The sequence below is a fragment of the Paucibacter hankyongi genome, from assembly GCF_037482915.1.
In the GTDB taxonomy this organism is placed as follows: Bacteria; Pseudomonadota; Gammaproteobacteria; order Burkholderiales; family Burkholderiaceae_C; genus Paucibacter_A; species Paucibacter_A hankyongi.
In genome coordinates this window covers 1-45,861 of sequence record NZ_JBBHJX010000024.1, presented here as the reverse complement: position 1 = coordinate 45,861, position 45,861 = coordinate 1, and the positions used below count along the sequence as shown (strand labels likewise).

Here is a 45,861-nt window from a genome sequence, read left to right as displayed (position 1 = left end):
ATGCGAGCAGCGCAGGGAAGCCGGCACGCAGTGACGGCCCCCGAGCCATGAGCCAGGCGGCTGCCTGGGCTGCAGTGCCGGTCGCGCAAGTGCAAAGTTGGCGATGTGGCAACAATGGACGACAGAATGAAAAAGGGCGCCTCAGGCGCCCTTAGATGACGATGCCAGCCGGCCAATTACTTGGCGGGCACCTTGGTGGCTTGGTCGGCCAGGTTGGGCTTCAGATTCGGCTTGATGTTTGGCTTGCCTGCGGCTGTCGGGTAGGCCGACATCACGCGGGTTGGGTCGGCACTGGCCAGGAAGGCGCTGTACTGGGAGTCATTGCAGGCCACGGTCTTGCCGTTTTGCTTTTCGCCGCGGTACTCGCCCTTGCGATAGACGAATTGGTATTCGCTGGCAGCCACTGAGTTGACGTCGGCGGCGGCGCCCATCTTGGCGGCGCATTCGGCGCGCAAGGCGGTCACTTCAGGGCCGCCGGCCCACGAGGCTGCAGCCAAAGGAGCCAGGATCAGGGAAATCAGGATGCGCTTCATGGTGTTGAACCTCGTGTGTTGCAAAAATCCAGGGTAATCCCGGAGTTGTGTCGACGGCTGTGCGGGCCGTTTCGGTGCCTCCAGCTTAAAGCAGCCGGGGGCGCCTTGGCCAACCGCAAGTGCGGGGGGTATGCCCCCCTTTTCAGATCCTAAGTGTGAACAATCGCACGCCCTTGCGGGACTTCGTGCGGCCCGAATCAATCTTCCATTTCTTCACGGGCCATGGCAATGTCCAGGCATTCCATTGCGTCCATGGGCTCGCAGGCTGCCGCATCGGCATACAGCGCTTCGGCCTGCTTCATGCGCTTGTCGCCTTCCAGCATCACCAGACCATTGGCGCGTTCGATCATGGCGATGGCACAGCCGGGGTTCAGTTTCAGCGCTTGCTCGAACATCTTCAGGCCGGTGGCCGTGTCGGCCCCTTGGGTCTTGCCCAGCAGCTTGCCGACTTTGTCGATCACCTCGGCATGGAATGCGCCCAGCGCGATGTGGGCGTCGGCATGCTTGGGGGCCAACTCGATGGTGGTTTCCAGCGCATTCTTGACCTTGCTGCCCAGGCCTTGGGCCAGCGCCTTGGCCACGCTGATGCCCTGGCCATAACGGCCAATTGCATAGGCTTGCCAGTAGTAGGCATTCGGATTCTTGGGCTCCTCGGCCTGCAGGGCGGCGGCGCGTTCGGCCACCTCCAGGAACATCTCCAACTTGACCTTTTCTTTCTTCTCCAGGTAGTTGGCGTAGATGGCCTGGGCTTTGTTGGCCACGGTCACACCGGCGTTGCCTGCGGCGAGGCCGGCCTCATAGGCCTTTTGGAAGTCACCCGCATGGAAGTGAATCCAGGCTTCCACCACGGCCGCGTCCTTGGGCCAGGGCTCGGCGTCGCCGGCGTGCAGGCGGGCCCAGTTTTTCTTCAGACTGGCGGCGTTGTATTGAAATGCGGCGTTGTCGTGCGGGAAGGCGGTCCATTTGGCCATTGCGGTGTCTCCTTCAGGTTTGATACTTGTTGGCAAGCGCGAACAGATGTTCCTTCGATTCCGGCTCCAGATAGGGCAGCAGCAAGCTCAGTACATGGAAAGCGCCGCGCATCAATGCGGCATTGGCCTGCTCGGGCTCCAGCGCATTGCGTGGGTCGCGTACATATTCGTAGCTGAGCCAATAGCTGAGCAACACCACCATGGCGTTGGCGGTGGGGGCGGCTTCGCGGGCCTCCATCTGCAGGCCGCCGCCATGTTGCAAGCCTGCCAGCACATTGCGCATGGCCAGGCTTTTCTGGTTCAACACGTTTTGAAAGTGCATTTCCAGGCGCCGGTTCTTTGACAGCAGGTCGTTCAGGTCGCGGTACAGGAAGCGATGTTTCCAAATCAGCTCGTACAGCATGTGGAAGAACAACCAAGCGTCTTCCACATGACGGACATTCTCTGCGGCGCCCAGCAACTCGCAAAGCTCGCGCTCATAGCGGTTGAACAGCGAGTTGATCAACTCGTCTTTGGCCGGGTAGTGGTAGTACAGATTGCCGGGGCTGATGCCGAGCTCGGCCGAGATCAGCGTGGTGGATACATTCGGCTCGCCAAAGCGATTGAACAGGTCCAGCGTGACTTCGAGGATGCGTTCGGCTGTTCGGCGTGGCGGTTTCTTGGTGGCCATGTGGGGCTTGTCTCCTACTGTCTTGATTCTGGCATCAAGCTTGCTCAGTTCCCTAGGGATTTGGCTCCATAGATCAGCGGCCGGGGCGGATAGAGACCCTGGCGCAGCGTGTTTGTATCGCTGTTCCTACAATCGGCGCATGCAATCTCCTGTCCTCCCGGCTGCCGGCGCCTTGCCGGCCATTTCTTTTCAGAACGTCAGCAAGACTTATCGCGGGGGCCAGGTCCGGGCCTTGGACGGGGTCTCTTTTGACATTCAACAGGGCGAATTCTTCGGCCTGCTGGGCCCCAACGGCGCCGGCAAGACCAGCCTGATTTCCATTTTGGCCGGCCTGGCGCAGGCCAGCGGTGGGCAGGTGAAGGTGCTGGGCCACGACGTGGTGAAGGACTTCGCCGCGGCCCGAACGGCCTTGGGCATCGTGCCGCAGGAGCTGGTGTTCGACCCCTTCTTCAATGTGCGCGAGGCGCTGCGCTTTCAAAGTGGCTACTTCGGTGTTCGCAACAACGAGGCCTGGATCGACGAATTGCTGGAGAACTTGGGCCTGGCCGACAAGGCGAGCGCCAATATGCGCCAGCTGTCCGGCGGCATGAAACGGCGTGTGCTGGTGGCTCAGGCCTTGGTGCACCGGCCGCCGGTGATCGTGCTGGACGAGCCGACCGCCGGGGTTGACGTCGAGTTGCGCCAGACGCTGTGGCAATTCATCGCGCGCCTGAATCGCGAGGGTCACACGGTGCTCTTGACCACCCATTACCTGGAAGAGGCCGAAGCCTTGTGTGGTCGCATCGCCATGCTCAAGCAGGGGAGGGTGGTTGCGCTGGAGCGGACGTCCGAGCTGCTGAAGGGCCGGGCCTCGACGATGTTGCGCTTCAAGACTGACGCGCAGTTGCCGGCCCCCTTGTTGGACCGTTCCCGGGTGACCGGCCGCATCGTGCAGATCAAGGCCCACGATGCTGCTGAGGTGGAAGGCATTCTCACCACGCTGCGCGCCGCCAACTGCCCGGTGGAAGATTTGGAGATTGGGCGCGCCGATCTGGAGGATGTGTTCCTCGAAATCATGCAAAAAGAAGAGCCAATGAACTCCGTGAAAGGGGCTGCCTGATGAGCGCCGTTTTGTTGAAGGGCGCCAGCACCCTGTTTTACAAAGAAGTGCTGCGTTTCTGGAAGGTTAGCTTTCAGACCGTGGCCGCGCCGGTGCTGACCGCCGTGCTGTATTTGCTGGTCTTCGGCCATGTGTTGGAAGACCATGTGAAGGTCTACGGCAGCGTTGGCTACACCAGCTTTTTGATTCCCGGCCTGGTGATGATGAGCGTGTTGCAAAACGCCTTTGCCAACTCTTCCAGCAGCCTGATCCAGAGTAAGGTGACCGGCAATCTAGTTTTTCTGTTGGTGACGCCACTGTCGCACTGGGCCTGGTTTGTGGCCTATGTGGGCGCAGCCGTAGTGCGCGGCTTGGCGGTGGGCCTGGGTGTGTTGACGGTGACCTTCTGGTTCGCCCCGCCGGGCCTCAGTCAGCCGCTGTGGATCGTGGCCTTTGCGCTGCTGGGTGCCGCGATGATGGGGACGCTGGGCTTGATTGCCGGCTTGTGGGCCGAAAAGTTTGACCAATTGGCGGGCTTCCAGAACTTCATCATCATGCCGATGACGTTCCTTTCGGGCGTGTTCTATTCGGTCGGCTCGCTGCCTGCGTTCTGGCAGGGCGTCAGCCATCTGAACCCATTTTTCTACATGATCGACGGCTTCCGCCACGGTTTTTTCGGCGTCAGCGATGTGTCGCCCTGGATCAGTTTGGGCGTGGTCGGTGCCAGTTTTTGCGTGGTGGCCACGATCGCATTGGAGCTGCTGCGCCGCGGCTACAAGATCCGCAGCTGACCGTACTTCGAACCTCACAAACTAGAATCACCGCACTATGGCCGACCCTACACCCGCTGAAGTTCAGCAATACATTGCCTCCGGGCTGACCTGTGAAACCCTGCAAGTTGAGGGCGACGGGCGACATTTTTTCGCCACCATTGTTTCGGTGGAATTTGAAGGCTTGAGCCGGGTACGCCGCCATCAGCGGGTCTACCAGGCGCTGGGCGAGCGCATGCGCGAGCAGATCCATGCCTTGTCGATGAAGACGCTCACGCCCGCCGAATGGGCCACAGACCCGACGCCACAAGCCTCGGCGCATTGAGCGAGCCAGACCTTCTTCGCAGCAAGAACTGACCCCCTGTGCAGCCTAGGCTGCGCAGTCCAACCTCGCGAGTGCCCTGTTGATGATTACCTTAGCCCTGTCCAAAGGCCGCATCTTTGAAGAAACCCTGCCCCTGCTGAAAGCGGCGGGCATCGAGGTGCTGGAAGATCCGGAAACCTCGCGCAAGCTGATTCTGGGCACCAACAGCCCGGATGTGCGGGTGGTGCTGGTGCGAGCTAGCGATGTGCCTACCTATGTACAGCAGGGCGGGGCTGACCTCGGTGTGGTGGGGCGCGATGTCTTGATCGAACATGGTGTGGACGGCATGTACCAACCGCTGGACCTGAATATCGCGCGCTGCCGCATGAGCGTGGCGGTGCGCGACGACTTCGATTACGCCGCCGCGGTGAAGCAAGGCTCGCGCATCCGCGTCGCCACCAAGTACACCGAGATTGCCCGCCAGCACTTTGCCGACAAAGGCGTGCACGTGGACCTGATCAAGCTCTATGGCTCGATGGAATTGGCGCCGCTGACCGGCTTGGCCGATGCCATCGTGGACCTGGTGTCGACCGGCAACACGCTGCGAGCCAATCACCTCGTTGAGGTGGAGCACATCATGGAAATCTCATCGCGCCTGGTGGTCAACCAGGCGGCCTTGAAGCTCAAACGTGAGCCGCTGCGTCGCATGATCGACGCCTTTGCTTCCGCCATCAAAGCCTGAAGAAACCGATTGCTGCCATGAACCTGCGCCAACTCAGCACCGCCTCCGCCGACTTCGAAACCGAGTTCCAGCGTGTGCTGCATTGGTCGGCCGAGACCGACGCGGCCATTGAAGGTCGCGTTGCCGAGATCCTGGCCGATGTGAAGGCGCGGGGCGATGTGGCCGTGTTGGAGTACACGCAGCGCTTTGATCATTTGAGCGCCGCCAGCGTGACCGATTTGGAGCTGACGCGCGAAGAATTGAAGGCCGCGTTTGAGGCCATCACCCCTGCCCAGCGTTCGGCCCTGGAGGCCGCTGCCGCCCGGGTGCGCAGTTACCATGAGCGCCAGAAAGAGGCTTGCGGCTTGAGCTGGAGCTACCGAGACGAAGACGGCACGCTCTTGGGCCAAAAGGTCACGCCGCTGGACCGTGTCGGCATTTATGTGCCCGGTGGCAAGGCGGCCTATCCCAGCTCGGTGCTGATGAATGCCATCCCCGCCCAGGTGGCCGGTGTGCCCGAGATCATCATGGTGGTGCCCACGCCCAAGGGCGAGAAGAACCCCTTGGTGTTGGCGGCGGCCTATGTGGCCGGCGTGCACCGGGCTTTCACATTGGGCGGTGCGCAAGCTGTCGCGGCCCTGGCTTACGGTACGGCCACCGTGCCCCGGGTGGACAAGATCACCGGCCCGGGCAATGCTTATGTGGCCAGCGCCAAAAAGCATGTGTTCGGTCAGGTCGGTATCGACATGATCGCCGGCCCCAGTGAAATTTTGGTCCTGGCCGATGGCACAACGCCGCCGGACTGGGTGGCCATGGATCTGTTCAGCCAAGCCGAACACGACGAGTTGGCGCAAAGCATCTTGCTGAGTCCCGACGCCGAGTATCTGGCTCTGGTGCGCGCCTCGATCGAGCGCCTGCTGCCAGAGATGCCGCGCAAGGATGTGATTCGTGCCTCACTGGAAGGGCGCGGTGCGCTGATCCTTACCCGCTCGATGGAAGAGGCCTGCGAGATTTCCAATCGCATTGCGCCTGAGCACCTGGAAGTGTCCAGCGAGCAGCCGCAGAAGTGGGAACCCTTGCTGCGCCACGCCGGCGCGATTTTCTTGGGCGCCTACACCAGCGAAAGTCTGGGCGACTACTGCGCCGGACCCAATCACGTGCTGCCGACCTCGGGGACGGCGCGCTTCTCCTCACCGCTGGGCGTGTACGACTTCCAAAAGCGCAGCAGCCTGATCGAAGTCAGCGAAGCCGGGGCGCAAAAGCTGGGCCCGATTGCAGCCGAGCTGGCCTATGGCGAAGGCCTGCAAGGCCATGCCCGCGCTGCGGAAATGCGCCTCAAGCGCTGAGCGAGTTGCGGCGTTTGACCGGAAGCCTAATGCAATGAAAGCGCAGCAGTCCAGTCCCAGCCTCTTGTATGGACGCAGGGCGTTTGCGCTGCTGACGCGCCAAGGCCGGCGCGAAGGGGTTCGTTGACATGGCACTAAGCCGGCGCGTTATTGTTCCGGCTCTGTTGCTGTCTGCTGCCGATTGGGCGCTTGGCGCTGAGTCATCGCCCACATCAGCCTCTGCATCAGCACCCGGGCTGAGCCCGCCGCTGCGGGTCTTCTACCCCAAGCCGATGCGGGATGTCGACCAGAGCACTTGGTTCCCTCTGCAGTTGCTCAAGCTCGCCTTGGAGGCTTCCGGGGCGAAGATTGAATTGCAGGCATCACGTGATGTGATGGTGCAAAGCCGCTCGCTGAAGGAGTTAGAACGCAATCAAGACGAGCTGCATATCGCCTGGTCGATGACCAGCGTGCAGCGCGAGCAGAGCTTGCTACCCATCCGCATTCCCATCTTCAAGGGCTTGTATGGCTGGCGTTTGTTGCTGATTCGACAGGGGCAGCAAGCAGCCTGGCGCGGCGTGCGGAGCTTGGCGGACCTGAGTAGTTTCAGCCTGATTCAAGGCCATGATTGGCCCGATACCGAAATCTTGCGGGCCAACGGTTTGCAGGTCGGCACGGCCCCGACTTTTGCGTCCTTGTTCAGTATGTTGAAGGCGGGGCGTGCGCAAGGCTTCCCTCGTTCGGTGCTTGAGATCGCTTGGGAGCAGGCCAGTCAAAGTCAGCACTTCGCCATCGAGCAGGACCTGGTGCTGCATTATCCCACCGCGGTCTATTTCTTTGTGCGCCCGAGCGACCATCGCCTGGCGAGCCTGGTGGAGTTGGGCTTGAACCGACTGTTGGCGCAGGGCGTGTTCGACCGTTTGTTCACCAAAGCCCATGAGCCGGCAATTCGGGCTGCCGCCCTGCGCAAGCGCCATGTGATCGAGTTGCACAACCCTTTGTTGCCCGAGCAGACGCCCTTGCAGCGACAGGAGTTGTGGCGCCTGCCCTGAAATACTCGCCTTGAACTGACACGAAGTTCGTGTGGCACGAACTTCGTGTAAACTGGCCATGTGAAAAACGTCACCGTCACCATGGAAGACAGCGTCGCCGAATGGGCCCGATTGGAGGCCGCGCGGCGCAATACCAGCGTCTCGCGCTTGGTCGGCGAAATGCTGGCCGAAAAGATGCGCCATGACGACGCCTATGAGCGAGCCTTGCAGGATTGGGTGCACCGTGAGCGCACTTGGGTTTCCAGCGGCCAGCCTTACCCGCAGCGCGGCGAGGAGGTTAAGTGAGCGAACCGCGCGACCTGGTCTTCGTCGATACCTCGGTCCTGATCCTCAGTGAAGATGGGGCCGATGAAGCGGCCCGTGAACAGGCCATGGCTTGGTTGCGTGAGTTATGGGTGCGCCGCAGTGGCCGAGTCTCGACCCAGGTGCTGAACGATTTTTACCGCTGGGTCACCACCCGCATTCAGCCCGCCATGCCCAATGGCGATGCCCGCGCCGAAGTGCGCCGCTATCAACGCTGGCAGCCTTGGGCGATTGACCACGCCACGGTGGAGAGCGCCTGGTCCATCGAGAGCCGCTTTGGCCTGCCTTATGCCGACGCCCTGATCGTCGCCGCCGCCAAGGCGCAAGGCTGCGCCTGGCTCTTGAGCCTCGATCTGGCGCATGAAGCGGTGTTTGACAGCGTCACCATCCTCAACCCCAAGCTGTGTGGAACGGAGCGTTTGAGCGCATGAAGACCGCCGACCTGAATCAAGCCCTGAGCTGCATTCGCGACGATGTGCGCGCCATGCATGCTTACCCGGTTGCTGCGAGCGCTGGCATGGTCAAGCTGGATGTGATGGAGAACCCCTTCCGCCTGTCCTCTGAACTTCAGGCCCAGCTGGGCTCGCGCTTGGGCACCGTGGCGATCAATCGTTATCCCGCCGAACGAACCCAAGACCTGGCCCGTGCCTTGGCCGCTCACGCAGGCATGCCTGCTGGCTGCGCCATCACTCTGGGCAATGGCTCGGATGAGCTGATCACCATGCTCAGCATGGCCATCAGCCGTCCGGGTGCCAAGGTGCTGTCGCCGTTGCCCAGCTTTGTGATGTACGAGCTGTCTTCGCGTTATCAAAATCTTGAATTTGTCGGCGTACCTTTGCGGGCCGAGGACTTTGAACTCGATCTGCCGGCCATGTTGGCCGCCATTGCGCTTCACCAGCCGGCCTTGGTGTATTTGTCCTACCCGAACAACCCGACGGGTAATTTATGGGACATGGCCGCCATTGAGCAGATCATTGAAGCCGCGCCCGGCTTGGTGGTGATGGATGAGGCTTATCAGCCCTTCGCAGCTTCGGACTCGATGGCGCTGCTGTCAAAGTACCCGCATGTGCTGGTGATGCGCACCATGAGCAAGTTTGGCCTGGCCGGCGTGCGGATCGGCTACCTGATCGGCCAAGCGGCCTTGATCGCCGAGATTGACAAGCTGCGCCCGCCTTTCAATATTGGCGTCTTGAACGCCGAGGCCGGCCTGTTTGCGCTGGAGCATGCCGAGGTCTACGCGCAGCAGGCCACCGAGTTGCGCGCCCAGCGGGGTCGGGTCTTTGCGGCCTTGCAAGCACTGCCCGGCGTGCAGGTCTTTCCCAGCCAGGGCAATATGTTGCTGGTTCGGGTGGCGGATGCGGCGCAGACCTTTGCCGGCATGAAGACGCGCGGCGTGCTGATCAAGAATTCATCGGCCGCCCATCCCTTGCTGGCCAATTGCCTGCGTATCACCATCGGCACCGCTGAAGAAAACACGGCCATGCTGGCCGCACTCAAGGAAGCGCTGGGCCGCCCCGAGCTTCCTTGCTCCCCCTCCGGGGGGGGGGCGCCGGAAGGCGACCTTGGGGGTCAACTAGAGGAATCATTGTCATGAGCGAAAGTCAGCGCATTGCGCAAGTCACCCGCAACACCAAAGAAACGCAGATCACCGTGCGCGTCAATCTGGACGGCAGCGGTGAAGCCAAGCTGAACACCGGCATTGGATTCTTCGACCATATGCTGGACCAGATCGCTCGCCACGGCTTGATCGATCTTGACATTGACGCCAAAGGCGATCTGCACATCGACGGCCACCATACGGTGGAAGACGTGGGCATCACGCTAGGCCTGGCGGTGGCGCAGGCAGTGGGCGACAAAAAAGGCCTGACCCGCTATGGCCACAGCTATGTGCCCTTGGACGAAGCGCTGTCCCGCGTGGTCATCGATTTCTCGGGCCGCCCAGGCTTGGAGATGGATGTGAAGTTCACCTCCGGCGCGATCGGTGCGTTTGACACGCAGCTGGCCTATGAGTTCTTCCAGGGCTTTTCCAACCATGCCCTGGTCTCGCTGCACATAGACAATTTGAAGGGCCATAACGCCCATCATCAGTGTGAGACCATCTTCAAGGCCTTTGGCCGGGCGCTGCGCATGGCGATGACGCTGGACCCGCGTTCGGCCGGCGTGATTCCTTCCACCAAGGGCAGTCTTTGATATGAACAAGACGGTGGCCGTCGTCGACTACGGCATGGGCAATCTGCGCTCGGTCTCGCAGGCGGTGCTGCATGTGGCGCAGGACTCAGGGCTGGATGTGGTCATCACCGCCAATCCCGACGAGGTCTATGCCGCCGAGCGGGTGGTCTTGCCAGGGCAGGGCGCCATGCGCGACTGCATGCGCGAGCTGCGCGACTCCGGCCTGCAAGATGCCGTGCTGCACGCCGCCGCCAACAAGCCCTTGATGGGCGTCTGCGTCGGCATGCAAATGCTCTTGGACCACAGCGAAGAGCAAGACACGCCGGGCCTGGGGCTGATCCCGGGGCGGGTGAAACGCTTCCAATTGGAAGGTCAAATCCAGCCCGACGGCAGCCGCTACAAAGTCCCGCAAATGGGCTGGAACCGTGTCAAACAGACTTTGACGCACCCGGTCTGGGCGGGCGTGCCGGATGAGAGCTACTTCTACTTCGTGCACAGCTTCTATGCGGCGCCGTTAGATGCGCGCCACAGTGCCGGTGAAACCGATTACGGCCTGCGCTTTACCTGCGCCTTGGCTAGGGATAACATTTTCGCCACCCAGTTCCACCCCGAGAAAAGTGCTGCCTTCGGTCTCGCCCTGTATCGCAACTTCCTGCATTGGAAGCCTTGATGAAACCCGCCCGGGTTTCGGCGCTGAGGCCCCGCAGAACTCACCACTTGAAACTCGGCCCCGCTTTTTTCTCCCTCTCCTTCCACCTCCTTCTTTCTAACCCACCCTCTCGGCCATGCTGCTGATCCCCGCTATCGACCTGAAAGACGGTCGCTGTGTTCGCCTGAAGCAAGGCGATATGAATGACTCCACCACCTTCGGCGAAGACCCGGCTGCCATGGCCCGGCGCTGGATCGATGCTGGCGCGCGGCGTCTGCATTTGGTGGATCTGAACGGTGCCTTTGCCGGCAAGCCGGTGAATGAGGGCGCCATCAAGGCGATCCTGCGCGAGGTGAATGGCGAGATTCCGGTGCAGCTCGGCGGCGGCATTCGTGACCTGGACACCATCGAGCGCTATTTGGACGCCGGCCTGTCCTACATCATCATCGGCACCGCTGCGGTGAAGAACCCTGGCTTCTTGCAAGACGCGGCCACCGCCTTTGGTGGCCATATCATCGTCGGCTTGGACGCCAAAGACGGCAAGGTCGCCACCGATGGCTGGAGCAAGCTGACCGGCCATGAGGTGGTCGATCTGGCGCGCAAGTTCGAGGGCTACGGCATCGAAGGCGTGATCTACACCGACATCGGCCGCGACGGCATGCTCAGCGGCATCAATATCGAAGCGACGGTCAAGCTGGCGCAGGCGCTGAGCATTCCGGTGATTGCTTCCGGCGGCCTGTCGAATATGGCGGACATTGAAGCCTTGTGTGCCGTCGAAGACGAAGGCGTGGAGGGCGTGATCTGCGGCCGCGCCATCTACACCGGTGACCTGGACCTGACGGCCGCTCAGGCACGTGCTGACGAGCTTTCTTTGGGCTGAGCCGCCTCGACCCTTGGCTCAACAAGGTCGTGCCCGGCACGACCTTTTTTGTTTTAACGCGAGAGTGCTATTCCCATGCTGGCCAAACGCATCATCCCTTGCCTGGACGTGACCGGCGGTCGCGTCGTCAAGGGCGTCAACTTCACCGAGCTGCGCGATGCCGGCGACCCGGTGGAGATCGCCGCGCGCTACAACGAGCAGGGCGCCGACGAGCTGACCTTTCTGGACATCACCGCCACCAGCGATGGGCGCGATTTGATTCTGCACATCATCGAAGCGGTGGCCTCGCAGGTCTTCATCCCACTGACGGTGGGCGGCGGCGTGCGTGAAGTGGCCGATGTGCGGCGGCTCTTGAATGCCGGCGCCGATAAGGTGTCCTTCAACTCCGCGGCGATTGCTAACCCTCAAGTGATACGGGATGCGTCCGACAAGTACGGCGCACAGTGCATCGTCGTCGCCATCGATGCCAAGCGCAGGCAAGGTGAGGATCTCGCGGCACGTGGCCCCGGCTGGGATATCTACAGCCACGGCGGCCGCAAGAATGTCGGCCTGGACGCGGTGGCCTGGGCGCGCCAGATGGCCGAGTACGGCGCCGGCGAAATCCTGCTCACCAGCATGGACCGGGATGGCACCCGCAGCGGCTTCGATCTGGAGCTGACCCGCGCTGTCAGCGATGCGGTGCCGGTGCCGGTGATTGCCTCCGGCGGCGTCGGTTCGCTTGAAGATCTGGCCGATGGCGTGCAGATCGGTGGCGCCGATGCGGTGCTGGCTGCCAGCATTTTTCACTACGGCCACCACACCGTCGCCGAGGCCAAGGCCTTGATGGCCGCGCGCGGCATTCCGGTGCGGGTCTGAGCATGAATCGACCCCGCTCCAGCGGCGCCGCCAAGGCCATCGCCGCTCAAACTCAAAAAGCAGCCGGCGGCCCCCGCATGGCCGCCCGCGAGGTGCGCATCATCGGCGGGCAATGGAAACGCTCCAAACTGCCGGTGGCCGACAAGCCGGGTCTGCGCCCCACGCCCGACCGAGTGCGCGAGACCTTGTTCAACTGGCTGGGCCAAGACCTGGATGGCTGGCGTGTGCTGGACGCTTTTGCAGGCAGCGGCGCCCTGGGCTTTGAGGCTGCCTCGCGTGGCGCGACCGAGGTCTTGCTGTTGGAGCGAGACGCCGATTTGGCCCGCAGTCTGAACAGCAGCCGCGAACGCCTGAAGGCCGCCAATCTGCGCGTGGAATGCAGCGATGCGCTGAGTTGGATGGGTCGCTCGGCGCCGGCCCGTTTTGAGTTGATCCTGCTGGATCCGCCGTTTCAGCAAGACTTGTTCTTGCCGGCCTTGCGCGCAGCGGCGCCGCTGTTGGCACCCGGCGGCTTTGTGTACCTGGAAGCAGCAGAAGTGATCGTGCCGCCGCCAGAACTGGGCTTGGAAGCCTGGCGCTCTGGGCGAGCGGGAGCGGTGCACTTTCAGCTCTTACGCAAGAGCGCATGAGCAGGCTTGCCTCTTGGGGTCAGGGTAGCTTGCCGAGCTGAGTGATCTTGTCGTCAAGGCAAGAGCCTTGACTGCATCGTGCCCAGTGCGGGTATTCACACGGGCTCCCTGAATATGCACAGACGGCCCGATCCTGACTTTCGCACATCACTCCCGTTTGCCGACCTTCGATCACCTGGCTCAAGCCCCGCTGACAGATGCATAGCGGTGACTCAAGCCTGTCGGCCCTGTAACCAGGCCCTGGGCGATAGACCCACCGACTGAACAAAGGCTCGGGAGAACGACGCTGCACTGGCATAGCCCAGCTTTTCGCTCGCCAGCTTGACCGAGCTTCCCGCCAGCAGCATCGATTGCGCAAGCGACACCCTCCACCGAAGCAGGTAGTCGGCCGGGGTGATGCCGACCTGAAGCTTGAACTCGGCTGCAAAGGCACTGCGTGACATGCCTGCAGCCTTGGCCATGGGCTCGAGTGCCCATGCAGCCCCGGGGTTCTCGTGCACCGCCGTCAGTGCGCGGGCCAACTTGGGATGAGCCAGGCCGGAGAGGACCCCCTCGGTGATACCGGCGTCGCCGGGGTGATCCAACAGCCAGCGCAAGATCTGCAGGAGCAGCACCTCGAACAAGCGATCGGCCAGCAAACGATGTCCGCAGCGCACACGTTCGGTCTCGTCGAACAGTAGGGCCAGTGTGTGTTCGATGCCGTCTACTGCGTGCAAAGGCAGCACGAGAACCGGAGGTAACGCAGCCACCACGGGATGCCGGACACCGCCTTCGAAGTCCAAGGTCGCGCAGACGAAATCAGACCCTTCCGTTGGCGCATTGTGGAACTGGTGCTCCAGAGGACGAGGGTAGAGCAGCAGGGTCGGCTCGGTGACCTTGATCTTGCGTGGCGCGCCACTGCGCAGTCGGTGCGTCACCACCATCTCGCCCCGGCGCAACACATGCAGAAAGCCGCGTCCCTCTTGGGCGTCGAAGTGCGTGACGCCGCACAGGGGCCCGGCATGAAACAGGTGTGCACGCACCCGAAAGCGTTCGAGCAGCCCGGAGAGCCGGTCCACGGGCTCCGCTGAAGTTGAAGGCATGGCTGTTTCAGACTGGACGAAATGGATGTTTTGATGGACGTTATGCGGCGAATCATATAGCCGTTGACGAAACACTCTCGTCCAGCGCACAGGCACACCGGTGCCGCGCCAACCCCAAGCATCAGGAGAAGTCATGAAACACAACTCGCTCATCGCCGCTGCAATGGCGGCCCTGCTGGCTGTTGCCGCGGCCCCGACCGCCAACGCGCAATCGACGTCCGCCATCCCCGGCTACACCATGGGTCAGAAGGCGCTGGCCAAGGCGCCGTTCACCTTGGCCGATCTGGAGTCGCTGAAGAAGACACTGCTGTTCACCGACGAGGACATTCGCTACCTGCGCATGAGCAAGGTGATCCTGGCCGACCAACACGAGGCCATCCTCGATGTTTGGTACGGCTTCGTCGCATCAACGCCCGAGTTGGTCGTGTATTTCAAGAACAACAAGACCGGCGTTCCGGACGGTGCTTACTTAGGGTCCGTGCGCAAGCGCTTCGGCCAATGGATCGTCGACACGGCCGACGCCAACTACGACCAGGCCTGGCTCGACTATCAATACGAAATCGGCCTGCGCCACACCACGCCGAAGAAGAACAAGACCGACAAGGCCGACAGCGTACCGCTCGTCAACTTCCGTTACCTGTCTGCCTTGACGATCCCCGTCACGACCACGCTCAAGCCCTTCCTGGCGAAGAAGGGCGCCTCGGCTGCCGACGTCGAGAAGATGCACGCAGCATGGGTCAAGTCCGTGCTGCTGCAGTCCATCCTGTGGAGCTATCCGTACATCAAGGACGGACAGTTCTAAGTCTTCGAAACCGATCCGTCCCGGCATCCATTGTTGATCCCCACCCTAATTTGAAGGAAGCACCATGAACCGAGTCCCCCTCGTCGACCGCAAAGCCACCACCGCCGACCGCAAGGCCTTGCTCGACTCCATCCACAGCGCTTTTGGCGCTACGCCCAACATGTTCCGGACCGTCGCCAATTCACCTGCCGCGCTGAAGAGTATGTGGTCGTCCTTCGGCGCCTTGGGCGCTGGTGTGATTGCGCCCAAGCTCGGCGAACAGATCGCCGTGGCCGTCGCCGATCGCAACGCCTGTAACTACTGCCTTGCGGCCCATACCGCCCTGGGCCGCAAGGCCGGTGCCAGCGCCGAAGAGATGCACCACGCCCAATCGGGTGAGTCGGCCGATGCGAAGACGCAGGCCGCGCTGAGTTTCGCGCTCAAGCTCGTCAATGACCGCGGCCAGGTGGGCGGTTCCGACGTGCAGGCGCTGCGCACGGTTGGGTTCGGTGACGAAGAGATCGTCGAGATCCTGGCTCACGTGGCATTGAACCTGTTCACCAACTACGTCAATGTCGCATTCGCTGTACCGGTCGACTTTCCGGCCGTCAAACTGCGCCGCGCCGCCTGAATCCGCTTCGTAGAGCAATCGCCGTCTGCCCGGTGCGGCATCGCGCCGGGCCCTTCCTGCTTTGGAGTTGAAATGACCATCAGCGACCTCACAACCCCGCCCCTGCAGACCAGTCTGTGGTTCAACGCGCCGCAACCGGTGACGCTGGATGGCCTGCGCGGACGCGTCGTGGTACTTCACGCCTTCCAGATGTTGTGCCCGGGCTGTGTGTCGCATGGCCTGCCGCAGGCCTTGCGCATCCACCGATTGCTTTCGCCGGATCAGGTCGCGGTGATCGGCCTGCACACTGTCTTCGAGCACCACGATGTGATGGGGCCCGAGGCGCTACGCGTGTTCCTGCACGAGTACCAGATCCCGTTCCCCGTCGGTGTCGACCGGCCCGATCCTGGAGCTTGTGTGCCGATGACGATGCAGGACTATGGGCTGCGCGGAACGCCCAGCGTCTTGGTCTTTGACAGGGCCGGCCGCGTTCGTCTGAATCACTTCGGTCAGATCGACGACCTGCAACTGGGCGCGCTCCTCGGCCAGTTGCTGGCCGAAGCTCCTGCTCAGCCCGCGGTTGATGCAGGCGAAAGGGCAATCAATCAGACCGATGCCTCAGTCTGTGCGGACGGTGCTTGCGCCGTGTAGGCAAGACCATGCGCCGCGTCGCCATGCGCTGTGTGGCCTTCGAGGATCTGGACCCGTTCGGGGCCGGTGCTGAGACGCCGAGGCTTCGAGCCCCCCGTCAACTTCAGACAACTGCGAGAGTCGTCCGTTCTGCAGCGCCTCGAACTGCAGGAACGCGCTGCCACCAATCTGCTGAACGAGTGGCGGGGCGTTGTCGATTTGGTCGACCGCATTGCCTAGCCGCAAGTGCCCGCTATGGGTCGCAACTTGCCAACATAGCTTTGGCGCTGAGTTTCGCCAATGGGCACGGAGCCGCCGGCATCGACTGGTTCGCCAAGCAGGGATAATCGAGGCATCTCCTCCACCTGGATTCCCGCGTGACCTCCGCCACCGCTCCTTCCGCCGCGCTGACCGCTGTTTACCCCGGCACCTTTGACCCGATGACGCTTGGGCATGAAGACCTGATGCGCCGTGCCAGCCGTTTGTTTGGGCGGCTGATCATTGCTGTGGCCGCTGGCCATCACAAAAAAACCATGTTCAGCATCGCCGAGCGCTTGGAGATGGCGCGTGAGTTGGCGGTCAAATACCCGAATGTGGAAGTGCTGCCGTTTGAAGGCCTGCTGCGTAATTTTGTGGCCGAGCATCAGGGCACGGTGCTGGTGCGCGGGCTGCGCGCCGTCAGCGATTTTGAGTATGAGTTCCAGATGGCCGGCATGAACCGTCAGTTGATGCCTGAGGCCGAGACTGTTTTTCTGACGCCTTCGGACCAGTACCAGTTCATCTCCAGCACCTTTGTGCGCGAGATTGCCACCTTGGGCGGTGATGTTTCCAAGTTCGTGTCACCCTTGGTGCTGGAGCGCTTGAAGCAGCGCTTGCAAGCGAAAAGCTGAGGGGACTGACATGGCTCTGATGATTACGGACACGGGTAAGGGGAATTCGCAAGGCATGCTTTGCGCCCTTGCGCGCGGGCTGCGCTTTCAAGCGCTGCCCGTATTCGTCGGTTTGGAGGAGAGTGCGCAATGGCGCTGATGATCACCGACGAATGCATCAACTGCGATGTCTGCGAACCCGAATGCCCCAACGAGGCGATCTCCATGGGCGAGGAGTTCTACCAGATCGACCACAACAAGTGCACGGAATGCGTGGGCCACTTCGATGAGCCGCAGTGCGTGCAGCTCTGCCCAGTCGCCTGCATTCCGGTGAACCCGGCCCATGTGGAAGACAAAGAGACCTTGATGGGCAAGTATTTGCGCCTGACCCAGCTGGCCTGAGCGCCTCTGCCCCTCCAACGTCCAGCCCCAGTTCGATTTGGCGTCGATTGGATGCCTGTTTGCCGTCGTTCGTCTCAGTGAGTCTGGATCAGCCGCGGGTGCAGTTCTAGCATGTGCCCTGGCTCTTACTTAAGCACTGATGGGACAGCACATGTCGTTCTTGAATCGGATCATCTCTTTGCCGCGCTTAGGCCCGGACTTGTTGCGCTTGGTTTTGTGCGCCATCGTCTTTGTCCACGGAATGTACCGTTATGACGAGGGCAGTTTGCCCATCATGGGCAAACTCCTTGAGTTGAGCGGCTTTCCCAAGGGCAGTGGCTATGCCTTGGCCTGCGTTGTGAATCTGGTCGAAACCTTTGGCGCGGTGTTCTTGGCCCTGCGCATCATGGCTTGGCCCTTATGCGGCGCCTTCTCGGTGATTTACTTCACCGGAATCATCATCTTCCATCGTGAAGCCGGTTTTTTTGTGGTCGGCCCCGGCTCTGACGGCTGGGAGTACAGCGCGCTGCTGATCACCTGTTTTGTGGCCGTGGCTTGGGAGAATCGGTCCAGCCGGTATTGGCCTCTGGGTCGAACTCTGAGCCGAACCCAAGAGGCGTAGGCCTTCAGCCTCAGAGCTTCTTGCAGATGCCCAGCATTGCGCGAGCTTCGTCGGGCGTGGCCACGGGGCGGTCGAGTTGCTGGGCGATCAAGGCCATGCGCTCGACCAGTTGCGCATTGCTGCGGGCCAATTCGCCCTTGCGGAAGTAGACGTTGTCTTCAAAGCCGACGCGCACATGGCCGCCCAGCACAATGGCCAAGGCGCCCAGGGGCAATTGAGCCGCGCCGATGCCGGCCACCGTCCAACTGCTGCCTGCAGGCAATTGCGACCGCAGATACATCAGCGCTTCGGGCGTGCCCGCCATGCCGCCCGGAATGCCCAAGACGAAGTCGAAGTGCAGCGGGCCTTGGACGATGCCTTTTTTGAGCCAGCGCAGCGTGGTCGTCAGCATGCCGCTGTCGAAGATTTCGAACTCGGGCTTGACGCCGTGCTCCTGCATTGCGGCGGCAAAGACCCCCATATCGGCCGGATGGTTCATGAACACATCGCCGCCGAAATTGACCGTGCCCATCGACAAGGTGGCCATCTCAGGGTTCAGCGTCACCGGTGCCAGCCGCTCCTGCGGCGTCATGCCCACGGCGCCGCCAGTGGAGACCTGCACGATCACATCGCAGCGCTCGCGGGTTTTCTCAATGATCTGGCGATAGACCTCTTTGTCTTGCGTGGAGCTGCCATCGGCCAGCCGGCCATGCACATGAACGATGGCCGCGCCGGCCCGTGCACATTCGGCGGCAGCCTCGGCGATCTCCTCAGGCGTGATGGGCAGGGCCGGTTGCTGCTCGCGGGTGACTTCGGCGCCGGTCAGCGCGGCGGTGATGATCAGCTTGTCCATGGCATTAGGTGGCGCTAGGTGGCATTGGGTAGCTTAGGTCTTGCTGGCCGGGCCGCGCTGCAGGGCGACGGGCACCACGCAAGTGCCCGAGGCGCGGCAGACGACTATGGGTTCGGCCAGAACATCGGCGGCCGAAACCTGGCCGGGGATGTTGGCGGCGCTGATGACCTTGCGCGCCTCAAACACCATCTTGCGCGAGGACTTGCCGAGGCTGACGATGCTGCCGGTCGCCTCGATGTAGTCGCCGGCGAACACCGGGGCCAGGAACTCGACTTTGTCATAGGCCACGAACAGGCCTTCATCGCCATCGCTGCGGATCAGCAATTCGGTGGCCACATCGCCGAACAGATTCAGCATGCGCGAGCCATCAACCAGATTGCCGGCGTAATGGGCATCGTGTGCGCTCATGCGCAGGCGGATCAGGCTGGTGATTTCTTGTTCTTCTTTCATATCGCGTCCTAATCAGTTGGGGGCAGAGCTGGCCAGTTGCGCTGACTGCGGGTTGCCCCGCGAACCATCTCGTTTGATCCATTCATGAATGGCAAACGATGCCACATCCTCGGCATAGGTCTTGGTGCCAAAGCCGGCGTCATAGCCCAGCTCCTTGGCCAACTCATGGCTAATGCGCGGGCCGCCGACGATCAGGATCACCTGGTCGCGAAGGCCTTCGGCCTCCAGCAGGTCGCTCAGCTTGGTCAGGTTGTCGAGGTGGATGTTCTTCTGCGTCACCACTTGCGAGACCAAGATCACATCGGCCTTCTCTTCGATCACGCGGCTGACCAACTCCTCCGAGTCCACCTGCGCACCCATATTGATGGCGCGGATCTCGTGATAGCTTTCCAGCCCCTTGTGGCCGTTGTAGCCCTTCATATTCATGATGGCGTCGATGCCGACGGTGTGGGCATCGGTCTCGATGCAGGCGCCCACCACCACCATGCGGCGGCCCATCTTCTCGGCGATCAGGGCGTTGACGCCGTCCTTGTCCAAGACTTCGAAGTCCGGCTTGGCGACCTTCAACTTGCTCAGGTCGACCCGGTGCTTGCACTGGCCGTAAACCACGAAAAAGGAGAAGCCCGAGCCCATGGCTTCTGAGTGCACCACGGCGGGCTCTTCCAGGCCCATCTGCAGGGCCAGCATTTTGGCGCCTTCCTTGGCGGTCTCATCCAAGGGCACCGGCAAGGTGAAGGAGACCTGCACGCGGCCGTCGTCTAGCGTGTCGCCATAGGGCTTGACCCATTGGGCGGGGATCTGGTCGTGGGTCTCGGCGGGGGTGTTGTGTTGTTCGCTCATCTCACAGTCCTCCCTGCGCTTGTTGTGCTTGCTGGGCCTGCAATTGCTTGAGCTCCGGCATCATCAGTTGGGGGAAGGGGTTGAAGTAGTCGGGGGCTTTGGCGATCACGCCGTCCAGGCCTTTTCCGCCGGTGGGCGTGCGCGAGATCTCGGCGAAGGTGCCCTTGCTGATGGCGGAGGGCAAGCCAATTTTTTCGATCTCGGCCAGGATGGTTTCGGTCTCGGCCAACACCTCTTGAGCACGCGCTTCGATCTTGCCGCCGCGCTTGAACTCGATTTCCGAGCCCAGGTCTTTCATCGTGCCAAATACATACTTGGCGTTCTGGATCGCTAAGAAGCGGTCTTGAATAAAGGGCGTGTGGATGGCTTCGGTCATCATGCCCAAGAGGTGAATGTTCTGGTCGGTCATGCTGCTGACCATATTGAACAAGGCGTCTTGGATATGGCCTTTGAAGATATTGCCGGTCATGTGCTTGGTGGGCGGCATGTACTTCAGCGAGGCATCGGGGAAAACCTGGCGCACCAACTGCGCGTGTGCAATTTCCCAGAGGAAACCGTTCTCCAGCTCGGGGTTGATCTCGAACGCGTGGCCCAGGCCCATCTGGTCGGGCTTGAGGCCGGAGAGATAAGCGAACTGCTCGTTGATCAGCTGTGAGGCCAGCACCGTGTGGGCGGCCTCATAGGCATCGGCGGTGGTCAGGTAGTTGTCCTCGCCGGTGTTGATGATGATGCCGGCGTAGGCGTTGACCATGCGCGAGAAGAACTGGTCGATGAAGGTCCGCTTCATATTGATGTCGCGGAAGATGATGCCGTACATCGAATCGTTCAGCATCATGTCCAGTCGCTCCATCGCGCCCATGGCGGCGATCTCGGGCATGCACAGGCCGGAGCAGTAGTTCGTTAGCCGGATGTAGCGGTTCAGCTTCTTGCCCACCTCGTCCAGCGCCTTGCGCATCAGGCGGAAGTTCTCTTGCGTGGCATAGGTGCCGCCAAAACCTTCGGTGGTGGCGCCATAAGGCACATAGTCCAAGAGGCTTTGGCCGGTGGAGCGGATCACCGCAATGATGTCGGCGCCTTGTTCGGCGGCGGCGCAGGCCTGCGTCACGTCTTCATAGATATTGCCGGTGGCCACAATCAGGTAGAGCCAAGGGGTCTTGGCCTCGCCGACGGTTTTGATCTCTTCGGCGCGGTAGTGGCGGTGTGCAGCGATGTGCTCGCACATGGTCTTGGCATGCGCCTCGGCGGCGCGGCGGGCGGCTTCGCCGTCCTTGGGTAGCTTGAGCACCAGCGAGCCCTTGGACACGGCCTCGGCGACCTGCTGGGCCGTCAAGCCCTGCTCGAGCATGGCACCGGCCACCACCCACGCGGCGCCGTGTTGCAGCAGGTTTTGCTCCTGCAAATGGCTGACCACCCGGTTGGGCAGTGGCACATAGTTTTCGTCCACCCCGTCCACGCCGAGCAGGCGCAGCGTGGCGCGCTCCACCGTGCTGGTGGTGAACTGGCTCATCTCGTCAAAGACGCTGCGCGCGATGCGTCGCGCCGATTCGCGGGCGCGATCGATCTGACTCGCGTCAAGTTGCAGTTGCGACATCGTGGATGACTCCTGTTTGTTCGATTTGTTGTGTGTGTTCTGACGCGGCCTGTTGTTCTTCAAGCACCACATCGCAGACTTGGTAGCCGGCAAAGGCCTGGCCGGCTTCGCGGAGGAACTCGGCGCTGTCGAAGCTGCCGCCCATCGGCGAGAACGGGTTCAGCGTCAGGCCCAAGATGCGAATGCTGCGATAGCCAAACAGCTGCGCGCCTTGCTTGGCCAAGGCCTGCACATCGAGCGCGTCGATGAAGAGCTTGGTGCCGTCGGCCACCACGATATTGAGGCCCGAGCGCAGCACCGCCAAGCTGGCGATGGCCTTCCACAGCTGTCGGCCGACCGCGCCGCTGACGGCGATGGTGGCCACATCGCGGTCGGCGTGCGCCATCAGCACCGAGGCCGCGTTCAGGCTGGCGATCTCGGCGCGGTAGAGCAGCTGACCGCTGCCGTCCCAGAGCGCCACGCCGCCCTGCGCGAACACGTCTTGGACGCGCGCGCCAATCTCGGCCGGCACACGCGCAATGCCGAGAATGGCCAGGCGGTCGCGGGTCTTGCGGCTCACATCTTGTATGCCGCCGCCGATGGCCGCGCCGGTGGCCAGGATCACGCCGTCGGCAATCGCCGGTGAGGCGTGGTGGCTGCGGCCGAGCGCACCGTCCAGCACGACCAACTCGCAGCCGGCTTGTTTGAGGCGATGGATGATTCTGAGCTGATCGCTGCTGCGCGAGGCGCCGGCGATCTCCATCTCGCCGTACTCCAAGGCTTTGACGATAACGATCTCGCCCATCGGCGAATCAATGCCGCTGCCGCCCAGCAGCTTGAATTTCAGCTTCGAGCGCACCAAGGTGTCGCGTGCCGTCGCCACCAGGCTGCCGGGCCAAATCAATACCGGCGGCTTGGGGAAGAGAAAGACCTGATCGCGGTCCTCGCCGTCGCGTCCGATCGAGGTCACGCCGACCGGCACCTGCGCCGCGTGGGCCTGCGCCAGCACATGGTTCAAGGCCACCGTCTTGCCGGTGTTCTTGGCCATGCCCATCACGGCCAGCGTGTCGATGCCGGCTTGGCGGATGCTCTTCCAGAGCGCCGAGGGCGAACGATCGTTTGCTTTCATGGCCCAGATCTCAGACGTAGAGCTCTTCGAACAGCTGGCGCAGGCGCGGGCTTTCGCGCAAGAGCGCCAGTGAGAACGCTGCGTGGTCGCGCGCATAGCCGTTGCCCACAATCATCTCGATGTCCTTACCGACGCCCTCGGCGCCGAGCGCGGCGGCGGTGAAGCTGGTGGCCATCGAGAAGAAGTAGATCTTGCCGCCGTCACGGGTGGCCAGGATGCTGCCCATCTCGGTGTTCTGGATGTTGACGCAGTTGATCACCACATCGGCCATGCGCCCGCCGGTGACGCCGCTAACGGCTTCCATCAGCGCTACGGCATCGGTCGCGTCAACCTGCAAGGCATGGTCAACCCAGCCGAGTTCGCGCATGCGCTCGCAGTCCTTGGCAAAGGGCGAGACGCCGATCACGCACCCGGCCGGTCCAACGCGCTTTTTCGCCTCGTAGACACACAGCGTGCCCGACTTGCCGCCGCCACCGATCACCACCACCGTGTTGCCGGCCTGCACCAGGCGGGCGGTCTGTGCGGGCGCGCCGGCCACGTCGAGGATGGCCAGGGCCACGTTCTCGGGGATGTCGGCGGGCAGCTTGGCGTAGAGGCCGGTCTCGAACAAGACAGCACGGCCTTCGATCTCGATCTGGTCCTTCTCGACATGGATTTTCTTGACCGCATCGATGCGCAAGGGGGTCAAGGACAAGGAGACCAGCGTGGCGATCTTGTCGCCGACCTTCAGGTCGATCTTGCCGGCCAGCGCCGAGCCGATCTGCAGCACGGTGCCGATCAGCATGCCGCCGGAGCCGGTGACCGGGTTGTGCATCTTGCCGCGCTGCTCGACGATGCCGCGCACGGCGGCTTCGATGCGAGCCGGGTCGCTGCCGGCCTCTTTTTTGATTTGCGTGAAGCTAGCCGAATCGATGTTCAGCGCGGCCACGTCGATCAGGATTTCGTTGTCAAAGATCTCCATCGAATTGGAAATCTTCCATGCGCCTTGCGGCAGCACGCCCTGGGGTTCAAGCACGCGGTGGATGCCGTAGGGAGAGCCGGGGTTCGTCATCATCTGAGGTCCGTGATGGGTTCTGGATGGCCGCAAAGCGTCGGCAGCCTCTGTGGATTTCGAGGCTGTCGACGCTTTGCAGTATTTCACTGCTGGGCCGCGGATGGTGCTTGTTTGCGTCTGCCGTCAGCGCCAAATTGCAGCACTGATGGGCAAGCGCTCAATTGCTGCGCGTCGGCAGGCTGTAGTTCTGCCCCAGGCCCGGCATATCGACCGTCTTGCCGGCGTAGTTGCGGCATTTGACCGTGGTGCCGCTACCGTCCGGCAACTCTTCTTCGCGCACATAGCTGGGGATGATGGGCAGCTTGCCCAAGCCGCCCAGGCCGTCGACGATAAAGGTGGGCACGGCCGGGCCGCTGATCCAGCCGCGCAGGCCTTCGTAGAGCTCGATCATGCGCTGATGCGGCACGATGAAGTGGTGGGCGCCCTCGACCATATCGGTCGAGTAGACATAGTAGGGGCGCACACCCATTTCGATGCTTTGCAGGAACAGCTCGCGCATCACCTCGACGTCGTCGTTGACGCCCTTCAGGCAAACGGTTTGCAGGCCCATCATGATGCCGGCCTTCTGGATCATCTTGACCCGCTCACGCAGCAGCGGGGTGATTTCCTTCGGGTGGTTGATGTGGATATTGATCATCTGCACGCGGTGCTTTTCCAGCACGGCGCAGAGCTCGGGCGTGATGCGGGTTGGCAACTGCACCACCATGCGCGAGCCCATGCGCAAGAAGCGCACATGCGGGGCGCGGCGGCGCAACTCGCCCAGGATGTAGTCCAGGCGCTCATCGGTGAAGGTCAGCGGGTCGCCGCCGGACAGCAGCACGTCTTGAATCTGGGTGTTGCCGGCGATGTAGTCAATGGAGGCTTCGATCTCGTCCTTGTGCACCGAGCCGGCCGGCTGCGAGACCATGCGCTTGCGGGTGCAGAAGCGGCAGAGCGTGGCGCAGGTGTTGGAGACCAGGAACAGCACGCGGCGCGGGTAGCGGTGCACGATGCTGGTGCCGGGGATGGTGTCACCTTCCTCGCCGAGTTGGTCCAGCATGGTGGCAAAGCCGGGCTTGGTTTGCTCGTGGTGGCTGGGCAGGTATTGCAGGCGGATCGGGCAGGCCGGATCGTCCTTGTCCATCAGCTGGGCCATATAGGGCGTCAGGGCCACGGCGAACTTGCTGTAGACGGTTTCGTCGACGTTTTCGACCCCGTTCAAGACGCCATTCAGTTCCGAGTGATGGGTGTAGCGGCGCGCGAATTGCTTTTGCCAAGACTCGGCACGTGGGTCATAAGCATCCAGCTCCGCGCGGGTCAGTAGCTTCTGTGTGGAGGCGGGGGGCGTGACAGTCACACCAGCGTTGACCGACTGAACTTCAATGACTTTTTGCAGCATGGTATGTCTCCTCGTGTCGCCTAGGCCTTGCAGCGGCCATGGGTATTGCTGAAATTCTAGAAATCAGTTCGGCCGATACAAACATGCAATGTGTTTGTAGATGCAGGATCCTGTCGGTCATAATGACTCGTAACTGAGCAAAATGATTGGTGGTGTTAAGGTGGTCACATCTACTACGGGGCCAACTGGGCCAAGCCAGCCAAGTGAGGTCTTGGCCAAGCCGATGACCAATCCCACGGCTGCAGCGTCGACCTCAGCCGGCGCGCCGGACGAACTGGATCGGCAGTTGCTCGAACTCTTGCGTGTCAACGCCCGGCTGCCGGTGGTCAAGTTGGCCAAGGCCTTGGGCTGCGCGCGCAGCACGGTGCAATTGCGCCTGAAGGCGCTGGAGGATGACGGACACATCACCGGCTACACCATCAGCATGGCGGCCAAGCGTGCTGCTCCCGGCATTCGAGCCATGGTGCTGATTTCGGTCGACTCCAAGCTGGAGCCCGAGGTGGCGCGCGAGTTGACGCGCCGGCATGAGATTCACCAGCTTTACGCCGTCAGCGGCCGCTTTGATCTCTGCGCCATGCTGACCACCGAGTCCACCGAGGAGTTGGATGCCCTGCTGGACCGCATCCGCGCCATCAAGGGCGTGGTCGATACCGTCTCGACCATTTTGTTGAGCAAGAAGCTGGATCGACCCGAGTAGCGGTGGTATCTGGGCCCGGCCATCGTGACGACTGCCACTGGCTGTGGGGTGGTCCGTGCCGGCAAAATTCGACGGACTTCTGACAAGCCCAAGAGAGAACCATGCTATTTGCCGTGATCTTCACCGACAAGCCAGACCAAGCGGCTGTGCGGGCCGCCCATTTGCAGGCCCATATCGAGTGGCTCGAAACGCACCGCGATGTGATCCCCGTCGGCGGCTCACTGCGCCATGAACCCGAACAAACGCCCAAGGGCGGGCTGTGGGTGGCCCATGCCGAATCAAAGGCGCAGCTGGAGACCCTGCTGAAGACAGACCCTTTTTACACGGCCGGCTTGCGCCAAAGCTATGAGATCTTGCATTGGTCTAAGGCCAATGGCGAGCGCAAAGCCTTGATCTAAAAGGGCGCGCGAACTCTTATCGGCGAGCCCTCATCGGGGCGCCATCAAGTGCATGCCGGTGATCAGGGCGCGCAGGCGCAGCTGGTCGTAGTCAATGCGGCGCAGTTGTTCGCGCACGCGGCTGCGATCTTCGTCCGTCTTCGCATCACGCAGCACTTGCTCTAGGCGCTTCGATTCCACATCATTGCGCTGAACCTGTTGCAGCAAGCCATACAACTGTTGACCCAGGCGATAGTGGTTCAGGAACGCGTCTTCTCCCGTCTGCCCACGGCAGCCGCCCATATAGATCTGGTTGCGTGAGCCTTCTTGCCAACCGTTATTGGCGGTGCAATAGCTGCGAATACCGTCTTCCCAGCCTTGCGTCCAACTGCGGTGGTCGGGCGTGATGCCGGCTTTGCTGCAGGCGTCCACATGGTCGTTGATGCGTGTCGCGCTGTGACCAGCGCGGCCGTCGGCCAGGCCTCTGGCGCGCCAGTCGGCTTGCTGGCATTGCGACTCGCTCATGCTGGCGCAGCCGCTGAACAGCCCCAGGATCAAGACCCAGGTGCCGAGCCGCAAGATGGAAAATTTGGACGCGTACTTCATGGGCCAATGCTAGCGCAAGAGCCTTTCAGTCACTTCCGGCCCCTTTCAACTCGACAGAGAAGTCACAACCGCCACATTTCTCCGTAACGTGGCGGCTTGGGCCAACGGGCTGCCGTGGGTGTCTGCTGGCCTTGTTCGGCGAGCCAACGCCTCGCCAGCATCCAGCCCCCGTGGCTGATCACCACGCCGTGCCCTGCGCTAAGCTGCCAAGGGCCGGCGCGTTCCAGCAGTTGGGCCAGTGACTCGCCGCCACCGGGCGCATGCTGGGCAAAGTCTTCTACCCAGGCATCGACCTCGGCTTTGGCAATGGCCGACCAGGCCAGTCCATCCCATCGACCAAAGTTCAGCTCCAGCAGGGCCGGGTCTATGTGCTGCCGCCAACCCCAGGCCTTCAGCCAGGCCGCAACACTGGCGCAGCGGCGCAGCGGGGAGCTGTAGACGATATGCGGCAAGCGCTCTCGGCGCGCAGTCTGCTGGATCTTGCGGGCCAATCGCTTGGCGCGACGCCAGTGCACCGGCAAATCGCTGCCGGCACCGATGCAGCGGCCCACTGCCGCTTCGGGCCGAGGGTGTCGCCACACCCAGAGCCGGGCTTCAGAAGACATTCAAGAGCGCCAGAAAGCTGAGCAGCAGGCCCAGCTCCACCACTTGCTGGGTGGCGCCGAGGTTGTCGCCGGTGTAGCCGCCCAGGCGACGGTCCAGCCAGCCCTGCATATAAAGCGTTAGCCCGGCGGCGACCAGCAAGGCCGCCAAGAGACTGGGCAGCAACTGGTTTTGCAGACTCAGCAGCACCGTGGCCGCGGCGATGACCCAGCCGAAGGCGACCGTCAAGGTCAGGCCGTTGGCCTGCGTCGCCAGCGGTTTGGCCTTGGCGTGATCGGCATCGCCGGCATAGGGCAGGCTGTGCATCAGCCACACCGGCGCCGCACGCGAGGCCGCATGGGCAAAGACGGTCAACAGTGCCGCCAGTTCGGGGTCGCTCTCCGCCAGACTCAGCAAGGTGCTGGCCTTCAGGCCCAGCATCAGAATCAGACCCAGGGCGCCGTAGCTGCCGATGCGCGAGTCTTTCATGATCTCGAGCGAGCGAGCGCGGCTGACGCTGCCGCCCAGGCCGTCGCAGCTGTCGGCCCAGCCGTCTTCATGGAAGCCGCCGGTCATCCAGACGCTGGCCGCCATGCTTAAGCCAACCGCCACGGCAGGCGGCCAGATCCAGAGCGCGCCCCACAAGACCAAGCCGGCAAAGGCGCCGACACACAGACCCACGGCCGGGAAGTGGCGTGCGCATTGCTGCAGCCAAGCGGCTTCAAAACCCACCCAGGCAGGAATAGGGCAGCGGCTGAAGAACTGCAGCGCAATGAAGAACAGGCGAATTTCGTGCAGCAAGACGCTCATGGAGAGAAGGAGGATTGGCGGGCGAAAACCGGGATGGGCCGTCATGGGCCGAAATGTCTCGAAATAGGCGGGCGCCCCGGATTCTGCCCCGAGCAACGCTCGGCGTTCAGGGGCGCAGCGGCAACTCGATCAGAAAGCCCAGGCCAGGCTGGTGGTGCGGGTCAATGCTGATGCTGCCGCCCATGCGCTGGCACAGCGAGTTGACGATGTGCAGCCCAAGACCTGAACCACCCCGGCCGCGCCGTGTGGTGAAGTAGGGCTCAAACAGCCGGCGCGCCACTTCGGGGCTGACGCCGCGACCGTTGTCGCCAAAGTGCAGATGCAATTGCCCGCCTTCGGCGTGCAGGGCGATGTCAATCTGACGCTGCAACTGCGCGGGGGGCTCTTCTTCCAGCGAAGCTTCGACGGGTTCGTCAAACGCGTGCGTCAAGGTGTTGACGATCAGGTTCGAGATGATCTGCGAGAACAGCCCGGCGGCCAGCGTCACGCGCAGCGGCTCGGGGGCATCGAGTTCGACCTTGGTTTGCGCCCCACGCAAGACCGGCTGGTGGGCGGTGATGACCTGTCGCAAGTAGTCGCGCAAATCCAGTCGTGATTCTTCTTCATTGCCCTGGTCCACGGCCAACATCTTGAAGCTGGAGATCAGCCCGGCCGCGCGGTCAAGGTTGCTATTGACCAGGCTTGCGCCGCTTTCCAGGTTGTCGGCCAAGGCCAGCAACTCAACCCGGCTGACCTTTTCGCCGCTCAGCTTGCGTTTGAGGCTGCGGGCAAACTCCTCCATGCCCGAGGCCGCCGTCACGGCGATGCCAATCGGGGTGTTGATCTCATGGGTAAAGCCCGCCACAAAGCCGCCCAAAGCGGCCAGTTTTTCCTGCTCCATCAGGCGCTTCGTGGCCAGCGCAAGCGCTTCACGCAGCCCCTCCAACTGCAGCTGGATGTCTTGGGTATCTGCGCAGTCTGCGGCGGCGGAAGGGGAATTGACGCGGTCGTTGCTCATCACTCGAACGTGTCTGGATAGCGCTGGTAAATCGCCTTCACCGCATCCAGGTTGTCCATCAATTGTTTGACCAGGCCGGGGTCGAACTGAAGGCCAGCCTGCTCGTTCACATAGGCCAGCGCGGCTTCAAAGTTCCAGGGCTCCTTGTAGCAGCGCTTGCTGACCAAGGCATCCAGCACGTCGGCCAGCGCCACGATGCGCCCGGCAATATTGATCTGCTCGCCGATCAGGCCGCGCGGGTAGCCGGCGCCGTCCCAGCGCTCGTGGTGCTCGTGGGCAATGATGGCGCCCAACTGCAAGATGCGCTTGTCGGACTTGCTCAAGAGTTCGAAACCAATCCGGGCATGGCCCTTCATGATTTCCCATTCCTCGGGTTCGAGCTTGCCGGGCTTGTTCAGCACCCGGTCGGGAATGCCGATCTTGCCCACGTCGTGCAGCGGCGAGGCTTGGCGCATGAACTCAACATCGGCCGAACGCATGCCCGAGGTTTCGGCCAGCAGGGCTGACAGTTCGCCGACGCGGCGCACATGGGCGCCGGTTTCCTTCGAGCGCCGCTCGACCGCCTCGCCGATGATGTAGACGGTGGAGCGCTGCGTGTCCTGGATCTCCTCGCGCAAGAGCAGCGTTTCGTAAGTGATGGCGACGTTGGCGCAGAAGATCTCTAGCAACTCGCGCGCCTGTGCATCCACCGGGTCGGTGAAGGCCATATAGAGCAGGGTCTCGTTGTCGGTGCTGCTGCGGTAGTAACCGACAAAATGATGTGAGTCGAAGTAGCCCACCTGATCGATCAGCGCCCGGTCCAGGGCGGTTTTGACTTCGGGTGGCAGGTTGCAAATCTCGTCGTCGACCAGCAGACGCGAGTACTCCGACGTGGCGGCCAGCACCTTCAGGCGCCCCTCGATATGCGAAGCCGCATAGGCCGAGATCCGGCTGGCGCAGAGCGCACGCGCATCAATGCCGAGCAGATGGGTCACTTGCTCCAAGACCCCGGAGGCAAAGCGGCGCAGGTTCTGCGAATCGTAGATGCGGGTGATCGCATCGATCGAGCGGCGCAAGGCCAGCCGCGACTGCTCGATGATCATGATGTCGCGGTAGCTGCGCAGCGCCGCGTAAAAGACCGTGATCAGCTTGCGCTTGGTCAGCTCGGTCTTTTCTTTGTAGTCGTTGATGTCATAGGTCTTGATGACATGTTCTTCCGGGGCTTGGCCCGGCTGACCGGTACGCAGCACGATGCGCACGTGGTGGTTTTCCAACTCTTCGCGGATGTAGCGCGCCAAGTCCAGGCCGGCATGCTCCGACTCCATCACCACATCGAGCAGGATCAGCGCGATGTCTTTGCGTGTTTTCAGCAGCTCGCGGGCCTCGGCGCCGCTGTAGGCATCCAGGAAGTGCAGCCGGCGCCCCGAGAACTCGAAGTCCGCCATCACCAGCTGAGTGACTTGGTGCACGGCGACGTCATCGTCAACGATCATCACCACCCAAGGCTCGAGCGCTTTGTTGCTCGAGTCATCGAGCGACGGGTCTGGCAATTCCTCAGCGAAAACCAAGTCTGTCATGGGGAGCCCTCATGCTTGCTGACCCTGATTATGGCCAGCCCGGCGCTGATGTAAACAAAGACTTACGAGCGATTGCCGCGAACTTTTCGGCAGGCCGGGCGGGGACTTACCCTGGGTTCACCGTTGTTGGCTGACCCCGGCCGACTCGAAGCTGGCCATTTCGGCCAGGATGCGGCAGGCCGAACTCAGCAGCGGCCAAGCCAGGGCCGCGCCGGAGCCCTCGCCGAGACGCAGGCCCAAGTCCAGCAAAGGTTCGGCCTGCAAGGCTTCCAGCATCAGGCGGTGGCCGTTTTCCATCGAACGATGCGCGAACACGCAGCGCTGCAAGACCGCAGGTTGCAACTGGGCCGCCACCAGCACCGCGCTGCTGGCGATGAAGCCGTCGACGACGATGACACGACGCTCTAACGCCGCTTGCAGCACCGCGCCCACCATCATGGCGATCTCGAAGCCGCCCAGTGCAGCCAAGGCCTGCAAGGGCTGGACAGCCTCGGCGTGGCGCTGCAAGACGGCGCTCAGGATGTCGACCTTGCGCGTCAGCGCCGCGTCGTCCAGGCCGGTGCCGCGGCCGGCGCAGCGTTCGATCGGCAGGTTTTGCAGCCGCGCCAGCAGCATGGCCGCGCTGGAGGTGTTGCCGATGCCCATTTCGCCCATCAGCAGCGCGTTGCCGGGGCTATCGGCCAAGATGCGGCGCCCGCGGCCTATGGCCTCGGCGCATTGTTCGGCGCTCATCGCCGCTTGCTCCGAACTGTCGGCCGTGCCTCGGCCCATTTTGGCCAAGACCAGACCGGGGCGGGCCGCAAAGTCGTGCGCCACGCCGGCATCGACGACCGTCAAGGCCAGGCCATGCTGGCGCGCCAGCACGCTGACCGCGGCGCCGCCGGCCAGAAAGTTCTCCACCATCTGCCAGGTCACGTCGCTGGGGTAGGCCGAAACGCCGCGCGCCGCCAGACCATGGTCGCCGGCAAACACCATCAGCTGCGGCTCGCGCAGCTGCGGGGTTTCGCTGCCCAGAATTAGGCCCAGGCGCAGCATCAGCGTCTCCAACTGGCCGAGCGCGCCCAGCGGTTTGGTCTTGCCGTCGATGCGGCGCTGCAGGGCGGCGGCCAGCGCCGGCTCGTCGATCGGTGGGATGTGGGGAATGGGCGGGGTCAGGTCTTGCATGATGAAGTTCTTGTCTTATGAATGCTTGAAATGGCTTTGAAAGGCGGCCAGCACTTGGCGGGCGCCGCGCTCAATCGCCGTCGGGCCGGGGGCCAAAATATCGGCCGATTTGATTTCCAGTAAGCGGGCGCCGAGCTCCGCAAAGCCCGGCCGGGCCAGCACCTTGTCCGGTACAAAGCGTTTGCCGCACCAACTGCCCAGGATCAGCTCGGGCCGCCGCGCCAAAATTTCCTCGGCGCTGACGATGCGTTGTTTGGCAAAACCGGCACGTGACTGCTCGGCAAACAGGTCCTGGCCGCCGGCCAGGGTGATGATTTCGCTGACCCAGCCAATGCCGCAAATCATCGGCTCGTCCCATTCCTCGAAATAGACGCGCGGCCGGCGCGGCAGCAGTTGGCCGGCGGCGGCAATCTCGTCTTGAGTTTGCTGCAGTTGCTGACACAAGTCTTCCGCTTGCTTCTGGCGATTCACCAAGGCGCCGAGCTGCCTGACCATGGCGTGGATGCCGGCCAGGTCGCGGTGGTCAAAAAGCAGCGTGGCCAATCCGGCGGCCTCGCATTCGGCCAAGAGCGGTTTTTGCAGGTCCGAGAAGCCGACCACCAGATCCGGCTCTACCGCCAGGATCTTTTCCAGCTTCATGCTGGTGAAACCGCTGATCTTGGGTTTCTCTTGTCGCGCCTCGGGCGGGTAGACGGTGTAGCCCGAGATGCCGGCGATATGATCTTGGGCGCCGAGGCGATAGAGGATGTCCACCGCTTCGGTGGACAAGCAGGCGATGCGTTGCGGTGTCTTGCTTGTCATGCCTGGGCTCCTTGCTCGTTCAGCAAGCCCATCAAGACGCCAGGCTCGAAGTGGGTGGCTATGTAGTCGGCCAAGCCTTCAAACACGCTGTCCAAACTCTGCACCTGGGTGCCAAACAAGGCTTGCATCACGCGCGCCTGTTCAAACAGACCGTGGGCGTACCAGCCCAGCACGGAGCCGGCTTGCCAGCCGATCGCCTCGCCAGCGTCGTTGAGCAAGGTGACGGCAGCAGGCGCCAGGCTGGGATGCTGAATCGTGCGGCCATGGTGGATTTCATAACCTTCGGCTTCGACGTGGCTGAGCGCAGCCCAGGGCCCAGCCAACTCGCCGAAGCGCACCTGGGAGGGGCGCAGCAGCTTGTCGCGCTCAAACTGCGTGACCAGCGGCAGCAGGCCCAGGCCCGGCGCATTGCCGTCCAGCTGGTGCGGGTCCAGCAAGCTTTCGCCCAGCATTTGTAAGCCGCCGCAGATGCCCAGCACCGGCTTGCCGGCGGCGGCATGTTGGGCAATCGCCAGGTCGAGTTGCTGCGCCCGCAGCCAGGCCAGGTCGGCCGCGACCGCCTTGGAGCCCGGCAGAATGATCCAATCCGCCGCGCTCAATTGGGCCGGCGTGCGTGCCCAAGTGAGGCGCACACCGGGCAGGCTGCGCAGCGGCTGGAACTCGTCCAGATTGGACAAGCGCGGATAGGCGACGATGGCGAGATGCAGTCCTGCACCGCCGCTGGGCGCGTCATCGAACACACCGTCTTCTTCCGGCAGGCCGTGGCCGCGCCACATCGGTAGCACCGCCACGGTGGGCACGCCGGTCAGCGCTTGCAGCTGCTCGGGGCCAGGCGCCAACAGGCTCGCATCACCGCGAAAGCGGTTCAGCACATAACCCCTGATCAAAGCGCGCTCATGCGCCGGCAGCAATTGATGGGTGCCGAACAAATGGGCAAATGCACCGCCGCGGTCGATGTCGGTCACCAGCAGGCAAGCGGCATTCACCTCCAAAGCGGTGCGCATATTGACGTAGTCACTGCTGTGCAGATTGATCTCGGCCGGCGAGCCCGCGCCTTCGATCACCACCACGTCGTTCTCGGCCATCAGCTGGTGCAAAGCCGGCTTGGCGCGCAGCCAGAGTTTTTCGCTGCGTTCGCGCCAGGGTGTGTGGGTCAGCTCGCTGTCGACCTCGCCCAGCACGATGACCTGCGAGGCGGTGTCCTTCTCGGGCTTGAGCAGCACTGGGTTCATGCGTACCTCGGGCGTGCGCCGCGCGGCCAGGGCCTGGAAGTATTGGGCACTGCCGATCTCACCCATGCGCCCGTTCAGCCCAGGTACCACACGGGCGTTATTGCTCATGTTCTGCGCCTTGTAGGGCGCGACCTTGAGCCCCTGGCGAGCGTAGTAGCGGCAAAGTGCCGTGGCCAGCCAGCTTTTCCCGGCTCCGCTGGTCGTGCCCAGCACCATCACGGCCTTGGCGGTCATTGCATGATCACTTTCTGCAGCGCGAGCTGCGATGAAGGGGGCAGGGTGGCGATGCGCACCCAGCCGGGGAGGCCAAAAGAGGTGGCGTCGCGCAGCTTGATGCCGTGTGCGCGCAAGATCTGCATGGCGGGCAAATCCCGGGGCGGGCGTGCCAGCCAAAAAGGCGTACAGCTGTCCTCTTGCTGCCAGCTTAAGTCGCTGAGCATGTGTCGTTGCTGCAGGCCCCAGCTTCTGAGTTGCCCGCGCGACTCGACCAGCCAGGCTTGGATCTCGGGCCGCTGCCATTGCAGCAGCAAGACCTGACCCTCGGCGGACAAGACCCAGCTGGAGGCCAGATCGTTCAGCTTTTGGTGCAGCTTTTGATGGAGGGGGCTGGCGTCCGAGGGGGCCAGCAAATAGGCTGCCCTTACGCCGGTATGGCCCAGTGCTTTGTTCGGGCAATGCAGCTGCCAGCAGCGGCTGGGGATGAGGGGAGTCGTGCCGCTCAGGCGCAGCGCTTCGTAGGCGCGATCGATCACGGTCAACGCGGCGCGCGCGCTGATGGCGTTGAGCGCTTCGCTGCCGAGGCTGGCGCCGGTGGGATTGCAGGGCTCGCAGATCCAGACCAAGGCATCGGATTGGAGCGTTTCGAGCAGCTGCGCCGCATCGGCATAGCGGCGCAGCGGCAAACCCAGGGCCATTGCGGCCGCCGCATAGTCGCCAAAGCCGGGATCTGGCACCCAGACCTCGCGCACGCCCAACAGATGAGCGGCCAGACTGATGCGCCGTATCGCCTCGGCGCCGCCGGCCGCTGGCAGGACCTGCGCGGGCTTCAGCTGATGCGCGGCCGCCAGCTGTGCTCGCAAGACGCTGTACTGAGGATCGGGATAGCGGCGCCGGTCGGCGGCTTGCAGCGCCTCGACGAGCGAGCTCGGCGGTGGCAGCGGGTTGGCATTGGTCGAGAAGTCGTGCAGCACAACTGGGCCGGAGTCGCTGCCGCCATGAATGAGGCCGCTCATGCGGGCAACCTCATTCCTAGCGCCGCGAGCGCCAGCAAGAGCGCCACGCCCAGCATGGCGCGCCGGGCCAGGCTTGCGGCCCGCAAGAGATCGGCGCCTTGCGCTGCGCCGCCTTCGGCATTGAGGGCATAGACCCCCGGCTTGGCCAGCCGCAGATTCAGGCGCAGCGCCATGGCCGCCATCGGCCAGCCGCTATTGGGCGAGGGCGTGCGAGCTGCCTCGGTGGCCAGGCGCAGCAGCGCATGCGGGCGCAGGCCCATCAGCGCCAAGGCGGTGATGCGTGCCGGAATCCAAGACAAGACATCGTCGGCACGCGCGGCCCACTTGCCGGACCATTCGCGGTGATCGCGGTAACCCCACATCGCATCGGCGGTGTTGGCAAAACGGTAGAGCGCCGCACCCGGCAGGCCGGCGATGGCGAACCAGAACAGCGGCGCGACCACCGAGTCATTCAGGTTCTCGGCCAGCGTTTCAATCGCCGCCTCGCGCACGGCGGTCGCGTCCAGTCCAGAAGTGTCGCGGCTGACCAGGCGGGCCAACTGTGCGCGCCCGGCGGTCAAGGACTCACCGAGTGCGCGCTCCACGGCAAGCACCTCATCGACCAACATGGCCCAGGCCAAGAGCGGCTTCAGCAAGAGGCCCAGCAAGAGCGCACAGCCGAGCAGGGCCGACCAGGAGGACCAAGGTTGTAGTCCGTAGATGAGCGCCAGTTCTAAGCTCATCGCCAATGCGACCGACAGGAGCGCGCCAAAGAGCCAGACCAAGCCTCCGCCCATCAAGGCCTGGGCCGGCGGCATGGCGCTCAGCCTCGCGCCGAAAAAATCCAGATAGCGCCCCATGCCGACGACCGGGTGACACCAGACCGGCGGCTCGCCCAGCAGACGATCCAGCAGCAGGGCGATACCCAGCGCCAACGGGAGCAGTAATGCAATCAGGGCTACACCTTCAATCTTCAATGCCGCGCTGTGCCGGCACGCCCGCCTTGAAGTGATGCTTGACCAGCGTCATCTCGGTGACGGTGTCGGCCAACTCAATCAGCTCGTCCGGCGCGTTACGTCCGGTCAGCACCACATGCACATGGGCCGGCCGCTCGCGCAAGGCTTGCAGCACCGGCTCCAGCGGCAGCCAGCCATAGCGCAGCGGGTACATGATCTCGTCCAGCACCACCAGGAAATGCTCGCCGGCGGCAATCGTCGCGGCCGCGCGCGCCCAGCCATCGCGGGCCAGCTGGGCGCTGTGTTCCAGGTCCTTGCTCTTCCAGCTGAAGCCATCGCCCAGGCCTTCGATGGGTACGCCGAGCTGCTCGAACATGCGGTGCTCGCCGAAGCGGGCGCTCGGCACCTTCATGAATTGATAGATCTTGACGGCCTTGCCGCGGCCGTGCGCGCGCAGCGCCAGGCCAAAGGCGGCCGTGCTCTTGCCCTTGCCGTCGCCGGTGTGGACCAGGATCAGGCCGCGGCGCTCGGCGGTGGGGATGACTCGTTCGCGGTCAACGGGGGGCTTTTCAATTTCCATGGCGATTCTTTGCGGGGTCAGGTCTTGTCGGCGGCTGAGTCTTGCTCGGGCCAACGGTCGGTGTAAATCATTTCATCCAAGGGGCGAGACTGGCGCCAGCCTTCCAGCTCCAGCATCGGTGCGGGATAGAAGGCGTCCACCGGGCCCAGACAGAACAGGCCCAGCGCTTGTGCGCCGGCCGGCAGGCGCAGCAGGGCGGCCACTTCGGCGGGCTCAAACATCGACACCCAGCCCAGGCCCAGGTTCTCGGCTCGGGCCGCCAGCCAGAGGTTTTGCACCACGCAGCCGACCGAGGCCAGGCTCATGTCGCGCGGCATGGTGCGGCGGCCGAACAGCGTGCCGTCATCGGGCGCCAGCACAATGGCCAGCAACTCGGCGCAGTCATTCATGCCCTCGACCTTGAGGCGCAAAAACTCTTCGCTGCGCGGCCCCAAGGCTTGGGCCGTGGCCTGACGTTCTCGTTCGACGGCTTGCGCCAGGGCCTGTCGCAGGCTGGGTTCTGTGATGCGCAGCAGTCGCCATGGCTGGCTCAGCCCCACCGAGGGGGCTTGGTGCGCGGCTTGCAGCAGGCGTTGCAACTGCTCGGGCTCGACCCGGCCCCCGGCCTTGAAATGCCGGGTGTCACGCCGCAGCGCCACAAGCTCGTAAAAGCTGGCGCGCTCGTCCGGGCTGAACAGGTGTTGAGGCCGATGCGACATGGAATTCTCTCAACGCACGCGCTCAGGCGGGCACAGCCGCTGGCTGCGCAAAGAAGGCGGCCACCGCGGCCGGGTTGGACGCAAAGTAATGATGGATATAGCTCGCCCGCAGCGAACCCTGCTGGTAGAGCGCCTCGGCGGTGCGGCCGGCATTCGGGTTCTCGGCCGTGGCAATCGGCTGCAGCGGTGTGCCCAGCGTTGAGTAGTGAAAGCTGTGGCCGCGCAGCGGCCCTTCCGGCCAGCTGATGGCTTGCAAACCGAGTGCGGCCAGTTTGCTTTGCATGCGAGCCGTGCCGGGCATCATCCCTGCCATGGTCTGCGCCTGGCCTTCGGTATCGATCAATTGATCGAGCAGGCACAGCATGCCGCCGCATTCGGCCAGCAGCGGCTTGCGCGCGGCCAAGTGTCGGCGCAGATCGGCAAAGAAACTGGGATGCTGGCGCAAGGTTTGCGCGTGCAGCTCGGGGTAGCCGCCGGGCAGCCAGAGCGCGTCGCAGTCGGGCAAGACCTGGCCCTTCAATGGAGAGAAGAACAGCAACTCGGCACCCTGCGCCCGCAGGCAGTCCAGATTGGCGGGGTAGATGAAGCTGAAGGCGGCATCTTGGGCCACCGCGATGCGCCGGCCGGCCAGGGCGCGCGGGTCGGCCTCGGCATAGGGCGTGCCGGCGCTTTCAAAGCTCACCTGTGGAAACTCAAAGTCGGGCTCCAGCGCTTGCGCGAAATGCTCCGCCCAGGCGTCCAGCTGCGCATCCAGTGCGGGCAACTCCACGGCTTGGACCAAACCCAGATGGCGCTCAGGCAGGCTCAGGTTGGCATCGCGCGGCAGCGCGGCCACCAGCGGCAACTCGGGCGGCAGGCCCTGGGCCACCATCTTGCCGTGTGACACGCTGCCGACCCGGTTGGCGATCACGCCGCAGACCTTCACATCGGGGCGGAAGCGTTGCAAGCCGGTGGCCAGCGCGGCGAAGGTCTGGGCCATGGCCGAGGCGTCAATGACGGCCAGCACCGGCAGGCCAAAAGCGGCGGCCAGGTCGGCACTGCTGGGGTCGCCGTCGAACAGGCCCATCACACCTTCGACCAGGATCAGGTCGGCGCTGGCGGCGGCTTCGGCCAGCAGGGCGCGGCAATGGTCCAGCCCGCCCATGAAGAGGTCCAGCTGGTAGACCGGGTGGCCGCTGGCGCGCTCCAGAATCATTGGGTCCAGGTAGTCGGGACCGGTCTTGAAGACGCGCACGCGCCGGCCTAGCCTGCGCTGCCAGCGGGCGATGGCGGCGGTGACGCTGGTCTTGCCTGAGCCTGAGGAGGGGGCGCTGATCAGCAGGGCCTGGCATTCAGTCATGGTGGCGGGCTTTCAGGGGCAGGACATTGCTGGCGCTGGCGGCCGGCTGTTGAGTGGGGGTGGCTGCCGATGCCGAGGGCGCAGGGGCACCGGGCAAGGCCAGCCATTGGCCCTGCAATTCGATCAGTTGCAGGCGTTGGTCGAAGACCTCTTGCAAGGCCTCGCGGGTGGCGGCCTCGGCCGGCGCGCCGCAGTGGCGCACACGCCCTTGGCTCATGATGACCAGCCAGTCGGCCTGCAGCGCGATATTGAGTTCATGCAGCACGCTGATGACGCTGCGGCCTTGCGCCACTTCGCCGCGCACGATTTGCAACCAGTCGGCCTGGTGCGGTGGGTCCAGATGGGCGAGCGGTTCGTCCATCATCAGTACCTGGGCCTGCACGGCCAGCGCGCGGGCGAGCAGCACGCGCTGACGCTCGCCACCGGAGAGTTGGCCCAACGAGCGGTGGCGCCAGTCCCAGCACTGCGTTTGTCGCATGGCCTGGCCCACCGCGGCGTGGTCGCTGGCGGCGGGGGGCGCCAACCAGGCCCTGTGCGGCAGGCGCCCCAGCATCACCACGTCTTCGGCGCTCAGGTCGTCGCCGCTGGCCTCGTTCTGGCCTAACCAGGCCAATGCACGGGCTCTGGCCTTGTTTGACCAAGCCTGCAAGGGCCGGTCCAGCAGTTCGATCTGGCCCAGGCTGGGGATCAGGCCGGTGAGCGCGCGCAGCAGGGTGGACTTGCCGGCGCCATTGGGGCCGACGATCGCGGTCCATCGCGAGCGGGGTAATTCCAGTGCGATGCGGTGCAGTACCGGCTGGCCTTGCAGGCTTGCGCTGAGCTCATGGCAGCGCAGGGCGGCGCTGGCGCCGACCTCGGTGTGTTGCTTTGGGTGACGGCTCATGAGCTCCTCCGGCCGCGTTGTCTGTGCATCAGTCGCAGCAGATAGCCGCCGCCCAAAATCGCGGTGATGACGCCGACCGGCAGCTCTTGCGGCGCAATCAGCCAGCGGGACAAGATGTCGGCGCTTAGCAAGAGCAGGCCGCCGGCGCAGGCCGACAGCAGCAGCAACTTGCCATGTGGTGCCGGGCAGAGATTGCGCACCAAATGCGGTGCCACCAGGCCGACAAAAGCGATCATGCCGGTCTGCGCCACGGCGGTGCCGGTGGCCAGGGCGAAGGCCAGGATCAGCACCACCCGCACCAGGCTCAGGCGCACCCCCAGCGATTGCGCGGTCGATTCGCCCAGCGTCAGGGCATCGAGTGCCTGGCTGCCGCCCAGGGCCACGGCCAGGCTCAGCAGCAAGACGCCCCCCATCAGCAGCACGCTGTTCCAACCGAGAAAGCCGGTGGTGCCCAGCACAAAGGCCTGCATGGTGCGCAGGATGTCGGGGTTGGTCAGATTGATCAGGTCGGTGATGGCGCCCAGCACCACGCCGACCACCACACCGGCCAGCAGCAGGCGCAGCGTGTGCTCGACGCCGCGCGCCATCAAGAGCGCCAGCGACACGCCGGCCAGCGTACCGAGGAAGGCCGCACCGGTCAGGCCTAGCCGCTCCAGCCAGGCCATGCCCAGCGGTGAGCCGCCCAGCAGAGCCAGCGCGATCGCCACGCCGAGCCGCGCGCCGGCGGCGCTGCCCAGCAGATAGGGGTCGGCCAGCGGGTTGCGGAACAGACCTTGGGTGATGGCGCCGGCGAGGCCGAGCAGGGCGCCGGCCATCCAGGCCCCGGCCGAGCGCGGCAGGCGGATCTGCCAGAGGATCTGGTCGGCCATCGCCGCATCCACGACCACCCAGTTGAAGGCCAGGCCGGTGCTGCCCACGGCCACGCCCAGCATCAGCAGCAAGACACTGCTCAGGAGCAGCCCAGCCAGCAGCGGCCAGGCCTGCAAGCGGCCGGCGCTGGCCATGGCGACGGGGCTGTGGCCGTTCATCATGGTTTGGCCGGGACTCCAGTGCCCATTTCGCGCAGGCAGCGCGCCATGATCTGGGCCGCCTCGCCCATGCGGGGGCCAGGTCTTGACATCACATCGCTCTGCTCGGCGTCGAAGACGCAGACACGCTTGTTGGCGATGGCCGGAATTCGGTCCCAGCCGGGGCGCTGATACAGGCCCTCGACATTGCGCCGACCGATCATGATCAGCTGTGGCTTGGCGCGCACCACGTACTCCGGGCTGATCTTGGGGAAGGGGCCCATCTCGGGCGTGATGATGTTGCGCGCGCCCAGCCGGGCCATGGTTTCGCCCATGAAGGAGACCGGGCCGGCGGCATAGGGCGAGCGGTCCACCTCGTAGTACACCAAGGTGCCGCGCGCCTGCGCTGGAATGCTCTGCGCGGCGGCGCCGACGGTGGCATCGATGCGTCGCCAAATCGCCTGGGCGTCGCTGATCTGCAGCAACTGCCCCAGTTTGTCCAATACACGCTGCACATCGGCGTAGGACTTGGTCTCCAAGGTGACCACGGTCAGGCCCAGGCCGCGCAGCCGGTCGCTGACGCGCGAGGAGGGCGCCACCAAGACCACATCGGGCTTGAGCGAGACGACGGTCTCAATCTGGGTGTCATCCAGGCCGCCGAGTTTGGGCAGCCGGTTCACCTGGGCGGGGAAGTTCGAGTAGCGATCCACGCCCACCAGCCTGTCGCAGGCGCCGAGTTCGCAGATGGTTTCGGTCAGCGAGGGCAGCAGGGTGACGATGCGGTGCGGTGGTTTGGCCCACTGCGTGGTTTGGCCCAGATCGTCCTTGATTTCGACCCGGCCTTGCGCTGCGGCTGCCGTGGCTAGCAGGCCGCAAGCCAGCCAGGCCAGGCTTTGTTGAATCAGGGTCATGGTGTTCAACTTCATGGATAAGCCTCTTCAGACTCGGGCCTGGCTTCAACCGCGCGCGTCCAGGCTTGGCCGGCCACCATCAGCGTCAGCTGCGCGCAGCGCGCCGCCACGGCCTGGTTCAAGCGTCCCAGTTCGTCCACATAAAAACGTGCCTCGCGGCTCATGGGTGAGACGCCCCAGCCGACCTCGTTGGAGACGAATAACACCGGCGAGGGAAGGTGCGGCAGCAACTCGTTCAGGCTCTGCAGCTCGCGCTGCCAGCCGGCCAGATCGGGCGTACCCGACATTGGCATCAACCAGTTGGTCAGCCAGAGCGTCAGGCAGTCCACCAGCAAGAGCCGCTCAGGTGCGGCATTAGCTTGCAAGGCGCGCGACAGGCTCAGCGGGACTTCGACGGTGTCGAAGCCCGCTGGCCGGTCGGCCTGGTGGCGGGCAATGCGCGCGCGCATCTCATCGTCGAAGGCCTGGGCCGTGGCCAGCACCGTCACGCGGTGTGCGGCCTTGCTGCGCAGCCAGTCTTGCGCCAGGCGCTCGGCCTGGCGTGACTTGCCGCTGCGCTGGCCCCCGACAATCAAATGATGATGAGCGGCGCTTTGCATGGCTAGGCCTTAGAGCGAAGGCGTGAAACGCAGGCTCAGGAACAAGGTGCGCGGCGCTTGTGCATAGCCGCCTGCGGTCTGGTATTCCTTGTTGAAGCTGTTGTCCAGGTTCACCTGCAGGGCCAGATCCTTGTTGACCTGGTAGCGTGCGTCCAGGTTCAGCAGGGCGTAGCCGGGCAGCTTGCTCGAGTTGTCGTTGAAATCGTAGCGGAAGCCGTAGGCCAAGACCTGTCCACCGAGGGTCCAGTCACCCAGGCTCTTGTCAATGCGCAGGCCGCCATGCTTTTGCGCGCGACGACCCAGGAACAGGCCGGTGTTCACATCTTTGGGCGACTGCCAGTCGAGATTGCCGGACAGGCGCAGGCCCATCAGCTCGGTGCCCCCCTTCAGGCTGACACCCTTCAGCTCAACCTTGGCCAGGTTGCCATAGCAGCCGTCCCAGGGTTGCGGGTTCTTGGAGGGCGGGCAGTTGGCCACAAACTGCGAATCCCAGCTGATCAAGTCTTTGACCTGGTTGTCATAGACGGTCAAGCCCAGTTGATGCACGCCGCTCTTGAACTCAAGGCCGACTTCGGCGCTCTTGCCGCGCTCAGCTTGCAGCTTGGGGCTGCCCGGCTTGGGTCCGTATTGGCTGAAGCTTTGATACAGCGTGGGCGCGTGGAAGGCCGTGCCGCCGCTGGCCCAGACGCGCCATTCGGGGCTCAGGCGATAGCCGGTGGCCAGAGTGCCGGTGGTGATGCCGCCGAACTCGCTGTCCTTATCGTGGCGGATATGGGCCTGGCCGTCCCAGCCGCCCAGGCTTAGCAGGTAGGCCGCGCCAATGGCGTTCTGGCTGCGGTCGGCGCTGGGGCCACTGACGAGGCTGGAGTTGGTCAGCTTGTCTTCACGGCGTTCCAAGACCATGTTCAGCTGTCCGGGGCCGAGCTTCAGGCTGCTGTTGAGGCCATAGTTGCGAACCTGCGTCTCGGTCAGATAGACGCTGGGTTTGGTTTCGTAACGGTCGGTGGCCTGGCTGACGTTCAGCTCACTTTGCAGGGCGGCTGACCATTGGGCCGACCAGCTGGCACTGAGCGCCTGGCTGTTGCGCAGATTGCGGTCGTCAACGCCGGGCTTGGGTTTGCTGCTGGCGTCATAGGCGCTGTTCATCTGGCTGCCCAGGGCCATGAATTGCACGCGGTGCTGCTCATTGATCGCATAGCCGAGGCGGGCGCTCTGGCTGTGGCTGCGCCAACCGTCGAGGTCGGCCACATAGCTCGGGTCATTGGGGTTGAAGGCGACCGGGCGGGCGTTGAAACCATCGCTGAATTCGGTCGCCATGGTGAAGGCGTAGTCGAGCGCGCCTTGCGCGCCGCTGATGCTGGCATCTGCCTTGACCGTGCCCAAGCTACCCACACCGGCGCCGAGTTCCAGGTACGGTGTGCCCGAGCCCTTGCGAGTGAAGATCTGCACCACGCCGGCGACGGCGTCGGAGCCATAGACCGCGCTGGCGGCGCCGCGCAACACTTCAACCCGCTCGATCTGCGCCAGCGGAATGGTTTCCCAGGACGCGCCGCCGGAGCCGCTTTGTGTGTCCATGCGGATGCCGTCGACCAAGACCAGCGTGTGCTGGGTGTTGGCGCCGCGCAGGAAGACCGAAGTCTGGGTGCCGGGGCCGCCGTTCTGAACGATGTCAAAACAGGCCGCAGTGCGCAGCAGGTTGGCCAGTCCGCCGAAGGCTTGGCGTTCGATGTCGGCGCGGGTCAGCACGGTGACATCGGCCAACACGCGGTCCAGACTGAGCTTGGATCGGGTGGCGGTGACGAACACCGAGTCGAGTTTGTTAGGGGGTTGAACCGTTTGGGCCTGGGCCGATGCCTGAACCAGGCTGGCAATCAAGGCCAAAGTGAAGGGAGCTGCGGCGAAGGAGGTCGCGGATGCGGAGGGGCGAACGGAGCGCCGGATCGAAGAAGTCATGAGAAATGCAGGGACCAAAAACAACCAGGACTCAGCTCACCCGCTGAAGTCCTGTGAAACGGATTGCCGCGAGCCCCAAAAGGCTGCACAGCGCACCACGTTGTTGGCCGGTATCCGGGCTGGTGGAGGCGAGCCCTGTGTCCTTCCCAGCGCACAAAAAGCGCCAGTGGAGCGATGACAGGTCTTGGAACGCTGAGATGCGATCCGTCCACTTACCGTTGCGGGGACAGCTCAGGTTGGGTTTGCTTCGTGGAAGCGTACCGTCCTGATTCCCGTTTAACTGCACAAGCATGAATGCTTGCACGAGCACCAACAGCCGGGGATTCTAGCCGCCGCTGGATGCCGCCTTGGGCGCTTGTACCGGTTTTGTTGCTTCTGAGCTGTTGGGCTGCGGTTGCGTCGACTTCTTGACGGGCTTGGGCGCCTGCGGGGCTTTGGGTGGTTTGGGCGGCTGAGCGGGTTTAGGGCTGCTGGCGGCAATGACAGCAGGAATGGGCTTCAAACCGTCGATGCCGGTCGGCGTGCTCAGGTGCTTGCGTGCTTCGGCCTCATGCTTGAGGCGTGCTTTCTCCAGGGCCTGTGCGCGCTTGAGGTCGGCTGCAACGCGGTCTTTGGCTGCTTGCGCTTGCGCTGCGCTGGGTTGGTGGTACTCCACCGTCATTTCGCTGGCTCGCAAGCTGCTGGGGCAGGGCGAATCGCGCAGGTCGCGGCCTTCGGGGCCGCAGCGATAGACGGTGCTTGTCCTAGCCTCGGTCTTGGCCGCCAGCTGCTGAGCCCAGCCTGTCAAAACCAGTCCGATGAGCAGCCATTGGGCAGGCCTGAGCTTCATCTCGCGTTGTCCGAGACTTGTGTGGGCTCGGTGGGCGGCAGGTTTGCGCCGACCGTAGGGCTAGGCTTGGGCGGCTTAGGCCGCGGCGGTTTGGCGTGAATTTTGGTGAGGGCCTTGTCCATTTGGCCAGACAACATCAGCTCGACGGCATCCATCGATTTGGCGATGCAGTCCTCCACATCCTGGCGTTCTTTCAGCGGCGGCTTGCGAAGCACATATCCTGCAACCTCGCTCTTGATGCCGGGGTGGCCAATGCCTAAACGCAGCCGCCAGAAATTGGCAGAACCGAGTTGCGCTTGCATGTCTTTCAAACCGTTATGGCCGCCATTGCCGCCGCCTTGTTTGAACTTCATTTCGCCGGGCAGCAGGTCCAGTTCATCGTGAATGGCGAGAATTTCTTCGGGCGCAATCTTGAAGAAGCGCGCCAGTGGTGCCACGGCTTTGCCGGACAGGTTCATGAAGGTCATCGGCTGCAAGAGCCAGATCGGCCCCGCGGCGCCGGGTGCGTTGTTGACGCGTGCGCACAAGCCGTAATAGTTTCGCTCCACCTGCAGCGAAGCTCCGAGCTTGCGTGCCAGCGTGTCTATCCACCAGAAGCCGGCGTTATGCCGGGTGTCTTCATATTCAGGGCCTGGGTTGCCCAGGCCAACAAAAAGTCGAATCATGTGCGGAGTTTAGGTGGAGCAAAAGGGCTTGGCATGATCGTGTAGGCTAAAAGTTTGGACATCAGCCGAGGGGGGTGTTGGGCTGGATTCGGCACTTTGCGGACTTTAGTGTTCCTCTTGCCGAAGCCATCGGGCGCACGGTTCCGCTCATGTCCTCCGGCTCCGGCTGCGCCAGACCCTCCCCCTTTACTTCGCTTCACCGTACCCCCGACGCCCTCGGCGATTGCTCTTGCTCAACGGCCGATCCTGCCGGAGCAGGACGGCTGGGCGT

The 45,861-nt window shown here is 63.4% G+C and carries 53 protein-coding genes and 1 riboswitch; of the genes, 22 read left to right on the top strand and 31 right to left on the bottom strand.

All coding sequences use genetic code 11. The features are described from left to right. Positions 1 to 176: 176 nt before the first annotated feature. The 3 genes from WG899_RS21305 to WG899_RS21295 all read right to left on the bottom strand — a co-directional run bounded on the left by WG899_RS21305 (position 177) and on the right by WG899_RS21295 (position 2,174). Positions 177 to 533, bottom strand: coding sequence for a hypothetical protein (locus tag WG899_RS21305; protein ID WP_339597673.1), 357 nt, complete (start codon positions 531 to 533; stop codon positions 177 to 179). A gap of 197 nt (positions 534 to 730) precedes the next feature. Further along, on the bottom strand, positions 731 to 1,504 hold the full coding sequence (locus WG899_RS21300) for a tetratricopeptide repeat protein (RefSeq protein ID WP_339597672.1): 774 nt from the start codon (positions 1,502 to 1,504) through the stop codon (positions 731 to 733). A 13-nt stretch (positions 1,505 to 1,517) separates the two neighbouring features. Next, a complete protein-coding gene (locus WG899_RS21295; protein ID WP_339597671.1) occupies positions 1,518 to 2,174 on the bottom strand; it encodes a TetR/AcrR family transcriptional regulator in 657 nt (218 codons plus the stop codon). A 172-nt stretch (positions 2,175 to 2,346) separates the two neighbouring features. On the opposite strand from WG899_RS21295, the gene WG899_RS21290 reads away from it, so the two are divergent. The 14 genes from WG899_RS21290 to rsmD all read left to right on the top strand — a co-directional run bounded on the left by WG899_RS21290 (position 2,347) and on the right by rsmD (position 12,909). Beyond that, entirely contained in the window at positions 2,347 to 3,273 is a 927-nt protein-coding gene (locus WG899_RS21290) for an ABC transporter ATP-binding protein (protein ID WP_339597676.1), read from the top strand. Next, complete coding sequence (locus tag WG899_RS21285) at positions 3,273 to 4,043, top strand: ABC transporter permease (protein WP_339597670.1); 771 nt, start codon at positions 3,273 to 3,275, stop codon at positions 4,041 to 4,043. Before WG899_RS21290 ends, WG899_RS21285 begins: the two co-directional genes overlap by 1 nt. 37 nt (positions 4,044 to 4,080) lie before the next feature. Beyond that, positions 4,081 to 4,347, top strand: coding sequence for a BolA family protein (locus tag WG899_RS21280; RefSeq protein ID WP_339597669.1), 267 nt, complete (start codon positions 4,081 to 4,083; stop codon positions 4,345 to 4,347). A gap of 82 nt (positions 4,348 to 4,429) precedes the next feature. After that, the gene (hisG, locus tag WG899_RS21275) at positions 4,430 to 5,068 is read left to right on the top strand and encodes an ATP phosphoribosyltransferase (protein WP_339597668.1); all 639 of its coding nucleotides are present in this window, start codon (positions 4,430 to 4,432) and stop codon (positions 5,066 to 5,068) included. Positions 5,069 to 5,085: 17 nt separating this feature from the next. After that, entirely contained in the window at positions 5,086 to 6,393 is a 1,308-nt protein-coding gene (hisD, locus tag WG899_RS21270; protein WP_339597667.1) for a histidinol dehydrogenase, read from the top strand. A gap of 272 nt (positions 6,394 to 6,665) precedes the next feature. Continuing rightward, positions 6,666 to 7,424: a transporter substrate-binding domain-containing protein gene (locus WG899_RS21265; protein WP_339597666.1), complete on the top strand. Its 759-nt coding sequence runs from the start codon at positions 6,666 to 6,668 to the stop codon at positions 7,422 to 7,424. Positions 7,425 to 7,484: 60 nt separating this feature from the next. Beyond that, on the top strand, positions 7,485 to 7,709 hold the full coding sequence (locus WG899_RS21260) for a CopG family transcriptional regulator (protein WP_339597665.1): 225 nt from the start codon (positions 7,485 to 7,487) through the stop codon (positions 7,707 to 7,709). Next, positions 7,706 to 8,158: a PIN domain-containing protein gene (locus WG899_RS21255; protein ID WP_339597664.1), complete on the top strand. Its 453-nt coding sequence runs from the start codon at positions 7,706 to 7,708 to the stop codon at positions 8,156 to 8,158. The genes WG899_RS21260 and WG899_RS21255 overlap by 4 nt, the downstream gene beginning before the upstream one ends. Continuing rightward, entirely contained in the window at positions 8,155 to 9,321 is a 1,167-nt protein-coding gene (gene hisC, locus WG899_RS21250; RefSeq protein WP_339597663.1) for a histidinol-phosphate transaminase, read from the top strand. The genes WG899_RS21255 and hisC overlap by 4 nt, the downstream gene beginning before the upstream one ends. Next, positions 9,318 to 9,917 (top strand): imidazoleglycerol-phosphate dehydratase HisB, encoded by a 600-nt coding sequence (gene hisB, locus WG899_RS21245; protein WP_339597662.1) that lies wholly within the window; start codon positions 9,318 to 9,320, stop codon positions 9,915 to 9,917. Before hisC ends, hisB begins: the two co-directional genes overlap by 4 nt. Before the next feature lies 1 nt (position 9,918). Beyond that, positions 9,919 to 10,566: an imidazole glycerol phosphate synthase subunit HisH gene (gene hisH / locus WG899_RS21240; RefSeq protein ID WP_339597661.1), complete on the top strand. Its 648-nt coding sequence runs from the start codon at positions 9,919 to 9,921 to the stop codon at positions 10,564 to 10,566. A gap of 115 nt (positions 10,567 to 10,681) precedes the next feature. After that, on the top strand, positions 10,682 to 11,425 hold the full coding sequence (gene hisA, locus WG899_RS21235; protein WP_339597660.1) for a 1-(5-phosphoribosyl)-5-[(5-phosphoribosylamino)methylideneamino]imidazole-4-carboxamide isomerase: 744 nt from the start codon (positions 10,682 to 10,684) through the stop codon (positions 11,423 to 11,425). A gap of 75 nt (positions 11,426 to 11,500) precedes the next feature. Beyond that, positions 11,501 to 12,280, top strand: a complete 780-nt coding sequence (gene hisF / locus WG899_RS21230; RefSeq protein WP_339597659.1) for an imidazole glycerol phosphate synthase subunit HisF — start codon at positions 11,501 to 11,503, stop codon at positions 12,278 to 12,280. Positions 12,281 to 12,282: 2 nt separating this feature from the next. Further along, a complete protein-coding gene (gene rsmD, locus WG899_RS21225) occupies positions 12,283 to 12,909 on the top strand; it encodes a 16S rRNA (guanine(966)-N(2))-methyltransferase RsmD (RefSeq protein WP_444718885.1) in 627 nt (208 codons plus the stop codon). Positions 12,910 to 13,121: 212 nt separating this feature from the next. Here the strand turns inward: rsmD and WG899_RS21220 are convergent, their stop codons facing one another. After that, the gene (locus tag WG899_RS21220) at positions 13,122 to 13,991 is read right to left on the bottom strand and encodes an AraC family transcriptional regulator (protein WP_339597658.1); all 870 of its coding nucleotides are present in this window, start codon (positions 13,989 to 13,991) and stop codon (positions 13,122 to 13,124) included. A 133-nt stretch (positions 13,992 to 14,124) separates the two neighbouring features. On the opposite strand from WG899_RS21220, the gene WG899_RS21215 reads away from it, so the two are divergent. The 6 genes from WG899_RS21215 (at position 14,125) to WG899_RS21190 (ending at position 17,884) form a co-directional block, all read left to right on the top strand. Continuing rightward, on the top strand, positions 14,125 to 14,793 hold the full coding sequence (locus WG899_RS21215) for a protoglobin domain-containing protein (protein WP_339597657.1): 669 nt from the start codon (positions 14,125 to 14,127) through the stop codon (positions 14,791 to 14,793). A gap of 64 nt (positions 14,794 to 14,857) precedes the next feature. Continuing rightward, a complete protein-coding gene (locus WG899_RS21210; RefSeq protein ID WP_339597656.1) occupies positions 14,858 to 15,403 on the top strand; it encodes a carboxymuconolactone decarboxylase family protein in 546 nt (181 codons plus the stop codon). A 72-nt stretch (positions 15,404 to 15,475) separates the two neighbouring features. After that, complete coding sequence (locus tag WG899_RS21205) at positions 15,476 to 16,033, top strand: TlpA disulfide reductase family protein (RefSeq protein ID WP_339597655.1); 558 nt, start codon at positions 15,476 to 15,478, stop codon at positions 16,031 to 16,033. 356 nt (positions 16,034 to 16,389) lie between these two features. Next, positions 16,390 to 16,902, top strand: coding sequence for a pantetheine-phosphate adenylyltransferase (coaD, locus tag WG899_RS21200; RefSeq protein ID WP_339597654.1), 513 nt, complete (start codon positions 16,390 to 16,392; stop codon positions 16,900 to 16,902). Positions 16,903 to 17,031: 129 nt separating this feature from the next. After that, positions 17,032 to 17,283 (top strand): YfhL family 4Fe-4S dicluster ferredoxin, encoded by a 252-nt coding sequence (locus WG899_RS21195; RefSeq protein ID WP_339597653.1) that lies wholly within the window; start codon positions 17,032 to 17,034, stop codon positions 17,281 to 17,283. Between the two features lie 151 nt (positions 17,284 to 17,434). Next, positions 17,435 to 17,884 carry a DoxX family protein gene (locus tag WG899_RS21190; protein ID WP_339597652.1) on the top strand — a complete coding sequence of 150 codons (450 nt, stop codon included), beginning with the start codon at positions 17,435 to 17,437 and terminating at the stop codon, positions 17,882 to 17,884. A 10-nt stretch (positions 17,885 to 17,894) separates the two neighbouring features. Here WG899_RS21190 and kce read toward each other — a convergent pair whose 3' ends face one another. From kce to WG899_RS21155, 7 genes are all read right to left on the bottom strand, one after another. Beyond that, positions 17,895 to 18,716 carry a 3-keto-5-aminohexanoate cleavage enzyme gene (gene kce, locus WG899_RS21185; RefSeq protein ID WP_339597651.1) on the bottom strand — a complete coding sequence of 274 codons (822 nt, stop codon included), beginning with the start codon at positions 18,714 to 18,716 and terminating at the stop codon, positions 17,895 to 17,897. A gap of 33 nt (positions 18,717 to 18,749) precedes the next feature. Next, positions 18,750 to 19,166, bottom strand: a complete 417-nt coding sequence (gene kal / locus WG899_RS21180) for a 3-aminobutyryl-CoA ammonia lyase (RefSeq protein WP_339597650.1) — start codon at positions 19,164 to 19,166, stop codon at positions 18,750 to 18,752. Between the two features lie 12 nt (positions 19,167 to 19,178). Further along, positions 19,179 to 20,006 (bottom strand): lysine 5,6-aminomutase subunit beta, encoded by an 828-nt coding sequence (gene kamE / locus WG899_RS21175; protein ID WP_339597649.1) that lies wholly within the window; start codon positions 20,004 to 20,006, stop codon positions 19,179 to 19,181. A 1-nt stretch (position 20,007) separates the two neighbouring features. Next, complete coding sequence (gene kamD / locus WG899_RS21170; protein WP_339597648.1) at positions 20,008 to 21,597, bottom strand: lysine 5,6-aminomutase subunit alpha; 1,590 nt, start codon at positions 21,595 to 21,597, stop codon at positions 20,008 to 20,010. Next, entirely contained in the window at positions 21,578 to 22,705 is a 1,128-nt protein-coding gene (gene kamB / locus WG899_RS21165; RefSeq protein WP_339597647.1) for a lysine 5,6-aminomutase reactivase subunit KamB, read from the bottom strand. Before kamB ends, kamD begins: the two co-directional genes overlap by 20 nt. Positions 22,706 to 22,715: 10 nt before the next feature. After that, the gene (gene kdd, locus WG899_RS21160) at positions 22,716 to 23,759 is read right to left on the bottom strand and encodes an L-erythro-3,5-diaminohexanoate dehydrogenase (RefSeq protein WP_339597646.1); all 1,044 of its coding nucleotides are present in this window, start codon (positions 23,757 to 23,759) and stop codon (positions 22,716 to 22,718) included. A 157-nt stretch (positions 23,760 to 23,916) separates the two neighbouring features. Beyond that, positions 23,917 to 25,137: a KamA family radical SAM protein gene (locus tag WG899_RS21155; protein ID WP_339597645.1), complete on the bottom strand. Its 1,221-nt coding sequence runs from the start codon at positions 25,135 to 25,137 to the stop codon at positions 23,917 to 23,919. Between the two features lie 223 nt (positions 25,138 to 25,360). Here WG899_RS21155 and WG899_RS21150 point away from each other — a divergent pair, with 223 nt between their 5' ends. Together WG899_RS21150 and WG899_RS21145 are read left to right on the top strand one after the other, a co-directional pair. Continuing rightward, entirely contained in the window at positions 25,361 to 25,834 is a 474-nt protein-coding gene (locus WG899_RS21150) for an Lrp/AsnC family transcriptional regulator (RefSeq protein ID WP_339597644.1), read from the top strand. Between the two features lie 101 nt (positions 25,835 to 25,935). Continuing rightward, entirely contained in the window at positions 25,936 to 26,232 is a 297-nt protein-coding gene (locus WG899_RS21145; RefSeq protein WP_339597643.1) for a YciI family protein, read from the top strand. 30 nt (positions 26,233 to 26,262) lie between these two features. On the opposite strand, the gene WG899_RS21140 is transcribed toward WG899_RS21145, so the two are convergent. The 20 genes from WG899_RS21140 to pth form a co-directional block, all read right to left on the bottom strand. After that, entirely contained in the window at positions 26,263 to 26,817 is a 555-nt protein-coding gene (locus WG899_RS21140; protein WP_339597642.1) for a DUF2799 domain-containing protein, read from the bottom strand. A 62-nt stretch (positions 26,818 to 26,879) separates the two neighbouring features. Further along, complete coding sequence (locus WG899_RS21135; RefSeq protein ID WP_339597641.1) at positions 26,880 to 27,422, bottom strand: histidine phosphatase family protein; 543 nt, start codon at positions 27,420 to 27,422, stop codon at positions 26,880 to 26,882. After that, positions 27,412 to 28,254 carry an adenosylcobinamide-GDP ribazoletransferase gene (locus WG899_RS21130; RefSeq protein ID WP_339597640.1) on the bottom strand — a complete coding sequence of 281 codons (843 nt, stop codon included), beginning with the start codon at positions 28,252 to 28,254 and terminating at the stop codon, positions 27,412 to 27,414. Before WG899_RS21130 ends, WG899_RS21135 begins: the two co-directional genes overlap by 11 nt. A gap of 61 nt (positions 28,255 to 28,315) precedes the next feature. Next, positions 28,316 to 29,206 (bottom strand): sensor histidine kinase, encoded by an 891-nt coding sequence (locus tag WG899_RS21125; RefSeq protein ID WP_339597639.1) that lies wholly within the window; start codon positions 29,204 to 29,206, stop codon positions 28,316 to 28,318. Beyond that, on the bottom strand, positions 29,206 to 30,762 hold the full coding sequence (locus tag WG899_RS21120; protein ID WP_339597638.1) for a DUF3369 domain-containing protein: 1,557 nt from the start codon (positions 30,760 to 30,762) through the stop codon (positions 29,206 to 29,208). The genes WG899_RS21125 and WG899_RS21120 overlap by 1 nt, the downstream gene beginning before the upstream one ends. Before the next feature lie 117 nt (positions 30,763 to 30,879). Further along, positions 30,880 to 31,926 (bottom strand): nicotinate-nucleotide--dimethylbenzimidazole phosphoribosyltransferase, encoded by a 1,047-nt coding sequence (cobT, locus tag WG899_RS21115; protein ID WP_339597637.1) that lies wholly within the window; start codon positions 31,924 to 31,926, stop codon positions 30,880 to 30,882. A gap of 15 nt (positions 31,927 to 31,941) precedes the next feature. Next, the gene (locus WG899_RS21110) at positions 31,942 to 32,727 is read right to left on the bottom strand and encodes an ABC transporter substrate-binding protein (protein WP_339597636.1); all 786 of its coding nucleotides are present in this window, start codon (positions 32,725 to 32,727) and stop codon (positions 31,942 to 31,944) included. Further along, positions 32,724 to 34,193: a cobyric acid synthase gene (locus tag WG899_RS21105; protein ID WP_339597635.1), complete on the bottom strand. Its 1,470-nt coding sequence runs from the start codon at positions 34,191 to 34,193 to the stop codon at positions 32,724 to 32,726. Before WG899_RS21105 ends, WG899_RS21110 begins: the two co-directional genes overlap by 4 nt. Further along, entirely contained in the window at positions 34,190 to 35,191 is a 1,002-nt protein-coding gene (locus WG899_RS21100) for an aminotransferase class I/II-fold pyridoxal phosphate-dependent enzyme (protein WP_339597634.1), read from the bottom strand. Before WG899_RS21100 ends, WG899_RS21105 begins: the two co-directional genes overlap by 4 nt. Further along, complete coding sequence (cbiB, locus tag WG899_RS21095) at positions 35,188 to 36,105, bottom strand: adenosylcobinamide-phosphate synthase CbiB (RefSeq protein WP_339597633.1); 918 nt, start codon at positions 36,103 to 36,105, stop codon at positions 35,188 to 35,190. Before cbiB ends, WG899_RS21100 begins: the two co-directional genes overlap by 4 nt. A gap of 31 nt (positions 36,106 to 36,136) precedes the next feature. Then, entirely contained in the window at positions 36,137 to 36,706 is a 570-nt protein-coding gene (cobO, locus tag WG899_RS21090; protein WP_339597632.1) for a cob(I)yrinic acid a,c-diamide adenosyltransferase, read from the bottom strand. A 17-nt stretch (positions 36,707 to 36,723) separates the two neighbouring features. Beyond that, a complete protein-coding gene (gene bluB, locus WG899_RS21085) occupies positions 36,724 to 37,404 on the bottom strand; it encodes a 5,6-dimethylbenzimidazole synthase (RefSeq protein WP_339597631.1) in 681 nt (226 codons plus the stop codon). Between the two features lie 22 nt (positions 37,405 to 37,426). Further along, positions 37,427 to 38,743, bottom strand: a complete 1,317-nt coding sequence (locus WG899_RS21080) for a cobyrinic acid a,c-diamide synthase CobB (protein ID WP_339597630.1) — start codon at positions 38,741 to 38,743, stop codon at positions 37,427 to 37,429. After that, on the bottom strand, positions 38,736 to 39,626 hold the full coding sequence (locus WG899_RS21075; RefSeq protein WP_339597629.1) for an ABC transporter ATP-binding protein: 891 nt from the start codon (positions 39,624 to 39,626) through the stop codon (positions 38,736 to 38,738). The genes WG899_RS21080 and WG899_RS21075 overlap by 8 nt, the downstream gene beginning before the upstream one ends. After that, a complete protein-coding gene (locus tag WG899_RS21070; protein ID WP_444718884.1) occupies positions 39,623 to 40,657 on the bottom strand; it encodes a FecCD family ABC transporter permease in 1,035 nt (344 codons plus the stop codon). Before WG899_RS21070 ends, WG899_RS21075 begins: the two co-directional genes overlap by 4 nt. Next, positions 40,654 to 41,559 carry an ABC transporter substrate-binding protein gene (locus WG899_RS21065; RefSeq protein ID WP_339597628.1) on the bottom strand — a complete coding sequence of 302 codons (906 nt, stop codon included), beginning with the start codon at positions 41,557 to 41,559 and terminating at the stop codon, positions 40,654 to 40,656. The genes WG899_RS21070 and WG899_RS21065 overlap by 4 nt, the downstream gene beginning before the upstream one ends. Beyond that, positions 41,556 to 42,143 (bottom strand): bifunctional adenosylcobinamide kinase/adenosylcobinamide-phosphate guanylyltransferase, encoded by a 588-nt coding sequence (gene cobU, locus WG899_RS21060; RefSeq protein ID WP_339597627.1) that lies wholly within the window; start codon positions 42,141 to 42,143, stop codon positions 41,556 to 41,558. The genes WG899_RS21065 and cobU overlap by 4 nt, the downstream gene beginning before the upstream one ends. Positions 42,144 to 42,152: 9 nt before the next feature. Continuing rightward, positions 42,153 to 44,096 (bottom strand): TonB-dependent receptor plug domain-containing protein, encoded by a 1,944-nt coding sequence (locus WG899_RS21055; protein ID WP_339597626.1) that lies wholly within the window; start codon positions 44,094 to 44,096, stop codon positions 42,153 to 42,155. An 88-nt stretch (positions 44,097 to 44,184) separates the two neighbouring features. Further along, positions 44,185 to 44,425: riboswitch (cobalamin riboswitch) on the bottom strand. Continuing rightward, positions 44,422 to 44,925, bottom strand: coding sequence for a hypothetical protein (locus tag WG899_RS21050; protein ID WP_339597625.1), 504 nt, complete (start codon positions 44,923 to 44,925; stop codon positions 44,422 to 44,424). It overlaps the preceding riboswitch by 4 nt. Further along, positions 44,922 to 45,590: an aminoacyl-tRNA hydrolase gene (pth, locus tag WG899_RS21045; protein WP_339597624.1), complete on the bottom strand. Its 669-nt coding sequence runs from the start codon at positions 45,588 to 45,590 to the stop codon at positions 44,922 to 44,924. The genes WG899_RS21050 and pth overlap by 4 nt, the downstream gene beginning before the upstream one ends. Positions 45,591 to 45,861 lie beyond the last annotated feature (271 nt).

What these genes read in the sequence shown, in the direction of transcription:
- WG899_RS21305 (WP_339597673.1), bottom strand. Translation starts at nt 533, where the DNA reads ATGAAGCGCATCCTGATTTCCCTGATCCTGGCTCCTTTGGCTGCAGCC.
- WG899_RS21300 (WP_339597672.1), bottom strand. Translation starts at nt 1,504, where the DNA reads ATGGCCAAATGGACCGCCTTCCCGCACGACAACGCCGCATTTCAATAC.
- WG899_RS21295 (WP_339597671.1), bottom strand. Translation starts at nt 2,174, where the DNA reads ATGGCCACCAAGAAACCGCCACGCCGAACAGCCGAACGCATCCTCGAA.
- WG899_RS21285 (WP_339597670.1), top strand. Translation starts at nt 3,273, where the DNA reads ATGAGCGCCGTTTTGTTGAAGGGCGCCAGCACCCTGTTTTACAAAGAA.
- WG899_RS21280 (WP_339597669.1), top strand. Translation starts at nt 4,081, where the DNA reads ATGGCCGACCCTACACCCGCTGAAGTTCAGCAATACATTGCCTCCGGG.
- hisG (WP_339597668.1), top strand. Translation starts at nt 4,430, where the DNA reads ATGATTACCTTAGCCCTGTCCAAAGGCCGCATCTTTGAAGAAACCCTG.
- hisD (WP_339597667.1), top strand. Translation starts at nt 5,086, where the DNA reads ATGAACCTGCGCCAACTCAGCACCGCCTCCGCCGACTTCGAAACCGAG.
- WG899_RS21265 (WP_339597666.1), top strand. Translation starts at nt 6,666, where the DNA reads ATGCGGGATGTCGACCAGAGCACTTGGTTCCCTCTGCAGTTGCTCAAG.
- hisC (WP_339597663.1), top strand. Translation starts at nt 8,155, where the DNA reads ATGAAGACCGCCGACCTGAATCAAGCCCTGAGCTGCATTCGCGACGAT.
- hisB (WP_339597662.1), top strand. Translation starts at nt 9,318, where the DNA reads ATGAGCGAAAGTCAGCGCATTGCGCAAGTCACCCGCAACACCAAAGAA.
- hisH (WP_339597661.1), top strand. Translation starts at nt 9,919, where the DNA reads ATGAACAAGACGGTGGCCGTCGTCGACTACGGCATGGGCAATCTGCGC.
- hisA (WP_339597660.1), top strand. Translation starts at nt 10,682, where the DNA reads ATGCTGCTGATCCCCGCTATCGACCTGAAAGACGGTCGCTGTGTTCGC.
- hisF (WP_339597659.1), top strand. Translation starts at nt 11,501, where the DNA reads ATGCTGGCCAAACGCATCATCCCTTGCCTGGACGTGACCGGCGGTCGC.
- rsmD (WP_444718885.1), top strand. Translation starts at nt 12,283, where the DNA reads ATGAATCGACCCCGCTCCAGCGGCGCCGCCAAGGCCATCGCCGCTCAA.
- WG899_RS21220 (WP_339597658.1), bottom strand. Translation starts at nt 13,991, where the DNA reads ATGCCTTCAACTTCAGCGGAGCCCGTGGACCGGCTCTCCGGGCTGCTC.
- WG899_RS21215 (WP_339597657.1), top strand. Translation starts at nt 14,125, where the DNA reads ATGAAACACAACTCGCTCATCGCCGCTGCAATGGCGGCCCTGCTGGCT.
- WG899_RS21210 (WP_339597656.1), top strand. Translation starts at nt 14,858, where the DNA reads ATGAACCGAGTCCCCCTCGTCGACCGCAAAGCCACCACCGCCGACCGC.
- WG899_RS21205 (WP_339597655.1), top strand. Translation starts at nt 15,476, where the DNA reads ATGACCATCAGCGACCTCACAACCCCGCCCCTGCAGACCAGTCTGTGG.
- WG899_RS21195 (WP_339597653.1), top strand. Translation starts at nt 17,032, where the DNA reads ATGGCGCTGATGATCACCGACGAATGCATCAACTGCGATGTCTGCGAA.
- WG899_RS21190 (WP_339597652.1), top strand. Translation starts at nt 17,435, where the DNA reads ATGTCGTTCTTGAATCGGATCATCTCTTTGCCGCGCTTAGGCCCGGAC.
- kce (WP_339597651.1), bottom strand. Translation starts at nt 18,716, where the DNA reads ATGGACAAGCTGATCATCACCGCCGCGCTGACCGGCGCCGAAGTCACC.
- kal (WP_339597650.1), bottom strand. Translation starts at nt 19,166, where the DNA reads ATGAAAGAAGAACAAGAAATCACCAGCCTGATCCGCCTGCGCATGAGC.
- kamE (WP_339597649.1), bottom strand. Translation starts at nt 20,006, where the DNA reads ATGAGCGAACAACACAACACCCCCGCCGAGACCCACGACCAGATCCCC.
- kamD (WP_339597648.1), bottom strand. Translation starts at nt 21,597, where the DNA reads ATGTCGCAACTGCAACTTGACGCGAGTCAGATCGATCGCGCCCGCGAA.
- kamB (WP_339597647.1), bottom strand. Translation starts at nt 22,705, where the DNA reads ATGAAAGCAAACGATCGTTCGCCCTCGGCGCTCTGGAAGAGCATCCGC.
- kdd (WP_339597646.1), bottom strand. Translation starts at nt 23,759, where the DNA reads ATGATGACGAACCCCGGCTCTCCCTACGGCATCCACCGCGTGCTTGAA.
- WG899_RS21155 (WP_339597645.1), bottom strand. Translation starts at nt 25,137, where the DNA reads ATGCTGCAAAAAGTCATTGAAGTTCAGTCGGTCAACGCTGGTGTGACT.
- WG899_RS21150 (WP_339597644.1), top strand. Translation starts at nt 25,361, where the DNA reads ATGACCAATCCCACGGCTGCAGCGTCGACCTCAGCCGGCGCGCCGGAC.
- WG899_RS21145 (WP_339597643.1), top strand. Translation starts at nt 25,936, where the DNA reads ATGCTATTTGCCGTGATCTTCACCGACAAGCCAGACCAAGCGGCTGTG.
- WG899_RS21140 (WP_339597642.1), bottom strand. Translation starts at nt 26,817, where the DNA reads ATGAAGTACGCGTCCAAATTTTCCATCTTGCGGCTCGGCACCTGGGTC.
- WG899_RS21135 (WP_339597641.1), bottom strand. Translation starts at nt 27,422, where the DNA reads ATGTCTTCTGAAGCCCGGCTCTGGGTGTGGCGACACCCTCGGCCCGAA.
- WG899_RS21130 (WP_339597640.1), bottom strand. Translation starts at nt 28,254, where the DNA reads ATGACGGCCCATCCCGGTTTTCGCCCGCCAATCCTCCTTCTCTCCATG.
- WG899_RS21125 (WP_339597639.1), bottom strand. Translation starts at nt 29,206, where the DNA reads ATGAGCAACGACCGCGTCAATTCCCCTTCCGCCGCCGCAGACTGCGCA.
- WG899_RS21120 (WP_339597638.1), bottom strand. Translation starts at nt 30,762, where the DNA reads ATGACAGACTTGGTTTTCGCTGAGGAATTGCCAGACCCGTCGCTCGAT.
- cobT (WP_339597637.1), bottom strand. Translation starts at nt 31,926, where the DNA reads ATGCAAGACCTGACCCCGCCCATTCCCCACATCCCACCGATCGACGAG.
- WG899_RS21110 (WP_339597636.1), bottom strand. Translation starts at nt 32,727, where the DNA reads ATGACAAGCAAGACACCGCAACGCATCGCCTGCTTGTCCACCGAAGCG.
- WG899_RS21105 (WP_339597635.1), bottom strand. Translation starts at nt 34,193, where the DNA reads ATGACCGCCAAGGCCGTGATGGTGCTGGGCACGACCAGCGGAGCCGGG.
- WG899_RS21100 (WP_339597634.1), bottom strand. Translation starts at nt 35,191, where the DNA reads ATGAGCGGCCTCATTCATGGCGGCAGCGACTCCGGCCCAGTTGTGCTG.
- cobO (WP_339597632.1), bottom strand. Translation starts at nt 36,706, where the DNA reads ATGGAAATTGAAAAGCCCCCCGTTGACCGCGAACGAGTCATCCCCACC.
- bluB (WP_339597631.1), bottom strand. Translation starts at nt 37,404, where the DNA reads ATGTCGCATCGGCCTCAACACCTGTTCAGCCCGGACGAGCGCGCCAGC.
- WG899_RS21080 (WP_339597630.1), bottom strand. Translation starts at nt 38,743, where the DNA reads ATGACTGAATGCCAGGCCCTGCTGATCAGCGCCCCCTCCTCAGGCTCA.
- WG899_RS21075 (WP_339597629.1), bottom strand. Translation starts at nt 39,626, where the DNA reads ATGAGCCGTCACCCAAAGCAACACACCGAGGTCGGCGCCAGCGCCGCC.
- WG899_RS21070 (WP_444718884.1), bottom strand. Translation starts at nt 40,657, where the DNA reads ATGATGAACGGCCACAGCCCCGTCGCCATGGCCAGCGCCGGCCGCTTG.
- WG899_RS21065 (WP_339597628.1), bottom strand. Translation starts at nt 41,559, where the DNA reads ATGAAGTTGAACACCATGACCCTGATTCAACAAAGCCTGGCCTGGCTG.
- cobU (WP_339597627.1), bottom strand. Translation starts at nt 42,143, where the DNA reads ATGCAAAGCGCCGCTCATCATCATTTGATTGTCGGGGGCCAGCGCAGC.
- WG899_RS21055 (WP_339597626.1), bottom strand. Translation starts at nt 44,096, where the DNA reads ATGACTTCTTCGATCCGGCGCTCCGTTCGCCCCTCCGCATCCGCGACC.
- WG899_RS21050 (WP_339597625.1), bottom strand. Translation starts at nt 44,925, where the DNA reads ATGAAGCTCAGGCCTGCCCAATGGCTGCTCATCGGACTGGTTTTGACA.
- pth (WP_339597624.1), bottom strand. Translation starts at nt 45,590, where the DNA reads ATGATTCGACTTTTTGTTGGCCTGGGCAACCCAGGCCCTGAATATGAA.